43 protein-coding genes (2 of these 43 cut by a window edge) are annotated in these 57,671 nt (G+C 69.8%); 29 read left to right on the forward strand and 14 right to left on the reverse strand.

Translation table 11 applies throughout. The annotated features are described in order from the left end of the window. The 3 genes from CG723_RS00930 to CG723_RS00940 all read left to right on the forward strand — a co-directional run. A protein-coding gene (locus CG723_RS00930) for an AAA family ATPase (RefSeq protein WP_100591760.1) crosses the window boundary here: on the forward strand, positions 1-159 show its 3' portion. The gene continues 996 nt to the left of window position 1, outside the view; the window shows 159 of its 1,155 coding nt (coding positions 997-1,155); the start codon falls outside the window, past its left edge; it ends in the stop codon at positions 157-159. Beyond that, positions 156-488: a nucleotide pyrophosphohydrolase gene (locus CG723_RS00935; RefSeq protein ID WP_100591216.1), complete on the forward strand. Its 333-nt coding sequence runs from the start codon at positions 156-158 to the stop codon at positions 486-488. The genes CG723_RS00930 and CG723_RS00935 overlap by 4 nt, the downstream gene beginning before the upstream one ends. Positions 489-676: 188 nt before the next feature. After that, positions 677-1,156, forward strand: coding sequence for a DUF6099 family protein (locus CG723_RS00940; protein ID WP_100591217.1), 480 nt, complete (start codon positions 677-679; stop codon positions 1,154-1,156). Between the two features lie 72 nt (positions 1,157-1,228). On the opposite strand, the gene CG723_RS00945 is transcribed toward CG723_RS00940, so the two are convergent. Then, positions 1,229-1,426 (reverse strand): hypothetical protein, encoded by a 198-nt coding sequence (locus CG723_RS00945; protein WP_100591218.1) that lies wholly within the window; start codon positions 1,424-1,426, stop codon positions 1,229-1,231. 234 nt (positions 1,427-1,660) lie between these two features. Then, a complete protein-coding gene (locus CG723_RS00950) occupies positions 1,661-2,584 on the reverse strand; it encodes an LLM class F420-dependent oxidoreductase (RefSeq protein WP_100591219.1) in 924 nt (307 codons plus the stop codon). Positions 2,585-2,688: 104 nt separating this feature from the next. Here CG723_RS00950 and CG723_RS00955 point away from each other — a divergent pair, with 104 nt between their 5' ends. The 4 genes from CG723_RS00955 to argF all read left to right on the forward strand — a co-directional run bounded on the left by CG723_RS00955 (position 2,689) and on the right by argF (position 9,178). Further along, positions 2,689-4,188 (forward strand): 3' terminal RNA ribose 2'-O-methyltransferase Hen1, encoded by a 1,500-nt coding sequence (locus CG723_RS00955; protein WP_100591220.1) that lies wholly within the window; start codon positions 2,689-2,691, stop codon positions 4,186-4,188. Next, entirely contained in the window at positions 4,185-6,758 is a 2,574-nt protein-coding gene (locus tag CG723_RS00960; protein ID WP_100591221.1) for a polynucleotide kinase-phosphatase, read from the forward strand. The genes CG723_RS00955 and CG723_RS00960 overlap by 4 nt, the downstream gene beginning before the upstream one ends. A 76-nt stretch (positions 6,759-6,834) precedes the next feature. Beyond that, the gene (locus tag CG723_RS00965; protein WP_100591222.1) at positions 6,835-8,058 is read left to right on the forward strand and encodes an arginine deiminase; all 1,224 of its coding nucleotides are present in this window, start codon (positions 6,835-6,837) and stop codon (positions 8,056-8,058) included. Positions 8,059-8,170: 112 nt separating this feature from the next. Beyond that, on the forward strand, positions 8,171-9,178 hold the full coding sequence (gene argF / locus CG723_RS00970) for an ornithine carbamoyltransferase (protein WP_100591223.1): 1,008 nt from the start codon (positions 8,171-8,173) through the stop codon (positions 9,176-9,178). A 27-nt stretch (positions 9,179-9,205) separates the two neighbouring features. Here argF and CG723_RS00975 read toward each other — a convergent pair whose 3' ends face one another. Next, positions 9,206-9,730 carry an ATP-binding protein gene (locus CG723_RS00975; protein WP_100591224.1) on the reverse strand — a complete coding sequence of 175 codons (525 nt, stop codon included), beginning with the start codon at positions 9,728-9,730 and terminating at the stop codon, positions 9,206-9,208. Between the two features lie 226 nt (positions 9,731-9,956). Here CG723_RS00975 and CG723_RS00980 point away from each other — a divergent pair, with 226 nt between their 5' ends. Then, positions 9,957-10,784, forward strand: coding sequence for an enoyl-CoA hydratase family protein (locus CG723_RS00980; protein WP_100591225.1), 828 nt, complete (start codon positions 9,957-9,959; stop codon positions 10,782-10,784). Between the two features lie 2 nt (positions 10,785-10,786). After that, positions 10,787-13,063, forward strand: a complete 2,277-nt coding sequence (locus CG723_RS00985; protein WP_100591761.1) for a bifunctional salicylyl-CoA 5-hydroxylase/oxidoreductase — start codon at positions 10,787-10,789, stop codon at positions 13,061-13,063. Here the strand turns inward: CG723_RS00985 and CG723_RS00990 are convergent. Continuing rightward, positions 13,047-13,868, reverse strand: a complete 822-nt coding sequence (locus CG723_RS00990; protein WP_100591226.1) for a PaaX family transcriptional regulator — start codon at positions 13,866-13,868, stop codon at positions 13,047-13,049. The genes CG723_RS00985 and CG723_RS00990 overlap by 17 nt on opposite strands. 4 nt (positions 13,869-13,872) lie before the next feature. Further along, positions 13,873-15,507 (reverse strand): AMP-binding protein, encoded by a 1,635-nt coding sequence (locus CG723_RS00995; protein ID WP_100591227.1) that lies wholly within the window; start codon positions 15,505-15,507, stop codon positions 13,873-13,875. A gap of 151 nt (positions 15,508-15,658) precedes the next feature. Between CG723_RS00995 and CG723_RS01000 the strand changes: the two genes are divergently transcribed. Then, positions 15,659-16,789, forward strand: a complete 1,131-nt coding sequence (locus CG723_RS01000; protein ID WP_100591228.1) for an acyl-CoA dehydrogenase family protein — start codon at positions 15,659-15,661, stop codon at positions 16,787-16,789. After that, the gene (locus tag CG723_RS01005; RefSeq protein ID WP_100591229.1) at positions 16,786-17,190 is read left to right on the forward strand and encodes a RidA family protein; all 405 of its coding nucleotides are present in this window, start codon (positions 16,786-16,788) and stop codon (positions 17,188-17,190) included. Before CG723_RS01000 ends, CG723_RS01005 begins: the two co-directional genes overlap by 4 nt. Positions 17,191-17,214: 24 nt before the next feature. On the opposite strand, the gene CG723_RS01010 is transcribed toward CG723_RS01005, so the two are convergent. The 3 genes from CG723_RS01010 to CG723_RS01020 all read right to left on the reverse strand — a co-directional run bounded on the left by CG723_RS01010 (position 17,215) and on the right by CG723_RS01020 (position 20,511). Further along, positions 17,215-18,255, reverse strand: coding sequence for an NAD(P)-dependent alcohol dehydrogenase (locus CG723_RS01010; protein ID WP_100591762.1), 1,041 nt, complete (start codon positions 18,253-18,255; stop codon positions 17,215-17,217). 111 nt (positions 18,256-18,366) lie between these two features. Beyond that, entirely contained in the window at positions 18,367-19,128 is a 762-nt protein-coding gene (locus CG723_RS01015) for an IclR family transcriptional regulator (protein WP_234374077.1), read from the reverse strand. Between the two features lie 54 nt (positions 19,129-19,182). After that, positions 19,183-20,511, reverse strand: a complete 1,329-nt coding sequence (locus CG723_RS01020; RefSeq protein ID WP_100591230.1) for an MFS transporter — start codon at positions 20,509-20,511, stop codon at positions 19,183-19,185. Positions 20,512-20,640: 129 nt separating this feature from the next. Between CG723_RS01020 and CG723_RS01025 the strand changes: the two genes are divergently transcribed. Further along, the gene (locus tag CG723_RS01025) at positions 20,641-21,573 is read left to right on the forward strand and encodes a 2-hydroxyacid dehydrogenase (protein ID WP_100591231.1); all 933 of its coding nucleotides are present in this window, start codon (positions 20,641-20,643) and stop codon (positions 21,571-21,573) included. 15 nt (positions 21,574-21,588) lie between these two features. Here CG723_RS01025 and CG723_RS01030 read toward each other — a convergent pair whose 3' ends face one another. Beyond that, positions 21,589-23,118 carry a helix-turn-helix domain-containing protein gene (locus CG723_RS01030; RefSeq protein ID WP_100591232.1) on the reverse strand — a complete coding sequence of 510 codons (1,530 nt, stop codon included), beginning with the start codon at positions 23,116-23,118 and terminating at the stop codon, positions 21,589-21,591. Between the two features lie 333 nt (positions 23,119-23,451). Here CG723_RS01030 and acnA point away from each other — a divergent pair, with 333 nt between their 5' ends. Beyond that, positions 23,452-26,178 carry an aconitate hydratase AcnA gene (gene acnA, locus CG723_RS01035; RefSeq protein ID WP_100591764.1) on the forward strand — a complete coding sequence of 909 codons (2,727 nt, stop codon included), beginning with the start codon at positions 23,452-23,454 and terminating at the stop codon, positions 26,176-26,178. A 284-nt stretch (positions 26,179-26,462) separates the two neighbouring features. Next, positions 26,463-26,786, forward strand: a complete 324-nt coding sequence (locus CG723_RS01045) for a hypothetical protein (RefSeq protein WP_199841619.1) — start codon at positions 26,463-26,465, stop codon at positions 26,784-26,786. Between the two features lie 198 nt (positions 26,787-26,984). On the opposite strand, the gene CG723_RS01050 is transcribed toward CG723_RS01045, so the two are convergent. Next, positions 26,985-27,926 (reverse strand): alpha/beta hydrolase family protein, encoded by a 942-nt coding sequence (locus CG723_RS01050; RefSeq protein WP_100591233.1) that lies wholly within the window; start codon positions 27,924-27,926, stop codon positions 26,985-26,987. Positions 27,927-28,079: 153 nt separating this feature from the next. On the opposite strand from CG723_RS01050, the gene CG723_RS01055 reads away from it, so the two are divergent. Next, positions 28,080-28,670 (forward strand): TetR/AcrR family transcriptional regulator, encoded by a 591-nt coding sequence (locus CG723_RS01055; protein ID WP_100591234.1) that lies wholly within the window; start codon positions 28,080-28,082, stop codon positions 28,668-28,670. A gap of 74 nt (positions 28,671-28,744) precedes the next feature. On the opposite strand, the gene CG723_RS01060 is transcribed toward CG723_RS01055, so the two are convergent. Further along, complete coding sequence (locus CG723_RS01060; RefSeq protein WP_100591235.1) at positions 28,745-32,554, reverse strand: GH92 family glycosyl hydrolase; 3,810 nt, start codon at positions 32,552-32,554, stop codon at positions 28,745-28,747. A 490-nt stretch (positions 32,555-33,044) separates the two neighbouring features. On the opposite strand from CG723_RS01060, the gene ngcE reads away from it, so the two are divergent. The 9 genes from ngcE (at position 33,045) to CG723_RS01105 (ending at position 45,200) form a co-directional block, all read left to right on the forward strand. Further along, positions 33,045-34,493, forward strand: coding sequence for an N-acetylglucosamine/diacetylchitobiose ABC transporter substrate-binding protein (ngcE, locus tag CG723_RS01065; protein WP_100591236.1), 1,449 nt, complete (start codon positions 33,045-33,047; stop codon positions 34,491-34,493). Between the two features lie 60 nt (positions 34,494-34,553). Then, entirely contained in the window at positions 34,554-35,477 is a 924-nt protein-coding gene (locus CG723_RS01070) for a carbohydrate ABC transporter permease (protein ID WP_100591237.1), read from the forward strand. Positions 35,478-35,479: 2 nt separating this feature from the next. Next, the gene (locus tag CG723_RS01075) at positions 35,480-36,397 is read left to right on the forward strand and encodes a carbohydrate ABC transporter permease (RefSeq protein WP_100591238.1); all 918 of its coding nucleotides are present in this window, start codon (positions 35,480-35,482) and stop codon (positions 36,395-36,397) included. Positions 36,398-36,615: 218 nt separating this feature from the next. Beyond that, entirely contained in the window at positions 36,616-37,815 is a 1,200-nt protein-coding gene (locus CG723_RS01080) for an ROK family transcriptional regulator (RefSeq protein WP_100591239.1), read from the forward strand. A gap of 133 nt (positions 37,816-37,948) precedes the next feature. Continuing rightward, positions 37,949-39,058 (forward strand): sugar ABC transporter substrate-binding protein, encoded by a 1,110-nt coding sequence (locus CG723_RS01085; RefSeq protein ID WP_199841647.1) that lies wholly within the window; start codon positions 37,949-37,951, stop codon positions 39,056-39,058. 232 nt (positions 39,059-39,290) lie between these two features. Then, the gene (locus CG723_RS01090) at positions 39,291-40,082 is read left to right on the forward strand and encodes an ATP-binding cassette domain-containing protein (protein WP_199841620.1); all 792 of its coding nucleotides are present in this window, start codon (positions 39,291-39,293) and stop codon (positions 40,080-40,082) included. Then, on the forward strand, positions 40,079-41,365 hold the full coding sequence (locus CG723_RS01095; protein ID WP_100591242.1) for a sugar ABC transporter permease: 1,287 nt from the start codon (positions 40,079-40,081) through the stop codon (positions 41,363-41,365). The genes CG723_RS01090 and CG723_RS01095 overlap by 4 nt, the downstream gene beginning before the upstream one ends. 270 nt (positions 41,366-41,635) lie before the next feature. After that, positions 41,636-43,561, forward strand: coding sequence for a 1-deoxy-D-xylulose-5-phosphate synthase (gene dxs, locus CG723_RS01100; protein ID WP_100591243.1), 1,926 nt, complete (start codon positions 41,636-41,638; stop codon positions 43,559-43,561). 148 nt (positions 43,562-43,709) lie between these two features. Further along, complete coding sequence (locus CG723_RS01105; RefSeq protein ID WP_100591244.1) at positions 43,710-45,200, forward strand: amino acid permease; 1,491 nt, start codon at positions 43,710-43,712, stop codon at positions 45,198-45,200. A gap of 35 nt (positions 45,201-45,235) precedes the next feature. On the opposite strand, the gene CG723_RS01110 is transcribed toward CG723_RS01105, so the two are convergent. After that, complete coding sequence (locus CG723_RS01110; RefSeq protein WP_100591245.1) at positions 45,236-46,324, reverse strand: LCP family protein; 1,089 nt, start codon at positions 46,322-46,324, stop codon at positions 45,236-45,238. A gap of 330 nt (positions 46,325-46,654) precedes the next feature. Between CG723_RS01110 and CG723_RS01115 the strand changes: the two genes are divergently transcribed. From CG723_RS01115 to CG723_RS01135, 5 genes are all read left to right on the forward strand, one after another. Further along, positions 46,655-47,785, forward strand: coding sequence for a hypothetical protein (locus CG723_RS01115; protein WP_100591246.1), 1,131 nt, complete (start codon positions 46,655-46,657; stop codon positions 47,783-47,785). 228 nt (positions 47,786-48,013) lie between these two features. Beyond that, positions 48,014-49,822: a stealth family protein gene (locus CG723_RS01120; protein ID WP_234374079.1), complete on the forward strand. Its 1,809-nt coding sequence runs from the start codon at positions 48,014-48,016 to the stop codon at positions 49,820-49,822. Positions 49,823-49,868: 46 nt separating this feature from the next. Continuing rightward, positions 49,869-52,610 (forward strand): bifunctional glycosyltransferase/CDP-glycerol:glycerophosphate glycerophosphotransferase, encoded by a 2,742-nt coding sequence (locus tag CG723_RS01125; RefSeq protein ID WP_100591248.1) that lies wholly within the window; start codon positions 49,869-49,871, stop codon positions 52,608-52,610. A 21-nt stretch (positions 52,611-52,631) separates the two neighbouring features. Further along, entirely contained in the window at positions 52,632-54,107 is a 1,476-nt protein-coding gene (locus CG723_RS01130; protein WP_100591249.1) for a glycosyltransferase family 2 protein, read from the forward strand. Positions 54,108-54,157: 50 nt separating this feature from the next. Next, positions 54,158-56,905: a bifunctional glycosyltransferase/CDP-glycerol:glycerophosphate glycerophosphotransferase gene (locus CG723_RS01135; protein WP_100591250.1), complete on the forward strand. Its 2,748-nt coding sequence runs from the start codon at positions 54,158-54,160 to the stop codon at positions 56,903-56,905. 22 nt (positions 56,906-56,927) lie between these two features. Here the strand turns inward: CG723_RS01135 and CG723_RS01140 are convergent, their stop codons facing one another. Together CG723_RS01140 and CG723_RS01145 are read right to left on the reverse strand one after the other, a co-directional pair. Continuing rightward, positions 56,928-57,278: an NYN domain-containing protein gene (locus CG723_RS01140; RefSeq protein ID WP_100591251.1), complete on the reverse strand. Its 351-nt coding sequence runs from the start codon at positions 57,276-57,278 to the stop codon at positions 56,928-56,930. Beyond that, positions 57,275-57,671: the 3' portion of a hypothetical protein gene (locus CG723_RS01145; RefSeq protein ID WP_100591252.1), read on the reverse strand. 539 nt of this gene lie beyond the right edge of the window; the window shows 397 of its 936 coding nt (coding positions 540-936); the start codon falls outside the window, past its right edge; its stop codon occupies positions 57,275-57,277. The genes CG723_RS01140 and CG723_RS01145 overlap by 4 nt, the downstream gene beginning before the upstream one ends.

A 57,671-nucleotide genomic window follows, 5' to 3' on the forward strand; every position in this document is an offset into this window, starting at 1 on the left:
GGCCTCGACCGCAGTCTCGACCCTCGGCAGCTGCGGGAGCTGACGGCGCTCGCGGTGCGGATGTGCGGGCGCGGGCACATCCGGCTGGCGGGGGCGGTCGGCGACGGGACGTGGGCGGCGCGGGAGCACGGAGCGGCGGTGGTAGACCTGAGGCCGTGACAGAACTTGATGTGGAGGGACTGCAGCGCCGGCTGGCGCAGTTCGCCGAGGCCAGGAACTGGGAGCAGTACCACACGCCGAAGAACCTGGTGGCCGCGCTGAGCGTGGAGGCGTCCGAACTGGTCGAGATCTTCCAGTGGTTGACTCCGGAGGAGTCGGCCGGCGTGATGGCGGACCCGGACACGGCGCACCGGGTGCGCGACGAGGTCGCCGACGTCCTCGCGTATCTGCTGCAGCTGTGCGAGGTGCTCGGGATCGACGCGCTGGCGGCCCTGTCGGCGAAGATCGACCGCAACGAGGAACGGTTTCCGGTGCCGGGGGAGGGCTGAGGCCGGCGGCTCAGACCGGCGGCTGAGACCGGCTGGAAGGGCCGTGCGACCGGTCTTGTCACTCTATGGAGTCACAGAATTATCAACATTGGATTCCGTGTCCACAGATTTCGGTCGTCCTCTGGCTTTTCGCCTCACCGACCCTCACTCTGGGTAGTGGACAGAGGAGTTCGGGACGGGGGCGGCGCATGGACGCGGTGCGACTCATCAGGGCGAGTCGACGGGCCCTGGCGGAGAGCCAGGACGCGCCGGCCATCACGCGGGAGGCATGGCAGGCCCAGGCCCTCGCACAGGCCATGGGGAACAGGCTGGCGAGAGAGGGCCCGCCGGAGCTGAGGGGTGAGGCGCGCGGACTGAGCGAGGCGGGCGGCAGAGGCTGCTCGGGCTCGGCGCTCCCGGTCATCGGGGCGGGCGGCATACGGGCGGCGCAGCTCACGGAGCTGCCGGAGGCGCACAAGGCACTGATCGGGTTGGCCGCGCTGCTCGGGGAAGTGGGGATCGCCCTGGTGGGCATAGCCAGCGAGGCGGAGGAGGAGGGGGACTACTGGCACTGCATGGACGCCATCGACGCCGCCGACGAATCACGGGACAGGGTCCTCGAGATAATCCGCAGGCTCGGGCTGCGCCGCGACACCATGTCGGAGTCGGAGCCTGACTCGGCGGCTTAGGGGGCGTGCCAGTTGGTGCGGTGGCGGGCTTCGGGGGCGCACCGGCATCGGTGCGACGCGCCCCCGGCGGGATCAGAGGCGGTGGCCCTCGTCGGCGGACGGGGCGCCGGGTCCGGTGGACTGCTGAAGGTCGGCGTCGAGCTGCGACAGATCTGCGTTGAGCGCGGCCATCAGCTCTTCCATCTGCTGGAGCAGCCCCTTGGGCGCGCCCTCCTGATCCGGCCCGGCCGGTTCGTGGACGACCTGCTCGGACATGGCTTCCTGGGACATGGCGGCCTCCTCGGCCCTCGCCCTCCCCGCGGGGGAAGGCAGTTGACGCAAGCGTCGCCCGGCAGCGGCAGCCGCCGCCGGTGCGGGTGCCGGGCGGTCCGGCTCCGCCCCAGCCAACGATCACTCGCGTGAACGGGTCACTGGCCGGGGCCCCGGGCCACGTGCCCGGTTGACGGATGTTCACCCGACAGGGGCGGGGCCGGAGCGCCGGGACCAGCGGAGTTGACGCGTGGCCTAGGACAGCTGGGGCATCACCTCGGTGGCGATCAGGTCCAAGTGGTCCAGGTCGTCCAGGTCGAGCATCTGGAGATACATCCGCTGCGAGCCGACGGCCTGGTACGCGGCGATCCGCTCGACGACCTCGGCCGGCGACCCGGCGAGCCCGTTCGCCTTCAGCTCGTCCACATCACGGCCGATCGTGGCGGCGCGGCGCCTGACGTCGGCGTCGGTCTTGCCGACGCACGCCACCAGGGCGTTGGAGTAGACGAGGCTGTCGGCGCTGCGGCCGTGCTGCTCCACCGCCGCACGGACCCGCTTGAACTGCTGTTCCGTGTCGGTGAGCGACGCGAAGGGGATGTTGAATTCGTCGGCATACTGCCCGGCGAGCGCCGGGGTCCGCTTGGCGCCGTGCCCGCCGATCAGGACGGGCACCTTGCTCTGCGTCGGCTTCGGCAGCGCGGGGGAGTCCGTCAGCTGGTAGTAGGTGCCGTTGAAGTTGAAGCGCTCGCCGACGGGCGTGCTCCACAGGCCCGTGACGATGGCGAGTTGCTCCTCAAGACGGCCGAACTTCTCCTTCGGGAAGGGGATGCCGTAAGCCTCGTGCTCCGCCCCGTACCAGCCGGAGCCGAGGCCCAACTCCACGCGCCCACCCGACATCTGGTCGACCTGCGCGACCTGGATCGCGAGGACACCGGGGAGGCGGAAGGTGCCGGCGGTCATCAGTGTGCCCAGGCGGATCCGCCTGGTCTCGCGGGCGAGCCCGGCCAGCGTGATCCAGGCATCGGTGGGGCCGGGGAGCCCGTCGGCGGAGCCCATGTGCAAGTAATGGTCAGACCGGAAAAACGCTCCGTAATTGAGGTCTTCAGCGGCCTTCGCGACGCGGAGAAGCGTCTCGTAGGTCGCGCCTTGTTGCGGTTCGGTGAAGACTCGAAGATCCATTCATCCATCATGCACCGGTCACTTCTGGTGACCTTTTAGAACCGCAGCGTCCCCGGAGAGAAATGCGTGGTCGGAGGCGGTACTGGCGGACCATACTCGGACGCGTGTTCCTGACGATCAGTACGACCGGCACCGCTGAACGCCCCGCGACCGACCTCGGGTTTCTGCTGCACAAGCATCCCGACAACGCGCAGGCGTTCTCCACCTCGCACGGAACCGCGCACGTCCTCTACCCGGAGGCGTCCCCGGAGCGCTGCACCGCGGCGCTGCTCCTTGAGGTGGATCCGGTCGCGCTCGTGCGCCGCGGCAAGGGCAAGGGCCGTGGCGGCGCCCCCGACGCGGCGCTCGCGCAGTATGTGAACGACCGGCCGTACGCCGCGTCGTCCCTGCTAGCCGTGGCGATCGGCAGTGTGTTCTCCAGCGCCCTGCGCGGACAGTGCAAGGCCATGCCCGAGCGGGCCGAGCAGCCGATGCCGCTGCGCATCGAGGTGCCCGCGGTGCCCGCGCGCGGCGGGGCCGCACTGGTGCGCCGACTCTTCGAGCCGCTCGGCTGGACCACGGTGACGGCCGACCCGGTGGCGCTCGACGAGCAGTTCCCCGAGTGGGGCGACTCGCGCTACGTGCGTCTCGTCCTGGAGGGCGAGCTGCGGCTCGCCGAGGCGCTGCGGCACCTGTATGTGCTGCTGCCCGTGCTCGACGACGCCAAGCACTACTGGGTCTCGGCCGACGAGGTGGACAAGCTGCTTCGGGCGGGTGAGGGCTGGCTGCCCACGCACCCCGAGCAGAAGCTGATCACCAGCCGCTACCTCTCGCGACGCTGGGCACTCACCCGCAGCGCCATGGAGCGCCTGGAACTGGTACGGCTCGCCAATGCGGACGACACCGACGTCGAGGCCATCGACAACGCGGTCGACGAGGCGACGGACACCGAGGAGCAGCCCGTACCGCTGGCTGTCCAGCGGCGCGACGCCATCACCGCCGCGCTCAGGGCGGCGGGGGCCGGGCGCGTGCTCGACCTGGGCTGCGGGCAGGGCCAGTTGGTGCACGAGCTGCTCAAGGACACCCGGTTCACCGAGATCGTCGGTGTCGATGTGTCGATCCGGGCCCTGACGATCGCCGCCCGGCGCCTCAAGATCGACCGGATGGGCGAGCGCCGGGCCGCCCGCGTCACGCTGCTCCAGGGCTCGCTCGCGTACACCGACAAGCGGCTCAAGGGGTACGACGCGGCGGTCCTCAGCGAGGTCATCGAGCACCTCGACCTGCCGCGGCTGCCCGCACTGGAGTACGCGGTGTTCGGCTCCGCGCGGCCGAGGACCGTCCTCGTGACGACACCGAACGTCGAGTACAACGTCCGCTGGGAGACCCTGCCCGCCGGGCACGTCCGGCACGGCGACCACCGCTTCGAGTGGACCCGCGAGGAGTTCCGCACCTGGGCGCGCGCGGTGGCCGAACGGCACGGCTACGACGTGGAGTTCGAGCCCGTAGGACCCGACGACCCGGAGGTCGGCCCGCCCACGCAGATGGCCGCCTTCACCCTGACCGATCAGACCCCGACCGACCGGACCCCGACCGACCCGAGTCCGAAGGAGGCGAAGGCCGCATGACCACCACACCCGGTTCCCACGCTCGTACGCTCCCCGTCACCGACCTGTCCCTCGTGGTCCTCATCGGCGCCTCGGGGTCCGGCAAGTCGACGTTCGCGCGGCGGCACTTCAAGCCCACCGAGATCATCTCCAGCGACTTCTGCCGGGGGCTCGTCGCCGACGACGAGAACGACCAGAGCGCCAGCCGCGACGCCTTCGACGTGCTCCACTACATCGCGGGCAAGCGCCTCGCGGCCGGGCGGCTCACCGTCGTCGACGCGACCAACGTCCAGCAGGAGAGCCGCAAGCAGCTCGTCGACCTGGCGCGGCAGTACGACGTGCTGCCCATCGCCATCGTCCTCGACATCCCCGAGGAGGTCTGCGCCGCGCGCAACGCGGAGCGCGCCGACCGCGCCGGCATGCACCGCCGCGTCATCTCCCGGCACACCCGTGAACTGCGGCGTTCCCTGCGCCACTTGGAGCGCGAGGGCTTCCGCAAGGTGCACATCCTGCGCGGCGTCGAGGAGGCCGACAGCGCCGAGGTCGTACGCGAGAAGCGCTACAACGACCTCACGCACCTCACGGGCCCCTTCGACATCATCGGCGACATCCACGGCTGCGCCTTTGAACTGGAGATGCTGCTCACCAGGCTCGGTTACGCGGACGGTGTGCACCCCGAAGGCCGTACGGCGGTGTTCGTCGGCGACCTCGTCGACCGGGGGCCCGACTCCCCGGGCGTCCTGCGCCGCGTCATGTCGATGGTCAAGTCGGGCCACGCGCTGTGTGTGCCCGGGAACCACGAGAACAAGTTCGGCCGGTACCTCAAGGGCAGAAAGGTCCAGCACACGCACGGCCTCGCCGAGACCGTCGAGCAGTTCGCGGGCGAGAGCGAGGAGTTCACGCAGGAGGTCGCGGAGTTCGTCGACGGCCTCGTCAGCCACTACGTCCTCGACGGGGGCAAGCTCGTGGTGTGCCACGCGGGCCTGCCCGAGAAGTACCACGGCCGCACGTCCGGGCGGGTGCGCTCGCACGCGCTGTACGGGGACACGACCGGCGAGACCGACGAGTTCGGCCTGCCGGTGCGCTACCCGTGGGCGGAGGACTACCGGGGCAGCGCGGCCGTCGTCTACGGCCACACACCGGTCCCGCAGGCCACCTGGCTCAACAACACCATCTGCCTCGACACCGGCGCCGTGTTCGGCGGCAAGCTGACCGCGCTGCGCTGGCCGGAGCGCGAACTGGTCGACGTACCCGCACAGAAGGTCTGGTACGAGCCGTCGCGGCCGCTGCGGACCGAGGCGCCCGGCGGGCAGGACGGGCGGCCGCTCGACCTCGCCGACGTGCACGGACGGCGGGCCGTCGAGACCCGGCACGCCGGACGCGTAGCCGTGCGCGAGGAGAACGCGGCGGCGGCCCTGGAGGTCATGAGCCGCTTCGCCGTCGACCCGCGCCTGGTCCCGTACCTGCCGCCGACGATGGCGCCGACGGCGACGTCACGGGAAGAGGCCCGCGGCGGAGCCGCTGACGAGCACTTCCTGGAGCACCCCGCCGAGGCCTTCGCCCAGTACGCCGCCGACGGAGTAGGGCGCGTCGTGTGCGAGGAGAAGCACATGGGCTCGCGGGCCGTGGCCCTGGTGTGCCGGGACGCGGAGGTGGCGCGCGAGCGCTTCGGCGTCCCGGAGGGGCCCACCGGCGCGCTCTACACCCGTACCGGACGGTCCTTCTTCGCCGACGAGCAGGTCACCGAGGAGATCCTCGGCCGGGTGCGCGCCGCCGTCACGGACGCCGGCCTGTGGGACGAACTCGACACGGACTGGCTGCTGCTCGACACGGAGCTGATGCCCTGGTCGCTCAAGGCGTCGGGGCTGCTGCGCTCGCAGTACGCCGCCGTGGGCGCCGCGTCCGGTGCCGTGTTCCCGGGTGCCATCGCCGGCCTGGAAGCGGCGGCGGCGCGCGGCGTCGACGTGGGTGAACTGCTCGGCAGGCAGCGTGAACGGGCCGAAGACGCGGCCGCGTTCACGGACGCCTACCGGCGCTACTGCTGGACGACGGACGGGCTCGACGGGGTGCGGCTCGCGCCGTTCCAGATCCTGGCCGTGCAGGGCCGGTCGCTGGCCGCGCTGCCGCACGACGAGCAGCTCGCGCTCATCGACCGCATGGTCGAGCACGACGGGTCCGGGCTCCTGCAGACCACCCGGCGGCTCTTCGTGGACACCGGGGACGAGGCGTCGGTGAGCGCCGGTGTCGACTGGTGGCTGGAGATGACGGGCCGAGGCGGCGAGGGCATGGTCGTCAAGCCGGTCGAGGCGCTCACGCGCGACGGCAAGGGCCGTCTCGTACAGCCGGGCATCAAGTGCCGGGGCCGCGAGTACCTGCGGATCATCTACGGTCCCGAGTACACGCGCCCCGACCACCTGGAACGCCTGCGCGGGCGCTTCCTCGGGCACAAGCGCTCGCTCGCCGTCCGCGAGTACGCGCTCGGTCTCGAGGCGCTCGACCGGCTCGCGGACGGGGAGCCGCTGTGGCGCGTCCACGAAGCGGTGTTCGCGGTCCTCGCGCTCGAGTCGGAGCCGGTCGACCCGAGGCTGTGAGCGCGCCGATGTGACCCGCCACCCAGCTCCTTGATTGCACGGGCACGGGCCGTCCGGCCGGGGAAAGATGGATTCCATGGGATTCCACGTCGACTCCGAGGCCGGGCGGCTGCGCCGCGTCATCCTGCACCGCCCCGATCTGGAGCTCAAGCGGCTCACCCCGAGCAACAAGGACGCGTTGCTCTTCGACGACGTGCTGTGGGTGCGCCGCGCGCGGCAGGAGCACGACGGGTTCGCCGACGTGCTGCGCGACCGCGGTGTGACCGTGCACCTCTTCGGCGACCTGCTCACCGAGACGCTCGCCATCGGGGACGCCAGATCCCTCGTCCTCGACCGGGTCTTCGACGAGAAGGAGTACGGGCCGCTCGCCACCGACCACCTCAGGGCCGCCTTCGAGACGATGCCGGCCACGGACCTGGCCGAGGCGCTGGTCGGTGGCATGACCAAGCGGGAGTTCCTCGACCGGCACCCCGAGCCGACGTCGGTCCGCTTCCACGCGATGGACCTCGACGACTTCCTGCTCGGCCCGCTGCCCAACCACCTCTTCACCCGCGACACCTCGGCCTGGATCTACGACGGCGTCTCCATCAACGCGATGCGGTGGCCCGCCCGGCAGCGCGAGACCGTCCACTTCGAGGCGATCTACCGGCACCATCCGCTGTTCCGCGACGCGGGCTTCCACCTGTGGTCGCAGGGGCAGGCCGACTACCCGTCCACGATCGAGGGCGGCGACGTCCTGGTGATCGGGCAGGGCGCCGTCCTCATCGGGATGAGTGAGCGCACCACCCCGCAGGCCGTCGAGATGCTGGCGCACAAGCTGTTCGCGGCGGGCTCCGCGCAGACGATCGTGGCGCTCGACATGCCGAAGCGCCGGGCGTTCATGCACCTCGACACCGTGATGACGATGGTCGACGCCGACACGTTCACGCAGTACGCGGGGCTCGGCATGCTGCGCTCGTACACCATCGAACCGGGCGTGGGCGAGCGGGAGTTGAAGGTCACCGACCATCCACCGGAGCACATGCACCGGGCCATCGCGGCCGCGCTCGGCCTCAGCGAGATCCGGGTCCTGACCGCCACGCAGGACGTGCACGCGGCCGAGCGGGAGCAGTGGGACGACGGGTGCAACGTGCTGGCCGTGGAGCCGGGCGTCGTCGTCGCCTACGAACGTAACGCCACGACGAACACCTATCTGCGCAAGCAGGGCATCGAGGTCATAGAGATCCTCGGCAGCGAGCTGGGGCGCGGCAGGGGCGGCCCGCGCTGCATGAGCTGCCCGGTGGAGAGGGACCCTGTGTAGGGGCCCGTGTGGAAGCCTGCCACTGGAATCCTGTATAGAAATGTGTAACGTCGTATAGACTTCCAGTGTCTCTGATGCCCTAGCCCTTTTACGCGTACCCCAGGAGCGCCCCATGGCGACAGTCCGTCCCGACCTCACCGGCCGCCACTTCCTCAAGGAGGTGGACTTCACCGCCGAGGAGTTCCGCGGCCTGATCGACCTCGCCGCCGAGTTGAAGGCCGCCAAGAAGGCGGGGACGGAGACGCGGCACCTCGCGGGCCGGAACATCGCGCTGATCTTCGAGAAGACCTCCACGCGTACGCGCTGCGCCTTCGAGGTCGCCGCGGCCGACCAGGGCGCGTTCACGACCTACCTGGACCCGTCCGGCTCGCAGATCGGCCACAAGGAGTCCGTGCGGGACACCGCCCGGGTCCTCGGCCGGATGTTCGACGCCATCGAGTACCGCGGGGACAGTCAGTCCGGCGTCGAGGAACTCGCCGCGTACGCGGGCGTGCCGGTCTACAACGGCCTGACCGACGACTGGCACCCCACGCAGATGCTCGCCGACGTGCTCACGATGGTCGAGCACTGCAGCAAGCCGCTCGACCGGATCGCCTTCGCCTACCTCGGCGACGCCCGCTTCAACATGGGCAACTCGTACCTGGTGACCGGCGCGCTGCTCGGCATGGACGTCCGGATCGTGGCGCCGCGCGAGTACTGGCCGGCCGAGGAGATCGTCGCCGAGGCCCGCAAGCTCGCCGAGGCGAGCGGCTCGCGCGTCACGCTCACCGAGGACGTCGCCGAGGGCGTCGCGGGAGCCGACTTCGTCGCCACCGACGTCTGGGTCTCCATGGGCGAGCCCAAGGAGGTGTGGGCCGAGCGCATAACCGCTCTCAAGCCGTACGCCGTGACGATGGACGTCCTGCGCGCCACCGGCAACGCGGACGTCAAGTTCCTGCACTGCCTGCCCGCCTTCCACGACCTGGGCACCAAGGTCGGGCGCGAGATCCACGAGACGTACGGCCTGGACTCGCTGGAGGTCACGGACGAGGTCTTCGAGTCGGCGCACTCGGTCGTCTTCGACGAGGCCGAGAACCGGCTGCACACCATCAAGGCGATCATGGTCGCCACGCTGGCCTGACGCCCGCGCGGGCAGGGGCGGGGCGTACTACTCCGGGCTCGTCCGCTGCGCCGGTATCGCGGGAAGGGTGAACCAGACCGCCTTGCCGGACGCGGTGGGGCGATGTCCGCAGGACGAGCTCAGGGTGCGGATCAGCAGCAGGCCGCGCCCGTGCTCCTGCCACGGGTCCGGCTCCTCGGCCGGGCCGGGCAGGGTCAGATCGCCGGGCGGCGCCGGGTCCCCGTCGTGCACCTCGACCTGACAGCCCGACGGCAGCAGCTCCACCACCAGCTCGATGGGGCCCGACCCCGCCGTGTGCTCGACGGCGTTCGCCACCAGCTCGGCCGTGAGCAGCTCCGCCGTGTCGCTGTCGGCGGCGGGCGACTCGATCTCCGTCAGGGCCGTGCGCACCAGAGCGCGCGCGACCGGCACCGCGGCCGCGCTGTGCGGCAGTGCGATGCGCCAGGAGGTGGGGGCAGGCGGTGTGGGCACGGCGGGTCCGTTCAGGGTGCAGGTGTCCTGACAGGGGGTGACAGGGGCTGACAGCGGGGGAGCTGTCCTGCTTTCAACCATACGAATGGTAAGGCGTCGGTGGACAGAGCCGCCCGACGCCCTTCTTCGGGACGTCCGGCACTGGCCTCCCCACGCCTGCCCTACCTGGGCTGTCGGCGCACTGCCAGGATCGCGTATCGCGTACTCGTGACGGAAGTCACGAAGCGGTGATAACTTCGTGGAGCGACGTGCCCGAGGCAGGCGCGCCGTCCCGTCCGCCGCCCTCGCCCGAGGAGGCCGCACCGCCATGAGTCCCTTCACCGGCTCCGCGCCCCGCACCGACGACTGGCGGCACCTGAGGTACGCCGTCGACGACGGGGTCGCCACCGTCACCCTGGCCCGCCCCGACAAGCTCAACGCGCTCACCTTCGGCGCCTACGCCGACCTGCGCGACCTGCTCGCCGAGCTGTCCCGCGAGCGCTCCGTACGCGCCCTCGTCCTGGCCGGAGAGGGGCGCGGCTTCTGCTCCGGCGGTGACGTGGACGAGATCATCGGCGCCACCCTCGCCATGGACACCGCCCAGCTCCTCGACTTCAACCGGATGACCGGCCAGGTCGTACGGGCCGTGCGCGAGTGCCCCTTCCCCGTGATCGCCGCCGTGCACGGCGTCGCGGCGGGCGCCGGCGCCGTCCTCGCCCTCGCTGCCGACTTCCGCGTCGCGGACCCGAGCGCCCGCTTCGCGTTCCTCTTCACCCGCGTCGGCCTGTCCGGCGGCGACATGGGCGCCGCGTATCTGCTGCCCCGCGTCGTCGGCCTCGGCCACGCGACGCGGCTGCTCATGCTGGGCGAGCCGGTGCGCGCCCCGGAGGCCGAGCGCATCGGCCTGATCAGCGAGCTGACCGACGAGGGCCAGGTCGACGAGGCCGCGCAGGCCCTGGCCCGCCGCCTCGCCGAGGGCCCGGCCCTCGCGTACGCCCAGACCAAGGCGCTGCTCACCGCCGAACTCGACATGCCGCTGGCCGCCGCCGTCGAAATGGACGCCGCGACCCAGGCCCTCCTCATGAACGGCGAGGACTACGCCGAGTTCCACGCGGCCTTCACGGAGAAGCGTGCCCCCAAGTGGCGGGGGCGGTGACCATGGGACCCCTGCGCGTGGCCGTCATCGGCGGCGGACCCGGCGGCCTGTACGCCGCCGTCCTCCTCAAGCGGCTCGACCCGCGCCGCGACATCACGGTCTGGGAGCGCAACGCCCCCGACGACACCTTCGGCTTCGGCGTCGTCCTCTCCGACGAGACGCTCGGCGGCATCGAGCACGCCGACCCCGTCGTCCACGCCGCGCTCCAGGCCGAGTTCGTGCGCTGGGACGACATCGACGTCGTGCACCGCGGCACCCGCCGCACCTCGGGCGGCCACGGCTTCGCCGCGCTCGGCCGCCGCAGGCTCCTCGAAATCCTCCACGAGCGCTGCCGGCAGCTCGGTGTGAACCTCCGTTTCCGCTCGGAAGCCCCGTCGGCGGCCGACCTCGCCCGCGACCACGACCTCGTCGTCGCCGCCGACGGAGTGCGCAGCGCGACCCGCGAGGCCCACGCCGACGCATTCCGGCCGCACATCGAGGAGCACCGCTGCCGCTACATCTGGCTCGCCGCCGACTTCGCCTTCGACGCGTTCCGCTTCGAGACCGCCGAGACCGAGCACGGCGTCATGCAGCTGCACGGATACCCGTTCTCGGCGAGCGACAGCACTGTCATCGTCGAGATGCGCGAGGAGGTCTGGCGGGCGGCCGGTTTCGACGGGCTCGACGTGCGCGAGTCCGTCGAGCGCTGCGCCAAGATCTTCACCGAGGCCCTCGGCGGCCGTGGCCTGAGGTCGAACAAATCCGCCTGGACCGCCTTCCGCACGGTCGTGAACGAGACGTGGTCGCACGGGAACGTCGTCCTCGTCGGCGACGCCGCGCACACCGCGCACTTCTCCATCGGCTCCGGCACCAAGCTCGCCGTCGAGGACGCCCTCGCGCTCGCCGCCTGCCTCCAGGAGCAGCCCACCACGGCCGAGGCGCTCGCCGCGTACGAGGCGGAGCGGCGGCCCGTCGTCGCCTCCACGCAGCGCGCGGCCCGCGCCAGCCTGGAGTGGTTCGAGAACCTCGGCCTCTATCTCGACCAGCCCTCACGCCAGTTCGCGTTCAACCTCCTCACCCGCAGCCGCCGCGTCACGCACGACAACCTGCGCCTGCGCGACCCCGGCTTCACCGAGGCCGTCGAGCGCGACTTCGGCTGCCCGCCCGGCACGCCCCCCATGTTCACGCCGCTGCGCCTGCGCGAGCTGACCCTGCGCAACCGCGTCGTCGTCTCGCCCATGGACATGTACTCGTCCCGGGACGGCGTCCCCGGCGACTTCCACCTCGTCCACCTCGGCGCGCGGGCCCTCGGCGGCGCCGGACTCGTCATGACCGAGATGGTGTGCGTCAGCCCCGAGGGCCGCATCACCCCGGGCTGCGCCGGTCTCTACACGCCGGAACAGGCCGCGGCCTGGCGCCGGATCACCGAGTTCGCGCACGCCCAGGCCCCCGGCACGGCGATCGGCGTCCAGCTCGGACACTCCGGCCGCAAGGGCTCCACGAAACTGATGTGGGAAGGCATCGACGACCCGCTCCCCCACGGGAACTGGCCGCTGGTCGCCGCCTCCCCGCTCCCGTACAAGCCGGGCAGCCAGATTCCGCACGAGCTGACGCAGGACGAACTCGGCGATGTCCGGGAGCAGTTCACGTCCGCCGCCGTGCGCGCCGCCGACGCCGGCTTCGACCTCCTCGAACTGCACTGCGCCCACGGCTATCTGCTGTCCGGGTTCCTGTCGCCGCTGAGCAATCACCGGACCGACGCGTACGGCGGCTCGCTCACGAACCGGCTGCGCTTCCCCCTCGAAGTCTTCGACGCCGTACGCGAAGTGTGGCCCGGTGACCGGCCCATGACCGTCCGGATCTCCGCCACCGACTGGGCGGAGGGCGGCACGGACGCGGCCGACGCCGTAGAGATCGCCCGCGCCTTCGCCGCGCACGGCGCAGACGCGATCGACGTCTCGACCGGCCAGGTCGTCGCCGACGAGAAGCCCGCCTACGGACGCTCCTACCAAGTGCCGTTCGCGGACCGGATCCGCAACGAGACCGGCATCCCGGTGATCTCGGTCGGCGCGATCTCCTCGTGGGACGACGTCAACTCGCTGATCCTGGCCGGGCGCACCGACCTGTGCGCGCTGGCCCGCCCCCACCTCTACGACCCGCACTGGACCCTGCACGCGGCGGCCGAACAGGGCTACGCGGGTCCCGGTGTCGCCTGGCCGAAGCCGTACGAGGCGGGCAGCAGGCCACCGCAGACCGGACGCCTGGACGCGCCCAAGCCCCGGCTCACGCTGGGTGGTTGACGGTGGTGAACGCCGCCCCCGCATTCCGCAGCCGCTCGTGCAGCGCCCGGAACACGCTCGCCGAGCGGGTCCCCGGCCACCGCGCAGGCAGCAGCCCGGCGGGCAGCCCCGGGTCGGCGTACGGCAGATGGCGCCAGGAGTCGAGGGCCAGGAGGTAGTCCCGGTACGCCTCCTCCGGAGCGGCGTCGCCGGGGGAGCGGGCCTGCCAGGCGGCGAGCACCGGCGCGTGCTCGTCCAGGAACGCCTCGTGCAGCGCGGCGAGACGGTCCAGGTCCCACCAGCGCGCGACCGCGTCCGCCGTCGCCGCGAACCCCAGGTGCTCGCCGCGGAACAGATCGACGTACGCGGAGAGCCCGAGGCGCTCCAGGGTGTGCCGGGTCTCCTCGTGCAGGCCCGCCGGGGCGATCCACACGCCGGGCGCCGCCGAGCCGAAGCCGAGCCCGGCAAGGCGTGAGCGCAGGACGTGCCGCTTGGCGCGCTCGGCCTCCGGCACGGAGAACACCGCGAGCACCCAGCCGTCCGCCCCGCCGGCCGGCGCCCCGTAGATGCGCCGGTCGCCGTCGTCCAGGAGCTGCCGGGCGGCCGGCGACAGCGCGTACCCGGCGGCGCCCGACCCCGTGCGCTCCGGCAGGAGCAGCCCGCGCCGCTTGAGGCGGGACACGCAGGACCGCACGGCGGGCGCGTCGACGCCGACCGCGCCGAGGAGACGGATCAGCTCGGCGACCGGCACGGCGCCGGGAAAGCCGCGCCCGTAGGCGCCGTAGAGGGTGACGATCAGGGACCGGGGAGTGTGCAGGTCGGACACGTGGTCACTCTAGATCGCCGGTGGAGCGCAGCCGGAACCGCTGCAGCTTCCCGGTCGCCGTGCGCGGCAGGGCGTCCAGGAACACGATCTCGCGCGGGCATTTGTACGGCACCAGCTCGGCCTTCACGAACGCCCGCAGCGCGTCCGGGTCCCGGCGGGCGCCCTCGCGCAGCACGACGAAGGCGACCGCGATCTGCCCGCGCTCGTCGTCGGGGCGGCCCACCACCGCGGTCTCCGCGACGTCCGGGTGCCGCAGCAGCGCGTCCTCGACCTCGGGACCCGCGATGTTGTACCCCGCAGAAATGATCATGTCGTCGGCGCGGGCGACGTACCGGAAGTAGCCGTCGGGATCGCGGACATACGTGTCCCCGGTGACGTTCCAGCCGCCGCGGACGTACGTCGTCTGCCGCTCGTCGGCGAGGTAGCGGCAGCCGACCGGGCCGCGCACGGCGAGCAACCCCGGTTCTCCGTCCGGTACCTCGGCCCCGGCGGCGTCGATCACGCGCGCCTGCCAGCCGGGCACGGGCACGCCCGTCGTGCCGGGGCGGATCGCGTCGTCGGCGGCGGAGATGAAGATGTGCAGGAGTTCCGTGGCGCCGATGCCGTTGATGATGCGGATCCCGGTCGCCTCGTGCCAGGCGCGCCAGGTCGCGGCCGGCAGGTTCTCGCCCGCCGAGACGCACCGCCGCAGCGAAGAGAGGGCGTGCCCGTCGGTGCCGTCGATCCCGTCGAGCAGCGCGCGGTACGCGGTCGGCGCGGTGAACAGGACGGACACCCCGTGCTCGGCGATGGCGGGCAGCAGCTGCCGCGGCCCGGCCTGTTCCAGCAGCAGCGACGAGGCGCCGGCCCGCAGCGGGAAGACGACGAGACCGCCGAGCCCGAACGTGAAACCGAGCGGCGGGCTCCCCGCGAACACGTCGTCCGGCCTCGGCCGCAGGACATGGCGCGCGAACGTGTCGGCGATGGCGAGGACGTCCCGGTGGAAGTGCATACAGCCCTTGGGGCGCCCCGTCGTGCCCGAAGTGAACGCGATCAGGGCGACATCGTCGGCGGCGGTCGCCACGGCGTCGTACGTCTCGGGCTGTCCGGAGCCGCGCCGCAGGAGGTCGTCGGGCCCCTCGCCGCCGAACGGTGTGACGCGCAGCCCGGGCACCTCGGCCTTCACCAGGTCGTCCATGGTCCTGGCGTCGCACAGCGCGTGCGTGACCCGCGCGATGGAGCAGATCGTCGCCAGTTCCTGCGACCGCGCCTGCGCGAGGACGGTGACGGCGACCGCGCCCGCCTTCATCACGGCCAGCCAACAGGCCGCGAGCCAGGGAGTGGTGGGGCCGCGGAGGAGTACCCGGTTCCCCGGCCGCACGCCCAGCTCGCCGCTGAGCACGTGCGCGATCCGGTCGACGCGGCGGAGCAGTTCCCCGTACGTCCACACCTCCCCGTCGCCGGTGCGGAACGCGGGAGGCTCCGCGCCGAACCGCTCGACGGTGCGGTCGAGCAGCTCGGCCCCGCAGTTGAGTCGCTGCGGATAGCGCAGTTCGGGGAGGTCGAAGACGAGGTCGGGCCAGAGCTCGCGCGGCGGGAGATGGTCGCGCGCGAAGGTGTCGACGTGGGCCGATGTGTGCTGCGGTGGAGCGTCTGTCATGGCCGTGCGCCCCCTTGTCATGGTGGGCTCGCGCAAACAGGTAGCGGTGGGCTCGCGGAACGAGCGTATCGTGATGGTGACGACAGTCAACGGTCCGCGATAACGTGACGGAGCCGGCCCGAGCCGCCGGCGAACCGGGAGGCGCCGACAGATGACCGCAGAGTCCGCAGCTCCGTCATTCTCGCTCGACCCAGCACAGACCGCCTGGTGTGCCGAGCTGTGTGCGCTCGCCGCCGAGCGGCTCGCGCCCCTCGCCGAGAAGGGCGAGCCGGGGAGGGTGAACCGGCCGCTCGTCGCCGAGCTCGGCCGGCTCGGCCTCCTGGAGCGGCTGTTCCGCTCCGGCGCCCTCGACCTGTGCCTGATGCGCGAGTCCCTCGCCCGCGTCTGCACGGAGGCCGAGACCGCTCTCGCCCTTCAGGGACTCGGCGCACACCCCGTGCACGCGTACGGCACCGACGCGCAGCGCGCGCACTGGCTGCCGCGCGTCAGCGACGGCACGGCCGTCGCGGCCTTCGCGCTCAGCGAGCCGGGCGCGGGTTCCGACGCCGCGGCCCTCGCCCTGCGCGCCGAGCCCGACGGCACCGGAGGCTGGTGCCTCATCGGCGAGAAGACCTGGATCTCGAACGCCCCCGAGGCCGACTTCTACACCGTCTTCGCCCGTACGGCCCAGGACGCCGGCGCCCGTGGCGTCACCGCCTTCCTGGTCCCGGCGGACCGCCCCGGCCTCACCGGCACCCCCCTCGACATGCTCTCCCCGCACCCCATCGGCTCCCTCGACTTCGACGCGGTCCCGGTCACCGCCGACGACGTGCTCGGTGAACCGGACCGAGGCTTCCGCGTCGCCATGACCACCCTGAACCTCTTCCGCCCGAGCGTCGGGGCCTTCGCCGTGGGCATGGCGCAGGCCGCGCTCGACGCGACGCTCGACCACACCGCCCGGCGCGACGCGTTCGGCGGCAAGCTGAAGGACCTCCAGACCGTCGCCCACCAGGTGGCCGATCTCGCCCTGCGCACGGAGGCGGCCCGCCTCATGGTCTACGCGGCGGCCTCGGCGTACGACGCGGGCGCCCCCGACGTGCCGCGGCGCGCCGCGATGGCGAAGCTCCTGGCCACCGAGACCGCCCAGCACGTCGTCGACACCGCCGTCCAGCTGCACGGCGCCCGCGCCCTGCAACGCGGCCACCTCCTCGAACACCTCTACCGCGAGGTGCGGGCACCCCGCATCTACGAAGGGGCCAGCGAGGTCCAACGCGCGATCATCGCCAAGGAGTTGTACGCGTGAGCAGTATCGAGCGGATCAATCCACCCGAACTCTCCCCGGCCACCGGCTTCTCGCACGCCGTCACCGCCACCGGCGGCCGCCTGGTCTTCCTCGCCGGACAGACCGCCCTCGATGCTGACGGCAAGATCACCGGCGACACGCTCCCGGAGCAGTTCGAGCGGGCCCTGACCAACCTCCTCACCGCACTGCGCCACGCGGGAGGCGCCCCCGACACCCTCGCCCGCGTCACCGTCTACGCCACCGACGTCGCCGACTACCGCACCCACGCCCATGAACTCGGGCGTGTCTGGCGCGAGTTGGCGGGCCGCGACTATCCGGCGATGGCAGTGATCGGCACGACCCGGCTGTGGGACGAGCAGGCGCTGGTGGAATTGGACGGGCTGGCGGTCCTGCCGGACTAGGGCGCGCCCGTCGGTCCCGGCCGACTACTCCTGCGGCAGGATCACCGCGCGTCCGCGCACCGTCCCGTCGTGCAGCCGCTGGTAGGCGGTGGGCGCGTCGTCGATGCCGTACGTCTCCACGTGTACGGAGATGACGTCGGCCCGCGCCAGGCCGAGCACCTCCATCAGCTCGCTGCGGCTGCCCCAGTAAGGGGCGGTCACCGACACCTCGTACGGTGTCGTGCCGAAGCCGACCGCGAGGCTGCCGCCGCCGAGGCCCACGATGGTGACATCGCCCTCGACCGCCACGCAGCTGCCCGCCATGGCCACCGTGGGCGCGGCCCCGACGAAGTCGAAGACCGCCTCGGCGCCCCTGCCGCCGGTCAACTCCCTTACCATTCCCACGGATTCGGCGTCCGACAGGATCGCCTCGTGGGCGCCCACCTCACGGGCGAGCGCCAGTTTCTCCTCGTTCACATCGAGCGCGATCACCCAGGCCGGGGACAGCTCGCGCAGGAGCTGGATCGCGACGTGCCCGAGCCCGCCCGTGCCGATCACGACGGCCGTCGACCCCGGCACCAGCTTCGGCAGCGACCGCTTGATCGCGTGGTACGGGGTCAGGCCGGCGTCGGTCAGCGGCACCGCCCGCACCGGGTCGAGGCCGCCGAGCGGCACGATGTGGCGGGGACTGTCCACGACCATGTACTCGGCCATGGCGCCGGGCGCTCCGAGGCCGGGCGGGAAGATGCCGAGTTCCCTGGCGCGCGGACAGTAATTCTCCTTGCCCTCCGCGCACTTGGCGCAGGTGCCGCAGCCCCACGGCCCGTATACGGCGACCTCGTCGCCGACCTCGACGGCCGCCACCCCGTCACCCACCTCCGCGACCGTGCCGACGCCCTCGTGGCCGAGCGTGAGCGGCAGCGGGAAGCCCAGCTGCTCGGCGGGCAGGCTCATCACGGCGATGTCGGAGTGGCAGACACCGGCCGCCGTCACGCGCAGGAGCACCTGGCCGGGACCGGGGGCGGGCACGGGGATCTGCACGACTTCGGGGGCGGCACCCACCGCGCGGTACTGGACGGCCTTCATCAGCTCGGTCATCGTGCGTTCCTCCCGGCAGTGGTGCGGGGGGCCCGGTGGCCGTCCGCCCTCCCCGGGATGAATGTCACCGGGCGGTGGCCGCCACACCCGAAGATCTGCTCAGTGGTCCATGTGCGCCGCGATGTCCTCCGCGCACGCGCGCAGGGCCGGGACGTGCGCGCGCAGTTCGTCGGCGCCGGTCAGGGCGACGGCCGCGCCGAGCGAGACGGCGAGGCGCGGCGCCTCCCCGTGCGGGGAGGGCACGGCGACGGCGATGGACCGGACGCCGACCTCGTTCTCCTCGTCGACCTCGGCCCAGCCGCGTTCGCGCACGGCGTCGAGCTCCCTGCGGACCGCCGCCGGGTCGGTCACCGTGCGGTCGGTCACCGCGGCCAGCTCGGCCGCGAGCAGTTCGTCGCGCTCACGCTCGGGCAGGCCCGCGACGAGGACCTTGCCGAGCGAGGTCGCGTGCCAGGCGTTACGGGTGCCCTCCGCGCTGCGCAGCTGGAGGTGCTGGGTGCCCTGCGCGGTGAGGACGAGCAGCACGTCCGTGTCGTAGAGGATGCCCGCGATGGCGGGCAGGCCCGTGCGGTCGGCGAGCCTGCGCATCGGCGCCGCCGCCGCGGAGTAGCCGGCCGGTGAGCGCTGGAAACCCCGCGACAGTTCGAGCACCCGGGCCCCCAGGGCGTAGCGCCGGGTGTCCTCGTCGTACGCCACGAACCGTTCGGCGGCGAGCCGGCCGAGGAGCCGGTGGGCGCTGCTGACCGGGAGCGCCGCGGCGCGGGCCGCGGCGCTCACCCCCAGGCCCGCGGGATGGTCGGCGAGGACGGTGAGGAGTCGCAGGCCCCGGCCGAGCATGTCGTCGCCGGACGTCGTGGTCACGCTGCTCGTCTCCCGTGTGCTGCGCCCGTACGCGGGGACCGGTCCCCGGCGCACTCAGGTGGTGGTGGCAGCGGTGGGCTGCCGGTTCACCGTACCCGGGCGGGGCCCGGACGGTCGGGGCTCGCGCACCGCCAGCATCAGCGCGGCCGAGACCAGCGCGCCCGCCGACATGAACGCGAAGGCCCCCGCGTCGCCGAGCGACGTGCCGCGTACCCAGCCCACGAGATACGTCCCGGCGAACGAGCCGAGCGCGCCGAACGAGTTGACCAGCGCCACCGCCGCGCCCGAGACGCCCGCCGGGGCGAGCGTGGAGACGAGCGCGAAGTACGGGCCGTAGGGCGCGTAGAGGCACAGGCCCGCCACCACGAGCAGCGCGAGCGCCACGGGGAAGTGGGACCCGACCGCGTACGAGCCGAAGAGGGCGAGGCCGCCGGCGGCGAGCCAGGGCCACACGGCCGCCTTGCGCCGCCCGCTGCGGTCGGACAGGCGCGAGTTGAGCAGCATGGCGACGACCGCGAACGCGTACGGCACGGCGGTCAGCAGACCGGTGGCGCCGATGCCCTCGCCGGAGCCCTTCTTCACGATCGACGGCAGCCAGAAGATGAAGCCGTACATGCCGAACGACCAGAAGAAGTACTGCACCGACATCAGCAGCACGGGGCGCGAGCGCAGGACCTTGCCGTACTCCTCGCGCAGGTTCCCGGAGGCGGCCGGAGCGGTGGCGCGGTCCTCGCGCAGAGCCTGAAGTTCGCTGGGCGCGACCCACTTGGCGTCCTCGGGGCGGTCCTTGATGAGCCGCAGGCAGAACAGGCCCCAGATGACCGAGGGCACGCCCTCGACGATGAACATCACGCGCCAGTCCGTCACCGACACCAGCCAGCCCGACAGGGCGGAGAGCCACATCACGGTGACCGGGTTGCCCAGGATGAGCAGGGTGTTGGCGCGGCCGCGCTCGCCGTGTGTGAACCAGCGGCTGAGCAGCATCACCATCGACGGCAGCACCGCGCCCTCGACCACACCGAGCGCGAACCGCACGGCGATCAGCTGCCCCGGGCTGCTCAGCAGGCCCTGCACCACGGCGAGCAGCCCCCACAGCACCGTCGACCAGGCGACGAGCCGGCGCGCACTGCGCTGCTCGGCGTAGATCGTGCCGGGGATCTGGAAGAAGAAGTAGCCGAGGAAGAACGACGCGGCGATGAGCGAGTCGAGGCCCGCGGACAGATGCAGCTCGTCGGCCATGCCGCCGGCGGACGCGATCGCGTAGTTGGATTTGTCGAGATAGGCGAGCGAGTACGTGATGAACGCGACCGGTATCAGGTGCCGGGCGCGGGTCGAGCTCCAGAAGCCGCCGGTGGACGGCCGGGAGGGCGACGGCGCTGTCATCCCTTGACCCCCTGTTTTCCGTGAGGTGGAAAGTGTTTCACTGGGCGGGAAGACGTTACGAGGGAGTGGCGGCCGGGTCAATGGTTCGCCCGCATGCCGCGACGGAAGCAGCCGAAGGAGAAACCCGCGATGACCGAAACCGACGTGCTCGTCCCCTGGCCGCAGCTCGACCAGCGCCACGGCCCCTGGCCCGACGGCGTCCGCGTCCACGTGTGGGACGGAGTGACGCCCGCGTCCGAACTCCCGCAAGACGCCCTGGACGCCGTGGAGTTCTGGGTCATGCCCTACGCGGTCCCCGACGCGGACCGCCTGCTGCCCCGGCTCCCGCGCCTGCGCGCCGTCCAGTCGCTCAGCGCCGGAGTCGAGAAGCTCCAGCCGCTGCTGCCCGAGGGCGTCACCCTGCACAACGGCCGCGGCCTGCACGACGCCTCCACCGCGGAGCACGCGCTGGGCCTCATCCTCGCGGCCCAGCGCGAACTGCCCCGCTGGGCGGCCGACCAGGTGGCGGGCCGCTGGGACCCGCACTTCACGCGCTCACTCGCGGACAGCCGCGTCGCGATCGTCGGCTACGGGTCGATCGGCTCGGCCCTGGAGGCGCGGCTCCTCGCCTGCGAGGCGGACGTCGTCCGCGTCGCCCGGCGCGCCCGCCCCGACGAGCGGGTCCACGCGATCGCCGACCTGCCCGAACTGCTCCCCGGCCTCGACATCGTGGTCCTCGTCCTGCCCGAGAACCCGGCCACGGTCGGTCTGTTCGGCCCGAAGGAGATGGCCGCGCTGCCGGACGGCGCCCTCGTCGTCAACGTCGGCCGCGGCCGCACCCTCGACACCGAGGCCCTGCTCGCCGAGACCGCCACGGGCCGGCTGCGCGCCGCGCTCGATGTCACCGACCCGGAACCCCTCCCCGCGGACCACGCCCTGCGCCACGCCCCCGGAGTCCTCATCACCCCGCACGTGGCCGGCGGTTCGGCAGCCTTCCGCCCGCGCGCCGAGCGCCTGATCGCGGAGCAGATACGCCGATGGGCCGCGGAAGAGGAACTGCTCAACCTCTTCCCGCGGCCCTGAACGGCGTCGCTCGAGTCAGATGTCCCGGAACGTCTCGATCTGCGCGCCGACGGAGTTGAGCCGCTCGGCCAGGTCCTCGTAGCCGCGGTTGATCACGTAGACGTTGCGCAGCACGGACGTGCCCTCGGCGGCCATCATCGCGAGGAGCACGACGACGGCGGGGCGCAGCGCGGGCGGGCACATCATCTCGGCGGCGCGCCAGCGCGTCGGGCCCTCGACGAGGACGCGGTGCGGGTCGAGCAGCTGGAGGCGCCCGCCGAGCCGGTTCAGGTCGGTGAGATAGATCGCGCGGTTGTCGTAGACCCAGTCGTGGATGAGGGTCTGGCCCTGCGCCGCGGCGGCGATGGCCGCGAAGAAGGGCACGTTGTCGATGTTGAGGCCCGGGAACGGCATCGGGTGGATCTTGTCGATCGGCGCCTCCAGTTTGGAGGGCCGGACGGTGAGGTCCACCAGGCGCGTGCGGCCGTTGTCCGCGAAGTACTCGGCCGTGCGGTCGTGGTCGAGGCCCATCTCCTCCAGGACCGCGAGCTCGATCTCCAGGAACTCGATCGGCACCCGCTTCACCGTCAGTTCGGACTCGGTGACCACCGCGGCGGCGAGCAGGCTCATCGCCTCGACCGGGTCCTCGGACGGCGAGTAGTCCACGTCGACGTCGATCTGCGGCACGCCGTGCACGGTGAGGGTGGTCGTGCCGATGCCCTCGACACGTACGCCCAGGGCCTCCAGGAAGAAGCAGAGGTCCTGGACCATGTAGTTCGAGGACGCGTTGCGGATGACGGTGGTGCCATCGTGGCGTGCGGCCGCGAGCAGCGCGTTCTCGGTCACGGTGTCGCCGCGCTCGGTCAGCACGATCGGCCGCCCGGGGGAGACCCCCGCCTCGACCTGCGCGTGGTAGAGCCCCTCGGTCGCCGTGATGTCCAGACCGAACCGGCGCAGCGCGATCATGTGCGGCTCGATGGTGCGGGTGCCGAGGTCGCAGCCGCCCGCGTACGGCAGCTTGAAGTGGTTGAGGCGGTGCAGGAGCGGGCCGAAGAACATGATGATCGAGCGGGTACGGCGGGCGGCGGCCGCGTCGATGGCGTCCATGTCGAGGGCGGCGGGCGGCACGATCTCCAGGTCCACGCCGCCGTTGATCCACCGGGTGCGGACGCCGATGGAGTTCAGGACCTCGAGGAGGCGGTAGACCTCCTCGATGCGGGCGACGCGGCGCAGGACGGTGCGGCCCCGGTTGAGGAGCGAGGCGCACAGCAGCGCCACGCAGGCGTTCTTGCTCGTCTTCACGTCGATCGACCCGGACAGGCGGCGGCCGCCGACCACGCGCAGGTGCATCGGACCCGAGTAACCCAGAGAGACGATTTCACTGTCGAGCGCTTCGCCTATGCGGGCGATCATCTCAAGGCTGATGTTCTGGTTGCCGCGCTCGATGCGGTTGACGGCGCTCTGGCTGGTACCGAGCGCCTCGGCAAGCTGCGACTGTGTCCAGCCCCGGTGCTGACGGGCGTCACGGATGAGCTTGCCGATGCGTACGAGGTAGTCGTCTGCCATGTCGGCAGGCTATCTCAGATATGAGATGCCGCATTCCGGGGGGTCCATTGGAGTGACGGGCCGTCAATCGGCCCTGGTGGCGCGCGGGCGCGTGTGCGGGACGATGAGGGGGACGGTCCGCCGGTGGCGCGGCGGGACGGCTCGGCCTGGGCCGGGCATGACCAGTCCGGCCTCATGTATTAGAGTTATCTCGACATCGAGATATCTACAGAGGCACACCGCAGCCGCCATGCTCAGTAAGGCTTACCTAACTTAGCCTTACCTTAGCGGATCGGCGAAATCGTCGTGGCGGCAGGATGCGGTGGAACGCGCACATATATGAAGGAGACTGTCGTGTCGGCGAACAGCTTCGACGCCCGCAGCACGCTGCGCGTGGGCGACGAGTCGTACGAGATCTTCAAGCTGGACAAGGTCGAGGGCTCCGCGCGCCTCCCTTACAGCCTGAAGGTTCTCCTTGAGAACCTGCTCCGCACCGAGGACGGCGCGAACATCACCGCCGACCACATCCGTGCGCTCGGCGGCTGGGACTCCCAGGCCCAGCCGTCCCAGGAGATCCAGTTCACGCCCGCCCGCGTGATCATGCAGGACTTCACCGGTGTGCCCTGTGTCGTGGACCTCGCCACCATGCGTGAGGCCGTGAAGGAGCTCGGCGGCGACCCGGCCAAGATCAACCCGCTGGCCCCGGCCGAGCTGGTCATCGACCACTCCGTCATCGCCGACAAGTTCGGCACCGCCGACGCCTTCGGCCAGAACGTCGAGCTGGAGTACGGCCGCAACAAGGAGCGCTACCAGTTCCTGCGCTGGGGCCAGACCGCCTTCGACGAGTTCAAGGTCGTCCCCCCGGGCACCGGCATCGTCCACCAGGTGAACATCGAGCACCTCGCTCGCACGGTCATGGTCCGGGGCGGCCAGGCCTACCCCGACACCCTCGTCGGCACCGACTCGCACACCACGATGGTCAACGGCCTGGGCGTCCTCGGCTGGGGCGTCGGCGGCATCGAGGCCGAGGCCGCGATGCTCGGCCAGCCGGTCTCCATGCTCATCCCGCGCGTCGTCGGCTTCAAGCTCACCGGTGAGCTCAAGCCCGGCACCACCGCCACGGACCTCGTGCTGACGATCACCGAGATGCTGCGCAAGCACGGCGTCGTCGGCAAGTTCGTCGAGTTCTACGGTGAGGGCGTCGCCGCCACCTCCCTGGCGAACCGCGCCACCATCGGCAACATGTCGCCGGAGTTCGGCTCCACCGCCGCGATCTTCCCGATCGACGACGAGACGCTGAAGTACCTGAAGCTGACGGGCCGCGACGAGCAGCAGGTCGCGCTCGTCGAGGCGTACGCCAAGGAGCAGGGCCTCTGGCTCGACCCGGCCGCCGAGCCCGACTTCTCCGAGAAGCTCGAGCTCGACCTCTCCACGGTCGTCCCCTCCATCGCCGGCCCGAAGCGCCCGCAGGACCGCATCGTCCTCGCGAACGCCGCGCAGCAGTTCGCGCTCGACGTGCGCAACTACGTCGAGGACGACGACGAGGCGGGCAAGGAGTCCTTCCCGGCCTCCGACTCCCCGGCCGCCACCAACGGCGTCCCGTCGCGCCCGACCCTGGTCACGGCCCCCGACGGCTCGACCTACGAGATCGACCACGGCGCCGTCACCGTCGCCGCGATCACCTCCTGCACCAACACGTCGAACCCGTACGTGATGGTCGCCGCCGCGCTCGTCGCGAAGAAGGCCGTGGAGAAGGGCCTGACCCGCAAGCCGTGGGTCAAGACCACCCTCGCCCCGGGCTCGAAGGTCGTCACCGACTACTTCGACAAGGCCGGTCTGACGCCGTACCTCGACAAGGTCGGCTTCAACCTCGTCGGCTACGGCTGCACCACCTGCATCGGCAACTCGGGCCCGCTGCCCGAGGAGGTCTCGAAGGCGGTCAACGAGCACGACCTGGCGGTCACGTCGGTTCTGTCCGGCAACCGCAACTTCGAGGGCCGCATCAACCCCGACGTCAAGATGAACTACCTGGCGTCCCCGCCGCTGGTCGTCGCGTACGCCCTCGCCGGTTCGATGAAGGTCGACATCACCAAGGACGCCCTGGGCATCGACCAGGACGGCAAGCCGGTCTACCTCGCGGACATCTGGCCGACGGAGGCCGAGGTCAACGACGTCGTCGCCAACTCCATCGGCGAGGACATGTTCAACAAGTCCTACCAGGACGTCTTCGCGGGCGACGCCCAGTGGCAGGCTCTGTCGATCCCGACCGGCAACACCTTCGAGTGGGACTCCGAGTCCACCTACGTCCGTAAGCCCCCGTACTTCGAGGGCATGACGATGGAGACCACCCCGGTCTCCGACATCACGGGCGCGCGCGTCCTTGCCAAGCTGGGCGACTCGGTCACCACCGACCACATCTCCCCGGCCGGTGCGATCAAGGCCGACACCCCGGCCGGCCAGTACCTCACGGAGCACGGCGTCCAGCGCCGTGACTTCAACTCCTACGGCTCGCGCCGTGGCAACCACGAGGTCATGATCCGCGGCACGTTCGCCAACATCCGCCTGCGCAACCAGATCGCGCCGGGCACCGAGGGCGGCTACACCCGCGACTTCACCCAGGCTGCGACTGCTGACGCGGCTCCGGTGTCGTTCATCTACGACGCCTCGCGCAACTACATCGAGCAGGGCACCCCGCTGGCCATCCTGGCCGGCAAGGAGTACGGCTCGGGCTCGTCCCGTGACTGGGCCGCCAAGGGCACCGCGCTTCTCGGCGTCAAGGCCGTCATCGCCGAGTCGTACGAGCGCATCCACCGCTCGAACCTCATCGGCATGGGCGTCCTGCCGCTCCAGTTCCCGGAGGGCGCCTCGGCCGAGTCCCTCGGCCTGACCGGCGAGGAGACCTTCTCCTTCACCGGCGTCGAGGAGCTCAACAACGGCACCACGCCGCGCACGGTCAAGGTCACCACCGACACCGGTGTGGAGTTCGACGCGGTCGTCCGCATCGACACCCCCGGTGAGGCGGACTACTACCGCAACGGCGGCATCATGCAGTACGTGCTCCGCAGCCTGATCCGCAAGTAAGCGGTCCGGCAAGGCGGTTGGGCCGCATCCCCGAGCTTTCGGGGGTGCGGCCCTTCGCGTGTGTTCAGGCGTCGGCGCGCACCAGGCCCAGCAGGCCGGGGAAGCGCTTGTCCAGCTCGGCCCGGCGCAGGACGGCCGTGCGGCTGTTGCCGCAGCGACCAGCTCGTCGAACGGGGCGTGTCCGCCATGGTGTTGATCCTCGTCAGCCTCGGCTGCCTGGTCGTCGGCGACCTCGGGCTGCTGCCTTTCTCGGCGCACGCGGCGGTCGCCGTCGTCGCGCTGCGGTGATCGTCACCGGGGCCGGGATGGGCCTGTCGGCCGGTCTCGTCGACGGACAGGCCCTCGCCCTCGCACCCCCGGAGAAGGCCGGCATGGCCGCCGGGTTCGTCAATACGCCCCGCCTCGGTAGCGAGGCCGTCGCGGTGGCGGTGTACGGGTCGTTGCTCACGACGCTGCTGGGCGGCGGACACGCGTACAACTCCGCGTTCCACGGCCTCCTTTGGGGTCTTGCGGGGGTGAGTCTGGGGCTCGGTACGGTGATCGCGTGGCTGCTGCGCGGGCCTGTGGGGACGCCCTGGGCGGACCTGGCGCGGCGCGCGCGGCGATGAGTTCCCGGGCCCGACCGTTCGGGCGGAAGCGGGACGAGGTCCGGCGTCGCCGGCGGGCCTGAACTCCCCGCGGCTGTACGCCACTTGCTTCGAGCCCTGATGCCCTCCCTTCCTGAGCGGCGTCGGTGGCACCACCCGCCATGCTCGACCTGGGCGAGGGCTGTGTCGTCGTCCGGCGCCGCGACGAGTCGTCCTTCTCTACTTGCTCTGCAGCGTCCCCAGCGGGCTGGGGACGTCGTCCAGGGCGGCGGCCGCCGTCTTCCAGCCTGTGTCCTCGGGGGAGAGGGCGCTGTGCAGGAAGGCCGTGGTGAGCTGCTGGATCAGGGCCACGCGGGCGGGACTCTCGTCCGTCGTCTCGGCGACCTCGTAGCCGGGGATGCCGCCGAGCGAGTGCTCGGCACCGAAAAGGGTGAGCAGGCTCTTGCTGCCCGGACTGTACGTGTAGGGGTCGGTGAACCAGTCCGGTCCGCGGGTGGACAGGTGGGACCGGTCGCTGTCCCCGGCGACGATCAGCGATGGCGGGGTCATGGTGTCGAACGACGGCCTCATGAAAGGGAGATGCTCCCGTGCGAAGGGTGTCAGGTCGTCGCCCAGGCCGGTCAGGGCGAACAGCACACCCGCCTTCACGCGCGGGTCGGACATGTCCTCGCCGGGAACGCCGTCGGCACCGAGGACGCGCGCGCCGAGCAATGTGCTTGCCGTCTGTGCTCCCCAGGAGTGGCCGGCCACAGCGATGCGGTCGTGGTCCACGCGCCCGGCGAGGCCCGGAACGGCGGCCTCCAGGGAGTCGAGCCCGTCCAGCACACGCGTGAGGTCCTCGATACGGATACGCCAGATCCGCGGCGTACGGGGATCGTCGGCGGGGATGCCGAGCGTCCGCGAGTCGAGGTGGGTGGGCTGGACGACCACGAAGCCGTGCGCGGCCCAGTGATCCGCCAGCGGGGCGTAGCCGTCCATCGACCAGCCGAAGCCGTGCGAGAAGACGACGACGGGCAGGTCCGTGCCGGTCGCGGGCGCGGACACGCGGACCTGGAGGTCCTCACCGCGGCCCGGGGCGGGCAGGACGACCGGCTTCGCGGAGATCACGGGGGTGGGTGCGACCGCGGGCTTCGGCGCGTTCACGGTGGGGGAGTCGGGCATGGGAGTGCCATCCGTTCGGTTGCTTGTTCGCCGGTCGCCCGGTCTGACATCATGAGCGAAACGGAACCTCGCTCCGCTAACGATACGGAGCGTCGTTCCGCTTTGCGAGCCTCAAGGTCTCCGGGCCTCGTAGAACAGGGAAGGAGTGCTGCGGTGAACGACAGCGGTCAGGGCACGGGAGGCGCGGCCGGATCGAAGCGCAAGGACGCCCGGCGCAATCAGCAGACCCTCCTTGACGCGGCCGCCGCGGTCTTCGTGGCCTCGGGCGTGGAAGCGCCGGTACGCGACATCGCCGCGAAGGCCGGCGTCGGGATGGGCACGATCTACCGCCACTTCCCGACCCGGGCAGACCTCGTCATCGCCGTCTACCGCCACCAGGTCGAGGCCTGCGCCGAGGCCGGCCCGGCCCTTCTCGCGGCGGCCCCGACACCGCACGTCGCGCTGGGGCGGTGGGTGGACCTCTTCGTCGACTTCCTGGTCACCAAGCACGGTCTTGCGGGGGCCATGCAGGCCGACAACGCCGGCTTCGAGACGCTGCACGCGTACTTCCTCGACCGCCTCGTGCCGGTGTGCACCCAGCTCATCGACGCCGCCGTGGCCTCCGGTGAGATCCGTGCCGACCTCGACGCCTACCAGCTCATGCGTGGCATCGGAAACCTCTGCATCGGCGCCGAGAACGACCCCCGCTACGACGCGCGCCGGCTGGTCGGGCTCCTCGTCGCGGGCCTTCGCGAGCCGCGCTGACCCCACGACGGCGGGCGGGGCGGAACCGGCAACCGCCGGTCCCGCCCCGCCCGTTGAGCGAGTCACTCACTCCGTCACGACAGCAGCTCCACCTCCGCCACCGTCGCGGCCCCACCGGCGAACACCAGCCGGTAGTGCTTGTACGTGCCCGGCTTGCTCACCGAGAACGCCCGCGTCTGCTTGTCCCAGGAGAAGGACTCGCCGGACCGCTGGTCCAGCGTCTTCCACGACGAGCCGTCGGCCGAGGCCTCCAGCTTCCACCCGGCCGGGGCCTTCGCCCTGTCGTCCGACGTCAGCGTGTACTGCACGGCCTTCGCGCCGTCAGTGCCGACCGGCAGCTCCACCGACTCCGAACTCGCGCTCGTCGCCGAGGAGTTGTCGAACAGCGGACCCGAACCCGTGATGGCGTCCTTGCGCGGCGACGGCACCTTGTCGTCCTGCGTGATCGAGACCGGCGCCGCGTTCTTGCCGGTTCCCCACTTGGACGGCTTCGGGCCCATGGCGAACTCCAGGACCCCGCCCTTCGCGACGACCGAGTGCGGCAGCGACGTCGACGTCCAGTTCTTGCCGTTGACCTTCAGCCCCTGCACGTAGATGTTCTTCGCGCTGTTCCTGGGAGCCTTGACGACGAGGTCCTTGCCGTTCTCCAGGTGCAGCGTCATCTTCGTGAACTGCGGCGACCCGATGGCGTACTCGCCGCTGCCCATGACCAGCGGGTAGAAGCCGAGCGAGGAGAAGAGGTACCAGGCCGACTGCTCGCCGTTGTCCTCGTCGCCGTGGTACCCCTGGCCGATCTCGCTGCCCGTGTAGAGCCGGGAGAGGACCTCGCGGACCTTCTCCTGTGTCTTGGACGGCTGGCCCGCCGCGTCGTACATGTACGTGATGTGGTGCGCCACCTGGTTCGAGTGGCCGTACATGCCCATCCGGACGTCACGCGCCTCCGTCATCTCGTGGATGACGCCGCCGTACGAGCCCGCGACATCGTTCGACGCCGTCTCCGGGGTGGCGAAGAACGTGTCGAGCTTCTTGCCGAGGCCGTCGCGGCCGCCGTAGAGGTTGGCGAGCCCGCGCGAGTCCTGCGGGGCGGTGAAGGCGTAGCCCCAGGCGTTGGTCTCCGTGTAGTCGTAGCCCCAGATGCGCGGGTCGAACTTCGACGACTCGACGCGCCAGTCACCCTTCTCGCTCTTGCCCTGGAAGAAGCCCGCCTTCGGGTCGAACATGTTCACGTAGTCGCGGGCCCGGTTGAGGAAGTACTCCGACTCCTCCTTGTAGTGCTTCTCGCCGGTCTTCTTGTAGAGGGCCTGGCCCATCTGCGCGATGCCGTAGTCGTTGAGGTAACCCTCGAGAGCCCAGGACAGTCCCTCGTGGGTGTCCGTGCTCGTGTAGCCGAGGAACGGCGATGTCTGCATGCCCTTGCGGCCGACGCCGGCCGCGGGCGGCACGACGCTCGCGTTCTTCAGAGCCGCCTTGTACGCCGCCTCCGCGTCGAACTTGACGCCCTTGACGTACGCGTCGGCGAACGCCACGTCCGACGACGTGCCGGTCATCAGGTCCGCGTAACCCGGCGAGGACCAGCGCGAGATCCAGCCGCCGTCCTTGTACTGCTGCACGAACCCGTCGACGAGCTCACCCGCCTTCTTCGGCGTCAGGAGCGAGTACGCCGGCCAGGTCGTGCGGTACGTGTCCCAGAAGCCGTTGTTGACGTACGGCTTGCCGTCGACGATCTTCGCGCCGGTGTGGGTCGGGGTGTCCGGGCCCGGCATCGGAGAGAACGGCGAGGCGTACTGGTACTTCGAACCGACCTTCTCGAAGCCGGAGTTGGGGTACAGGTACAGCCGGTACAGGGACGAGTAGAGCGTGGTGCGCTGGTCGGCCGTGGCGCCCTCCACCTCGACCTTGCCGAGGAGCTTGTCCCACTGCGCGCGAGCGCTGTCCCGTACGGAGGAGAACGACGAGCCGGACGGCAGCTCCTGCGCGAGGTTCGCCTTGGCCTGGTCGATGCCGATCAGGGACGTCGCGAGACGCAGGGTGACCGCCTTGTCGGCGCCCGGCTTGAAGCGGAGGTAGCCCTTGGGACCGGTGGAGTCGCCGCCGGTGACCGGGGTGTCGAAGACGCCGTAGACGAAGAGCCGGGTCGCGCCCGCGGAGAGCCCGGACTTCACGTCCGAGTAGCCGGTGACGATGCCCTTGTCCTTGTCGAGCGTGAGGCCCGCCTGGTCGGAGACGTTGTCGAAGATCACGCTCGCGTCGTCACCGGGGTAGGTGAAGCGCAGCATCGCCGCGTGGTCGGTCGGCGTCATCTCGGCCTTGAGGCCGTTCTCGAAGCGCACCCCGTAGTAGTACGGGCGGGCCGTCTCGTTCTCGTGCTTGAACGGCAGCGCACGGCCGGTGCGGGAGGTGTCCGGGGTACCGGACGCCGCCGACGGCATCATCTGGAACGTCTGCCGGTCGCCCATCCAGGGGCTTGGCTCATGGCTGGCGCTGAACGCCTCCATCGTCGGCAGGTTGTCCGCGTTGTTGTCGCGGCTGTAGTCGTAGAGCCAGCTGAGCGAGCCGGCGTTGGTCACCGGCGTCCAGAAGTTGAAGCCATGGGGGACCGCGGTGGCCGGGAACGTGTTGCCGCGCGAGAAGCCGCCGCTGGAGTTCGTGCCGCGGGTCGTGACCGCGTAGTCCGCCGGATGCGCCTTCGGCGGCTCCTGCTTCGCGGCCTTCAGCGCGATGTCGTCGACCCAGCCGCGGAACTTCGCCGGGCCCTTCGGGGAGTCGTACGCCACCAGGATCCGGTCGACGGTCTTGCCGGCCGCGACGGAGCCGATGGAGGAGGCGACGGCGTTCCACTGGTTGACGTAGAGCCGCTTGGCCGCGCCCTGGCCCTGAGGCGTCAGCAGCCCGCCGTTGCTGTCGGTGGCCTTCAGGTCGCTCAGATAGGTGCCGTCGGTGAAGGCGAGGTCCACGGAGACGTTCGTGGCGTCGTAGTCGCGGTCGCCGTCCGCCATCGACGGGAAGATCTTGTACGAGAGCTCCGTGTCACGGGCGACGGCCACGTCGACGTCGAAGACCTTGTTGTACGAGTACGCGCGCGAGTCGGCCTTGTGCGTGCCCGCGTAGCGCAGGGCCTTCTTGCCGGTGAAGCCCGCGCCCGCCTTCGCGGTGGGGGAGCCGCTGGGGCCCTTGTCCACGAGGGACAGCATGTCGTCGGGCGTGGGCGAGCCGGTGTCGGCGGTGGCCAGCTGGAGGTCGGCGAGCTGCGTGGCGTCGCCCGCGCCGTTGTTCTTGGTGAACTCGATCCGGAAGTGCTGGTACTCGGCCGGGTTCTGGAGGTCGTACTTCTTGGTCTGGAAGCGGTCGGCGAAGCTCTCCCCTGTGCGGGTGTCGAGCGTCGTCCACTCCTTGCCGTCGGTGGAACCCTTGAGGGTCCAGTCCTTCGGGTCGCGTTCGGCGTGGTCGTTGGCCGACGTCAGGGCATACGTCGTGATCTTGGCCGGTGCGTCCAGGTCGTACTCGACCCAGGCCGTCGGTTCGAAGGAGAGCCATTTGGTGCTCGACTCGCCGTCGAGGAGGTTCTCCTTGGTCTCACCGCCGCCCGCGTTCTCGTCGCTGGCGCGGACCTCCGTGACATGGCTGTTGACATTGCCCGGCAATCCGCCGCTGTCGCCGCCGTCGACCCCGGACGACCGTTTTGTGCCATCCGTGGCGGTATCCACGGTGTTCAGCCAGGTGGGGGCGGGATCGCCCGTTTCGAACGAGGAGCTGAACTCGCGGTCGACGCGCGGCTGTTGGCCGGGGGACGCGGCGGACGCTCCCTGACCGGCGGCGACGAGCGCGAGTGAGGCCGCCCCCAGGGCGGCCGTGGCCTTGAGTCTGTGTCTGGATCTGCCGTCCATTCGCGAGCACCCTCCCGGCGCGAGACAACGTTGTCAATTCACAGCGCAGGGTCCAGTAGGGAGGTAAGTCGCCCGTGGTGTCAAGGGTGTTGGGATCGGCGTGTGCGACGCGTGGGGGGAGAAGGGTGGCGCGACCATCCATTAAGCGAGGTCATCGGTCGTCCGGGGCACGCATGGGCCGCTCATGGGCGCCTCATATATCCGAGAGGTCTCAACTCGGGAAAGAACGCCGTCCAAACCTGCATTCGATCTTGCCCAGTTGACGTGAAGTGGACTATACCTGTCGGCGTCTGCCCAGCCGTTTCCACCGGCCGCGGACAGCGCGGGGGGATGGGGGAAACGGTGAGGCGCGTATCCGAGCGCCGTCGGCCGTGTGTTTCCGACCGATCCCGGCGTGTAGACATCAGGCACGACCCCAGCTTCACATCACCGCGGTGCCGGGGAGGATCCGGTTCACCGCCTGAGTCCTGGAGAAGGCGAGGACTTGAGCATGGGATCCACTTCCGCCCAGAACAATGGTGAGGGCTTCGGCCGCCGCGATCTGATCAAGCGGTCCGCCGCACTTGGTCTGGTCGCCGTTCCCACGATGAGCTTCCTGTCGGCCTGCGCGAGCAGCGACAGCGGTTCGGGGGACAAGGCCGAAAAGGGCAAGACGTCCAAGAAGAACCCGCTCGGCGTAAATGAGACCGCGCCGCTCGCGGTCACCATCTTCGACGGCGGCTTCGGCACGAAGTACGCCACGGACGCCAACGCCGAGTACAAGAAGGCGTTCCCCAAGGCCAAGATCGACTTCCACAAGACGCAGAAGATCCAGTCGGAGCTGCAGCCGAAGTTCAACGGTGGCACGCCCCCCGACCTGATCGACAACTCGGGCGCCGAGCAGATGGACATGGGCGTCCTCGTCGGCAAGAAGCAGCTCACCGACCTGACCCCGCTCCTGGACGCGCCGTCGATCGACGACCCGTCGAAGAAGGTCCGCGACACCCTGCGCCCGGGCATCGTCGAGATGGGCCAGTTCGACGGCGACCCGGTCTGGATCATGTACTACGCGTACACGGTCTACGGCGTCTGGTACTCGCAGAAGGCCCTGGACGGTCTCGACGCGCAGTACCCGGAGACCTGGGACGACATGCTCGCCCTGTGTGCCAAGGCGAAGAAGAAGGGCATCGCGGGCTGGACGTACGCGGGCAAGTACCCGTACTACCTGCCGTTCTCGCTGTACCCCTTCATCGCCAAGATCGGCGGCCGCGAGGTCCTCGACAAGATCGACAACCTCGAGCCGAACGCCTGGAAGGACCCGGCCGTCAAGTCCGCCTTCGAGGCGTACTACGAGCTGTACAAGAAGGGCTACATCCTCAAGGGCACGCCCGGCATCGACCACATCCAGTCGCAGACCGCGTGGGCCAAGGGCAAGGCGCTGTTCATCCCGAACGGCTCCTGGGTCGAGAACGAGTCCGCGAAGGTCATCCCCGCCGACTTCGGCCTGTCGGTCGGCGCGCCCACCGGCCTCGACTCCAGCGACAAGATGCCCTTCGGCACCATCTGGGCGTCCGGCGGTGAGCCCTTCATCGTCCCGGCCAAGGCGAACAACGTCGAGGGCGGCATGGAGCAGCTGCGCCTCATGCTCTCCGAGGCCTCCTCGAAGAACTTCACCTCCTCGGTCAAGTCGCTCACCGCGCTCAACGGCGGCACCGACGGCATCGAGCTGACCCCGGGCCTCAAGTCCGGTGTCGCGGCGCTCGACAAGGCCGGCGAGAACGTCGTCAACCCGCGCCTCCAGGACTGGTACGTCAAGCTCCAGAAGGAGCAGATCGGCGTCTCCTGCCTGGGCGAGATGATGGCCGGACGGCTGACCCCGGCCGAGGCCATCAAGAAGATCCAGGGCTTCGCGGACGCGGCCGCCAAGGACCAGTCCATCAAGCACTACAAGCACCAGTAAGAGCTCGTGCGCACGCGTCGTCAGCGGCGGCACCCGCGAATCGATCGGGGTCGGTAAACCATGCAACACGGCAAGTACAGGTTCATTGCGGGGTTCTTGGTGACCCCCTTGGCGTTGTATGCAGTCTTCGTCATCTGGCCGTTCATCCAGTCCATTTACTACTCGTTCACGGACTGGACCGGCCTGAGCCCGGACTTCAAGATGGTCGGCTTCGCCAACTACAAGCGGATGTTCGAGGACGACGTCTTCTGGAAGTCCTTGCAGCACAGCGTGCTACTGGCTTTGCTGCTGCCGCTGGTGACGCTGGGCCTCGCGCTCTTCTTCGCCTTTATGCTCAATGTCGGTGGGCGGCGCCGAAAAGGCGTCGCCATCACCGGCGTTCGCGGTTCTGGGTTCTACAAGATCGCGTATTTCTTCCCGCAGGTGCTTTCGATCGCGATCGTCGCCATTCTCTTCCGGTTCGCCTTCAACCCCAATGACGGCGTGATCAACGGGACGCTGAAGGCGGTCGGTCTCGGCAGCATCCAGCCGGACTGGCTGGGCGACCCGAACTTCGCTCTGTGGTGCGTCATGTCCGTCCTGGTCTGGAGCACCGTCGGATTCTTCGTCGTGCTCTTCTCGGCGGGCATGGCGTCCATCCCGAAGGACTTCTACGAGGCGGCGCTGCTCGACGGCGCGAGCCGCTTCACCACCTTCTTCAGGATCACGCTGCCGCTGCTCTGGGACACCGTGCAGTCCGGCTGGGTCTACATGGGAATCCTGGCCCTCGGCGCGGAGGCCTTCGCCTCGGTGCAGATCATGACGGTGGGCCCCGGCGGCCCCGACTACTCCACCACGGTCCTGCCGCTGTACGTGTACCAATCGGCGTTCCGCGACGCCAACGCTGCCTACGCCACAACGATCGGCGTCGCCCTGCTCATCGTCACGCTGCTGTTCGCGGCCGTCGTGATGCGGCTCGGCCGGCGCGAGCGGCTGGAGTTCTGACCATGAAGACCACCGACATCCCGCCCGCCGGCCCCATCGAGGACCGTCCGCCGGTGAGCAAGACGGCGGCCCCGGCCGTCAAGGAGAAGAGCAGTGAGGGCAGCGTCCTCAACGTCTTCTCGCACGGCGTCCTCGTCATCTGGGCGATCATGGTCATCATGCCGCTGCTGTGGGCGGTGATGACGTCCTTCAAGGACGACAACTCGATCTTCAGCTCGCCCTGGTCGCTGCCGGACAAGCTGCACTTCGAGAACTGGTCGCGGGCCTGGGGCGAGGCTCACATGAGCCAGTACTTCGCCAACACCGCGATCGTGGTGGGCTGCTCGCTCGTGGGCACGCTCGTGCTCGGCTCCATGGCCGCGTACGTCCTGGCCCGCTTCGACTTCCCGGGCAACCGGTTCATCTACTTCCTCTTCGTCGGAGGAATGAGCTTCCCGATCATGCTGGCCCTGGTACCGCTGTTCTACGTGATGCAGAACCTGCACCTCCTGAACACACTGCAGGGCCTGATCATCGCCTACATCGCGTACTCGCTGCCGTTCACGGTCTTCTTCCTGACCTCGTTCTTCAGGACGCTGCCCACCTCCATCGCGGAGGCGGCCTTCGTCGACGGCGCCTCGCACACCAGGACGTTCTTCCAGATCATGCTGCCGATGGCCAAGCCCGGCCTGATCAGCGTGGGGATCTTCAACTTCCTGGGGCAGTGGAACCAGTACATGCTGCCGACGGTTCTCAACACCGAGCCCGACAAGAGGGTGCTGGCCCAGGGGCTGGTGGAGCTCGCGACCAGCCAGGGCTACAAGGGCGACTGGTCCGGTCTCTTCGCGGGTCTGGTCATGGCGATGCTGCCGGTGCTCGGGGCCTACATCATCTTCCAGCGCCAGGTCGTGCAGGGCCTGACCGCGGGCGCGCTCAAGTAACGCCTCGGACACGGCGGGTGAGGGCCCGGTTCCGGAACATCTCGTCCGGAACCGGGCCCTCACCCCTGTCCGGGTCCGTGTGTGCTCTTCTGTGCTCTTCTGCGCCGGGTATCGCTCAAGCTCTTGACGGGAGGCAACCCGAAAGGCTCAGCTTAGAGTTCAATAGTTGGACATACGCCGAGGCCTCATCGAAGCGGCCTCGCACGCAGGAGGTCGTCGTGGAGACTCCGGGGTCGCAGTCGTCGCTGCATCGGGCCAATCTCGAGCGGGTCGTACGCGCCGTGCGGCTCGCCGGATCGCTCACGCAGGCGGAGATCGCGAGGACGACCGGCCTGTCCGCGGCCACGGTCTCCAACATCGTCCGTGAGCTCAAGGACGGCGGCACGGTCGAGGTCACGCCCACCTCGGCGGGCGGCCGGCGGGCCCGCAGCGTCTCGCTCAGCGGCGACGCGGGCATCGTCATCGGCGTCGACTTCGGCCACACCCACCTGCGCGTGGCGATCGGCAACCTCGCCCACCAGGTGCTCGCCGAGGAGGCCGAACCCCTCGATGTGGACGCCTCCGCGGCGCAGGGCTTCGACCGGGCCGAGGAGCTCGTCGAGCGGCTCGTGGCGGCCACCGGCGTGGACCGTACGAAGGTGGCAGGCGTCGGGCTCGGCGTACCGGGCCCCATCGACGTCGAGAGCGGCACGCTGGGCTCCACGTCGATCCTGCCGGGCTGGACCGGCACCAAGCCCGCCGAGGAGATGAGCAGGCGCCTCGGCGTGCCCGTGCACGTCGACAACGACGCCAACCTGGGCGCCCTCGGCGAGCTGGTCTGGGGCAGCGGGCGCGGCGTCAAGGACCTCGCGTACATCAAGGTCGCCAGCGGTGTCGGCGCCGGGCTCGTGATCGACGGGAAGATCTACCGGGGGCCCGGCGGGACCGCGGGCGAGATCGGGCACATCACCCTCGACGAGTCGGGTCCCGTCTGCCGGTGCGGCAACCGTGGCTGCCTGGAGACCTTCACCGCCGCCCGCTACGTGCTGCCGCTCCTGGAGTCCAGCCACGGCACCGGACTGACCATGGAGTCCGTCGTGCGGCTCGCGCGGGACGGCGACCCGGGGTGCCGGCGGGTGATCGCCGATGTGGGCCGTCACATCGGCAGCGGTGTCGCAAATCTCTGCAACCTGCTCAACCCCAGCCGGGTCGTCCTCGGCGGCGATCTGGCGGAGGCCGGAGAGCTGGTCCTGGGGCCCATCAGGGAGTCCGTGGGGCGCTATGCGATCCCCAGTGCGGCGCGCCAACTGTCCGTCCTTCCAGGGGCGTTGGGCGGCCGCGCGGAGGTGCTCGGGGCGCTCGCCCTGGCACTCAGCGAGATGGGCGATTCGACCCTTTTGGACGGATCGCTGTCCGCTGTGGCACCTGCCTTCACTTAGAGAACGCATGACACCGTTGCCATCTCGTTAAGGATTTACTCCTTGACGCTGGGGTTGCGGCCGAGTTGACTTCCGGCTACCTCGGCCGCAACGTCGCGGCCTCGTCAGGGAGGTTTCTGAAGTGAACACGCGTATGCGTCGCGCCGCCGTTGCGTTCTGTGCCACTGGTATGGCTGTCTCTCTCGCCGCTTGCGGCAGCGCCAAGGAGTCCGGCGACAAGGGCAGCGACAAGGCGAGCCCCAAGAAGGGCGACAACATCACTGTCGGCCTGCTGCTGCCGGAGAACCAGACCGCGCGCTACGAGAAGTTCGACAAGCCGATCATTGAGAAGCAGATCTCGACGCTGACCAATGGCAAGGGCAAGGTCGAGTACCTGAACGCCAAGCAGGAAGCGACCCTCCAGTCGCAGCAGATCGACACGATGATCACCAAGAAGGTCGACGTGCTGATCCTGGACGCGGTCGACTTCAAGGCCGTCGCCGGCGGTGTGAAGAAGGCCAAGGACGCGGGCATCCCCGTCGTCGCGTACGACCGCCTGGCCGAGGGCCCGATCTCCGCCTACACCTCGTTCGACAACGAGGAGGTCGGCAAGACGCAGGGCGAGGCGCTCCTGAAGGCCATGGGCTCCAAGGCCACCAAGAGCAGCAAGATCGTCATGATGAACGGCGCGATCACCGACCCGAACGCCGCCTTCTTCAAGAAGGGTGCCCTCTCGGTGCTCAAGGACAAGGTGACCGTCGCCAAGTCCTACGACACCAAGGAGTGGAAGCCGGAGAACGCCAACCAGAACATGGAAGGCGCCATCTCCGCGATCGGCAAGGACAAGATCGCCGGCGTCTACTCCGCCAACGACGGCATGGCGGGCGGCATCATCACCGCTCTGAAGGCCGCGGGCCTGAGCAAGCTCCCGCCGGTCACCGGCCAGGACGCCGAGCTCGCGGGTGTGCAGCGCATCGTCACGGGCGACCAGAACATGAGCGTCTTCAAGTCGTACCCGCAGGAGGCCGAGACTGTCGCCAAGATGGCCGTCTCGATCGCCAAGACGGGCAAGCTCGACAGCTCCCTGGAGACCAGCACGGTCGACAGCGGCACCGAGAAGGGCATCCCCTCGGTGATCGTCCCGGTCGTCTCCCTGACCCAGGACAACATCAACGACACGGTCATCAAGGAGGGTTACTACACCCTCGGCGAGATCTGCACGCCCAAGTACAAGGCCGCCTGCGACAAGATCGGCCTGAAGTAACCAGGCCGGAGTGGCCCTGCGGCAACTCCCTTGTCCTGCACGGGACGTGAGCGCACCTTGAAGGAGCGCCCCGTGTGAGCACGTCCGGCGCCCCGCCGCCGACAGCCCCGCAAGCTCAACGGCGGGGCGCCGGACGGAACGACGTACGACAGCACCCCCTGCACGTACGCACCCCCCTCTCAGTCTTTTCTGTTCAACCTCCCGCCGGGTCAGGCCTTTGGCGGCGAAGGAGATGGTTCACGTGTCCGCTACGCCCGTGCTGGCGTTGCGCGGAGTCTCCAAGCGATTCGGTGCCGTCCAGGCGCTCACCGATGTAGAGCTTGAGGTCCACGCCGGTGAGGTGGTCGCCCTGGTCGGCGACAACGGTGCCGGAAAGTCCACCCTGGTCAAGACGATCGCCGGCGTGCACCCCATCGATGACGGCGTCATCGAGTGGGACGGCAAGGCCGTCGCGGTCAACCGGCCGCACGACGCCCAGGCCCTGGGCATCGCGACCGTCTACCAGGACCTCGCGCTGTGCGACAACATCGACGTCGTCGGCAACCTCTTCCTGGGCCGTGAGCTCAAGCGCCGCGGTGTCCTCGACGAGGTCGAGATGGAGCGCCGCTCCAGGGAGCTCCTCGAGACGCTCTCCATCCGCATCCCGAGCGTGCGCATCCCGATCGCCTCGCTCTCCGGCGGTCAGCGCCAGGTCGTGGCCATCGCCCGCTCCATGCTCGGCGAGCCCAAGCTGGTCATCCTCGACGAGCCGACGGCCGCCCTCGGCGTCGAGCAGACGGCGCAGGTCCTCGACCTCGTCGAGCGGCTGCGCGAGCGCGGCCACGCGGTCATCCTCATCAGCCACAACATGGCCGATGTGAAGGCCGTCGCCGACAAGGTCGCCGTCCTGCGGCTCGGCCGCAACAACGGCGTTTTCGAGGTCAAGACCACCTCGCAGGAAGAGATCATCTCCGCCATCACCGGCGCCACGGACAACGCCGTGACCCGTCGTGCGGCGCGCAGCAACGCGGAGGCTCAGAAGTGAGCATCGAAAAGACCGACAAGCCGCAGGCCCCCGTGGACGCGCCGGCGGTCGCCGGCGACGCGAGTGTCGCCATCGACCCCCGCCTCCTCGTGCGTGAGCAGGGATTCGCGGGCTACATAAGCGAGTTCAAGCGCAAGATGCGCGCCGGTGACCTCGGCGCCACCCCGGTCGTCATCGGCCTGATCGTCATCTGCGCGATCTTCCAGAGCCTCAACTCGGCGTTCCTGGGCGCGGAGAACCTGAACAACATCTTCGTCGCCATGGTCGCGACGGGCATGATGTCGGTCGGCATCATCTTCGTGCTGCTGCTCGGTGAGATCGACCTCTCGGTCGGCTCCGTCTCCGGTGTCTCCGCGGCGATCACGGCCGTGATGAGCGTCACCCACGGCGTCAACGAGTGGGTCGCGGTCCTCGCCGCCCTCGCGGCCGGTGCCGTCATCGGCGCCCTGCACGGCTTCTTCTTCGCCCGGATCGGTGCGCCCGCGTTCGCCGTGACCCTGGCGGGCCTGCTGTTCTGGAACGGCTTCATGCTCCAGATCCTGGGCTCCAACGGCACGATCAACATCGACGGCGACGGCGTGGTCGGCAAGCTCACCACGTACTACTTCTCCGATGTCGCCGCCGCCTACGGGCTCGCGGTCGTCGCGGTCGCCGGCTACTTCCTGTCGGCCTTCCTCGGCAACCGGCGCCGTGAGGCCGCCGGGATCCCGTCCCGCCCGCTGAGCGAGCTCGTGCTGCGCACGGTGCTCCTCGCGATCGCGGCCTTCGCCGTGGCGATCATGTTCAACCAGTACAAGGGCCTGCCGCTCGCCGTGCTGCTGTTCGCGATCGTCCTGGTCGCCACCGACTTCGTGCTGCGCCGTACCTCGTACGGCCGCAAGATCTTCGCGCTCGGCGGCAGCGTCGAGGCGTCGCGCCGCGCCGGTATCAACGTCACGGCGGTCCGTGTCTCGGTCTTCGCCGTCGCGGGTCTGTTCGCGGCGGTCGGCGGCCTCTTCTGGGCCTCCAAGATCGCGGCGGCCAACCAGAGCGCCGGTTCCGGCGACCTCCTGATGAACGTCATCGCGGCGGCCGTCATCGGCGGCACCAGCCTCTTCGGCGGCCGGGGCCGCACCTGGAACGCCCTGCTCGGTGTCCTCGTGATCACGTCGATCCAGTACGGCCTCGCCCTTCAGGGCATCGCCACCCCGATCCAGTACATGATCACCGGCGGCGTGCTCCTCGCCACGGTCGTCATCGACTCGGTCACCCGCAAGACCCAGAAGTCGGCGGGCCGCGCGTAAGCGCTCCGCTCGGCCACGTGTGATCTCTGCGGACCGGCTGTGGCTGGTCGCGCGGTTCCCCGCGCCCCTTGGGCGCGGGGCTTGTGCCCGGTGTCAATGGAGACGCCGGGCACAGGCGTGTCCGCACCGATTTCCTGAACACGCGTACGCCTTGGGTACGGCCGATCGCGTGACGTACAACGCACAGCCCGGGCGTCGCGCGCTGAGGCGGAACATTAGACTCGACAGACCCGGCAAAAGCTCGAACAGCTCTATCGCAAGGAGGCACGGGTGCCGCTGCTGACCCGCATCACGGGACCGCGCGATCTGGACCGGCTCAGCCTGGAACAGCTGGACCAGCTGGCCGGCGAGATCCGGACCTTCCTCGTCGACGCGGTATCCAAGACCGGCGGCCACCTCGGCCCCAACCTCGGCGTCGTCGAGCTCACCATCGCGCTGCACCGCGTCTTCGACTCGCCGAAGGACCGGGTGCTCTTCGACACCGGTCACCAGTCCTACGTGCACAAGCTGCTCACCGGCCGGCAGGACTTCGCCAAGCTGCGCACCAAGGGCGGCCTGTCCGGCTACCCCTCGCGCGCCGAGTCCGACCACGACGTGATCGAGAACTCCCACGCCTCCACGGTCCTCGGCTGGGCCGACGGCCTCGCCAAGGCGAACGAGGTGCGCGGCAAGGACGACCACGTCGTCGCCGTGATCGGCGACGGAGCCCTCACGGGCGGCATGGCCTGGGAGGCCCTGAACAACATCGCGGCCGCCAAGGACCGCCCCCTCGTGATCGTCGTCAACGACAACGAGCGCTCGTACGCCCCCACCATCGGCGGCCTCGCCAACCACCTGGCCACCCTGCGCACCACGGACGGCTACGAGCGGTTCCTGGCCCGCGGCAAGGACCTCCTGGAGCGCACGCCGGTCGTCGGCCGCCCGCTCTACGAGACCCTGCACGGCGCCAAGAAGGGCCTCAAGGACTTCATCGCCCCGCAGGGCATGTTCGAGGACCTCGGCCTGAAGTACGTCGGCCCCATCGACGGCCACGATATCGAGGCCCTGGAGTCGGCCCTGGCCCGCGCCAAGCGGTTCGGCGGACCGGTCATCGTGCACTGCCTCACCGAGAAGGGCCGCGGCTACAAGCCCGCCGAGCAGGACGAGGCCGACCGCTTCCACGGCATCGGCCCGATCCACCCGGACACCGGCCTGCCCATCAAGGCCTCGGCCGCCAGCTGGACGTCCGTCTTCGGCGACGAGATGGTCAAGCTCGGCCACGACCGCGAGGACATCGTCGCGATCACCGCCGCGATGCTCCAGCCCGTCGGCCTGAAGAAGTTCGCCGACGCCTTCCCCGACCGCATCTACGACGTCGGCATCGCCGAGCAGCACGCCGCCACCTCGGCCGCGGGCCTCGCCACCGGCGGGGTGCACCCGGTCTTCGCGGTCTACGCGACGTTCCTCAACCGCGCCTTCGACCAGGTCCTCATGGACGTCGCGCTGCACAAGTGCGGCGTCACCTTCGTCCTGGACCGGGCCGGCGTCACGGGCGACGACGGCGCCTCGCACAACGGCATGTGGGACATGTCCATGCTCCAGGTCGTCCCCGGCCTGCGCCTGGCCGCCCCGCGCGACGCCGAGCAGTTGCGCGCCCAGCTGCGCGAGGCCGTCGAGGTCGACGACGCGCCGACCGTCGTCCGCTACTCGAAGGGCGTCGTCGGACCCGCGGTCCCGGCCGTCGGCAAGGTCGGCGCCATGGACGTGCTGCGCAAGCCGTCGGCCGCCAAGCCGGACGTGCTCCTTGTCTCCGTCGGGGCGCTCGCCCCGATGTGCCTGGAGATCGCCGGCCTCCTCGACAAGCAGGGCATCACCACGACCGTCGTCGACCCGCGCTGGGTCAAGCCGGTCGACGAGGCGCTCGCGCCGCTCGCCGAGCAGCACCGCGTCGTCGTCACCGTCGAGGACAACTCCCGTGTGGGAGGCGTCGGTTCGGCGATCGCGCAGGCCCTGCGCGACGCGGGCGTCGACGTACCGCTGCGCGACTTCGGCATCCCGCCGCGCTTCCTCGACCACGCCTCGCGCAAGGAGGTCATGGCCGAGATCGGCCTCACGGCCCCCGACATCGCGCGTCAGGTCACCGGTCTGGTCGCCAAGCTGGACGGCCGCTTCGAGCGCGCCACGGCCACGGACGCCGTGGAACCCGCGCGCGACTGACCCTCCACAGGCTGCTCCATGGGCCGGTCCCACCACCACGCAAGGGTGGTGGGACCGGCCCATTCGCGTGAACGCCCCCGCGCCGGGGCATGCGGAGCGAAAGCCCCCTCGATCATGTCGAGGACGACAATGCGTGGGAGGTACGCCCGTGAGCAGCACCCTCTTCAGGACGAAGAAGGTCGAACAGTCGATCTTGGACACTGAGGAGCCGGAGCACGCACTCAAGAAGTCGCTGTCCGCTCTGGACCTCACCGTGTTCGGGGTCGGTGTCATCATCGGTACCGGCATCTTCGTCCTCACCGGCAAAGTCGCCAAGGAGAACGCAGGCCCCGCGGTGGCGCTGGCGTTCATCGTGGCCGGCGTCGTCTGCGGCCTGGCCGCGCTGTGCTACGCGGAGTTCGCTTCCACCGTCCCGGTCGCCGGGTCCGCCTACACCTTCTCGTACGCGTCGCTCGGCGAACTGCCGGCCTGGATCATCGGCTGGGACCTGGTGCTCGAGTTCGCGCTCGGCACGGCGGTCGTCGCCGTCGGCTGGTCCGGCTATGTGCGCTCGCTGCTGGACAACGCGGGCTGGCATCTGCCCGTGTCGCTGAGCGGGCGGGACGGGGCCACAGGGTTCGGCTTCGACATCCTCGCTGCCGCCCTGGTCCTGGTGCTCACCGCCATCCTCGTCATCGGGATGAAGCTCTCCGCCCGCGTCACCACGGTCGTCGTCGCGATCAAGGTGGCCGTCGTCCTCATCGTGATCATCGCGGGGGCCTTCTTCGTCAGGGCCGACAACTACAAGCCCTTCATCCCGAAGGCGCAGCCGCAGGAAGCGGGCACCAGCATCCAGTCCCCCCTCGTGCAGCTGATGTTCGGCTACGCGCCGACCGACTTCGGCGTCATGGGCATCTTCACCGCCGCCTCCGTCGTCTTCTTCGCCTTCATCGGCTTCGACGTCGTCGCCACCGCCGCCGAGGAGACGAAGAACCCGCAGCGGGACATGCCGCGCGGCATCATCGGCTCGCTGATCATCTGCACCACGCTCTACGTGGCGGTGTCGATCGTCGTCACGGGCATGCAGAAGTACAGCCGGCTGTCCATCGACGCCCCGCTCGCGGACGCCTTCAAGGCGACCGGGCACCCCTGGTACGCGGGTGTCATCAGCTTCGGCGCCGCGGTCGGCCTGACGACGGTCTGCCTGATCCTTCTCCTCGGCCAGACCCGGGTGTTCTTCGCGATGAGCCGCGACGGGCTGCTGCCCCGCTTCTTCTCCGTCGTCCACCCGAGGTTCAAGACCCCGTACCGGCCGACCATCCTGCTCGGCGTGATCATCGCGATCCTGGCCGGGTTCACCAGCCTCAGCGAGCTCGCGGAGCTGGTGAACATCGGCACGCTCTTCGCGTTCATCGTCGTCGCGCTCGGGGTCATCATCCTGCGCCGTACCCGCCCCGACCTGCACCGCTCCTTCCGCACCCCCCTGGTACCGCTGATCCCGATCCTGTCGGTGCTCGCGTCCCTGTGGCTGATGCTGAACCTGCCCGCGGAGACCTGGCTCCGCTTCGGCGCCTGGATGGTGCTCGGCTTCATCGTCTACTTCGTGTACGGGCGCTCGCACAGCCGGCTGGGGCGGACGGAGGAGGCGGGCCGGCAGTAGGGACACGCCGACGCGAGGGCCAGCCTGACGACCGGTCAGCCGCCCTGCGCCGGGGACTTCTTGGCGGACTCGGGGATCTCGCCGCCCGTGCGGATCGCCTTCCAGAGCTGAGTGGCCTGGGGCTCGGCGGCCACCACGCGGTTGGGGTCCGCGGTGTCGTACCGCACCGGCAGCATGATCGTCTCCATGTCGGCCGGGTCGACGCCCTGCATGCTGCGGCTGAACTCCGCCAGGGACTTCAGCGACGCCAGGTCGGAGTCGGTGGTCAGCGACGAGGTGAGGCTGTCCGCGATCTTGAATGTCTTCGTCGGGCTGCCCAGCAGGTCCTGCTTCTTGACCTCGCCGAGCAGCGCGATCATGAACTGCTGCTGAAGGCCTATGCGCCCGAGGTCGCTGCCGTCGCCGACGCCGTGCCGGGTCCGCACGAATGCCAGCGACTGGGTGCCGTTCAACTTGTGGGTGCCCGCGCTCAGTTCGAGGCCGCTGGACTTGTCGTGGATCGGCTTGTCGACGGTCACGGTCACTCCGCCGATCGCGTCGACGAGGCCCTTGAAGCCGGAGAAGTCGATCTCCATGAAGTGGTCCATGCGCACCCCGGACATGGCCTCGACGGTCTTGACCACACAGGCCGGACCGGCAAGCGAGTACACGGAGTTGAACATCACGCGCTTCGCCGAGGGGATCTTGGAGCCGTCCGACTTGGTGCACTCGGGGCGGGTCACGAGGGTGTCCCGGGGGATGCTGACGGCGGTGGCCTGCGTGCGGCCCTCCGGTATGTGCATCACCAGCGCGGTGTCGGAGCGGGCCCCCGCGACCCTGCCGGTGCCCAGGTCCGCGTTGTCCCCGGCGCGCGAGTCCGAGCCGAGGACCAGGACGTTCTGGCCGCTGGTCGGAAGCTTCTCGGGACGGTTGTCGCCGATCGCCTTGTCGAGGTCGACTCCGCTGATGTTGCCGTCGAGATCGCTGTACAGCCAGTATCCCGTGCCGCCGACGATGAGCGCGAGGACGAGCAGGGACAGGAGCACGATCCTGCCGGTGCGGCGCTTCTTCGGAGCCTTGCGGCTGCGCTTTCCGGGCGAGCTCCGGCGGGACGGCGGCACAGCGGTGCTCAGGTCATGGCTCATCGCGGGGTGTCCTCGCAACTAGTGCCCGATGGGCAGGGGCAGCAGACAGACCCCGGAGAACCGGGTCTGTGCCGCGCGGCTGACGCTTGGTTGGGCTGAACTATAGACATGTACTCGAAAACTCTTATGAGCGAAGTGCCCGGTTGGTGAGGGGAGCTGGGACCGCACGGGGCCGTACTCGTGCCCTCCCGAACCCGTCGGAATGGCTGTCACCTGTGACTTTTGCCGTGCTCACCGAACAGGGAGACGCCTGTTCGTACAGGCATATGATGTGTCGAATTCTGGAATGATCTGTGAACGCCGGGGGCGGCGCGGGAGGGGGCGGCACACATGCGCGGCAGAGGTGCGCAGACGGTGGACCGGCGGACCCGATCCGGCGCCGACGTCGAGGAGCGGCCCCGGGCGGCATCCGTCACGGCGGCGGCCACGGGGTCGTGGCTGCTGCGGGGCAACGACGGCCGTCTCGCGGCGTACGCGCTCGTCGACGGCGGCGTGAACCGTTGGACGGAGACCGCCGTCGGCAGCGGCCGCTGGACCCGGCCGGACTTCTTCCCCGTCGCGGGACTGACCGCCCTCGCGGTGGCCCAGGGTGCGAACCGCTACGTGCACTTCCTCGGACGCCGGGAGAAGCGGCAGAGCGGCGGCGCGGCGAAGGTCGACCTGCTCTATGCAGTGCAGTACCAGTCGGGCCGGACGCTGGGGGACTGGCGTTCGCTCGGCAACCCGTACCGCGACGCGAGGGACGCGGCGGCGCTCGGTGAGCCGGCCGCCGCTGTCGACGGACAGGGCACGGTCCATGTCTTCGTCTCGGGCGGCGCCGGCGGGGTCATGCTGCGCCGGGAGTCGAAGAGCGGGGCGTGGGAGGCGTGGCAGGACCTGCGCGGTGGTGAGGTCGCGGGCGGACCGGTCGCCGCGGCGACCTCCGCCGGACTGGTCGAACTCCTCGCGCCGGGACGCCGGTCGGTGATGCGCTGGGTGCAGATGGATCACGGTGCGGACCTGCGCCGTGCACAGGACCTCATGCCTGCCCCGGTGCCCGGTTCGGCCGCGCTCCTCGAGACCGGACCCGGGGTCTTCACCGCGTACTGGAGCGAGCAGAGCGGGACGGGCGTCTACGCGCAGCGGCCCGGCGAATGGGCTTTCCCCGCGGGAGGGGCCCCGGGAGAAGGGCCGCACGCCACGCTTCGCGCCGTCGTCGACGGCTACGACTGCACGGTCCTGGCCCATCAGGGGCACACGGGAACGGCCGTGTTCGGCGTCTGCGGCACCGGCGGCGAGTCCGCCGGACTGTGGTGGACCGACACGGGCGTGACCTGTGCCGGCACTCCCGCTCTGGCGCTGGACGGGCGGGGGCGGGTCGTCATGGCGACGGTCGCGACGGACGGCAGCGTGCTGGTGAGCCGGCAGCGCCCGGAGCCCGGGCTCACCCTGTCCGACTGGGACCGCCTGCCCGGCAATTGAGAACGCCTCTACACCAAATTCCACTGCACAGCTAGACCTAAAAAAGGTTGTACTGGCCGAAAGTGATGATCCTCACTCACCGCGTGACACTTAGTTGAAGCCTTGACCTGTACTTTGAGTAAAGGTCATGTGAGAGTCCGGTGAATGCCCGGTGTGCGGGTCATCGCGGTGGCGCAAGTGCCACGAGCCCGGGGGACGGGGCTGCAAGGTGGGGACGGTGGTTGCCTCGTGGGCGGGTCGGACAACCCTGAATCCGGAGCGCTGGTTTCGGCGTACCGGTCCGCGGTCCCGGTCGGCGCCAGGCAGCGCATCGTCCGTGGTGTACCGACCCCGGTCCGCAAGGCCGTCAAGTCCTCGCTCAATGTGGCGGACACCGTCCGTTCCGCGACCGTCGTCTGGGCCATGGGCGGCAAGCGCAGGGCGCCCCGCCACAGCGCCGCGTACAGTCGGCGCGTCGTCCGTGTCGGTCGCCGCCACATGCGCGCGCTGACGGTCGCCGGCGCCACGGACTGGGCGGCTCGCGCCCGTAATCTCAACATCGTCGTCTCGGTCCTGGACGCGGCGGGCATCGACTACTTCTGCGTACGGGGCACGACGGGCGGGCTGCCCGCCGTCGCCATCCCCGCCAAGTCCCGCCCGGCCGCCGAGGAAGCGCTCCAGCTGGCCTTCGCGCAGGCCCCGGGCTATGTCGGTCCGGCCGGCGGCGACGAGGCCCGGATGGAGCCCGGCGACGAGGAGCGCTCGTGGCGGGCCCTGCGCAAGAACAAGGTGCTGCGGGTCGCTTGGTACGTGTGCGACCCGACCCAGCAGCTCGTCTTCGGCGCGGCCACCGGATGCGACCTCGAAGTGTGGGCCGAGCGCGACGGGGAGCTGAGGGCCCCGCGCCCCAACCGCGTCATCGACGCCGTCCAGGTGGACGCCCCCCGCAAGTCGGCTCCCCAGCGGCTCTTCAGCCCCATCCCTCCCGCGTACCACACGGGGGATGCCCGCACGCTGCCCGAGTTCGCCGTGCAGCTCCCCGAGGACCACCAGTTCCCCATCGACGTCGTCTACACCTGGGTCGACGACTCGGACCCCGTCTGGCGCGCGCAGCGCGACCAGGTGCGCCAGGGGTTCTCCGGGGACGGACTGCACGAGCAGGCGGCGAACGACGCGCGGTACACCAGCCGTGACGAGCTGCGCTATTCGCTGCGGTCGCTCCACCAGAACGCACCCTGGGTGCGCAACATCTACCTCGTGACAGCGGGGCAGGTCCCGTCCTGGCTCAACGCGCGGCACCCGAACCTCCGGGTGCTGGACCACCGGGAGATCTTCTCCGACCCGTCCGCACTGCCCACGTTCAACTCCCATGCCATCGAGAGCCAGCTGCACCACATCACGGGGCTCTCGGAGTGCTTCCTCTACCTGAACGACGACGTGTTCTTCGGGCGGCCGGTGACGCCCGCGCATTTCTTCCACCCGAACGGCATCACCAAGTTCTTCACATCGCCCGCCCTGATACCCGGGGGCGGAATCGCCTCGACCGACCTTCCTGTCAACGCGGCCGGGAAGAACAGCCGTTGGCTCATCGCGCAGAAATTCGGCACCGCCATATCCCAGAAGATGAAGCACACCCCGCACGCCCTGCGCCTGAGCGTGCTCCAGGAAATCGAGGAGACCTTCGCGGACGAGCACGCCGCGACTCAGCACTCGCGCTTCCGCTCCCCCGGGGACGTCCCGATCGCCTCGTCACTGCACCACTACTTCTCCTACCACTCCGCGCGGGCGACCGTGGGTGACATCCAGTACCGGTACATCGACCTCTCGGCCGACCTCGCCGAGCGGCGCCTGAACACGCTCCTCGCCAACCGGAACATGGACACCTTCTGCCTCAACGACACAGTTGAATCCGCCGATCCGGAGCGGCAGAAGGAAATGCTCGCGAGCTTCCTCGACGCGTACTTCCCGGTGCCCAGCCCGTACGAGGTTCCGGAACACGTGAACATTCTCGAACAGAGCGCGGACCTGGACGAACTCGTGAAGGCCGCCGACCGATGAGATCTGCCTTCCCCGTCGCACCGCCTGCGAATGGGTCCTGCCGCGCATGAATTCCTATGACGTCACGCTGGTCGTGCCGGTCTACAACGTGGAGCAGTACCTCCACGAATGCCTGGACTCCATCGCGGCGCAGACCGTCTTCGAGCGCTGCGAGGTCATCCTCGTCGACAACGGCAGCAGCGACGGTTCGTACCGGCTCTGCGCGGACTTCGCCCTGCGGCATGCCAACGTCACCGTGCTCGTACGCCACGGGGGCGGCGCCGGAGCGGCGCGCAACCTCGGGATGGACCGCGCGACCGGTGCGCGCATCGCGTTCTGCGACTCCGACGACGTCCTGCCGCCCACCGCCCTCGAACGCCTGCTGGACGCCGCGGTCACCACCGGTGCGCAGGTCGTCGTGGGCGCGATGGAGACGTTCCCCAAGGCGACCCGCTGGGCCTGGAAGGACCATTTCGGCAAGGGCGACCGGACGTTCGCGAGCATTGCGGAGGCGCCGGAACTGGTGCACAGCGCGAGCGCCTGCAACAAGCTCTTCGACCTGTCCTATCTGCGTACCCACCGCATCCGCTTCGCGGAGGGCGTCCACTTCGAGGACGCCTACGTGGGCGTCACCGCCCTCGTCCGCGCCAGCCGCATCGCCCTGGTCGACGCGTGCGTCTACAAGTACCGCAAGCGCGCCGCGGGGAACTCGACCATGGACGCCATCTGGACCCGGCGGCAGAACTACTGGGACCACCTCCAGCTGGTGGAGTACCTGCACGGACTGGGATCGGCCGTCCCCGCGTCGTCGCGCGCCGTGCTCGATCTCTTCCTCGTACGGAGCTATCAGGGTTTCGCGCTACGGGCGCCCGAACTCTTCCAGGGGGCGGAGCTGGAGGAGCTCTACGCGCGGTGCCGCGCCGTCTACTGGAACGTCTCTCCCGACGTGGTCGTCGCGGCCACGGCCGACGGGCGCCACCGGGTGGCCTACTACGCGTTCATCACCGGGGACTTCGGCCTCTTCGCCGACCGGGCGGCCCGGCTGCACGGGATCTCGGTGCGCGACGGCCGGCCGTACCTCGCCGACGCGGTGCCGGACGGGCTGGCGCCGCTGGTGGAAGCCACACCCTTCACCGCCCATGTGGAGCACGTCCGCCGCCTTCCCGGCACCAGGATGCTGCGCATCTCCGGCCGGTTCGAGGTCTGCGGCATGCCGCTGGTCCGGCCGCTGCCCGGGCGCCTGGGCCTGCGCGTGCGGGGGAGCCGTCTCAGCGCGCCCGCCACGCAGGTCCGCCGGCGCGACATGAAGAACCTCCGGCCCGACACGGAGTGGGGCGGCTTCACCGCCGACCTGCCCCTCGACGCACTGCGGCCGGGCGTCCACGATCTCGAATTCGTCCTCGACACCGAAGGCGGCCAGACGGTCACCCCGTGCCTGGTCGCCGCGGGCTTCCTGCGCGGGGCACGCGTCGTACGGCACCGGGGGACGAGGGTGGTGCCGCACTGGCGGGGGAGCAACCGGGCGATCCTCATGGTCGTCGGCTCCTCGCGCGGGCTCGGCAGGCGCATCCGGGGCGGCCTGCTCGCCAAGGACGCCAAGCACGTGCTGCGCAGGCGGCCGTTCTGGAAGCAGCGCCTTGCCCGCCTCCTCACGAAGCCACTGTTCCTCGGCAGGGACATCCGGCTGTTCGGCGAGCGCGGAGACACCGCGCAGGACAACGGCCGGCACCTCTTCCGTCACGAGCGCACCGCCGGGAAGCGCCGCGGGGCGTACTACGTCATCCGGGCCGGCAGCCCCGACCGTGCGCACCTGGCGGGTCTCGGGCATGTCGTCGCGCACAGCTCCTGGAAGCACAAGCTGCTGATGCTGCACGCGTCCGCACTGATCAACGCGTACGACATCGACACCTACATGCTGCCCGACGGCTGGGACCGGACCCGCTATCTCAAGCACCTGAACTGGCGGGTGGGCGCCCGCCGGGTGTTCCTCCAGCACGGAGTGACGGACAAGGACGTCAGCAAGGGCCTGCACCGCAACCGCACGGGCGTCGACCTCATCCTCGCGGTGAGCCGGCACGAGGGAGAGTTCCTGTCGGCCGAACTCGGCTACGAGGGGCAGGTGGCGGTCACCGGCTTCCCCCGCTTCGACGCGCTGGTTCCCGACCGCGGCGGGCGCCGCATCCTGTTCATGCCGACGTGGCGCGCCTACCTGACCGTCCCCTCGTACAGCCGTGACGGCGGTGGCGGCGAGGCCGAGCGAGCCATGCAGGACCGGTTCCTCGCCTCCACGTACCGGGACTTCATGGTCCGCTTCCTGAACGACCCGGCTCTCCTGGCCGCCCTGGAACGCTACGACTACACCCTGGACTTCCTGCCGCACTACGAAATGCGCGCGGTGGTCGGCGAGATGGCTCCGGACCACGAGCGGGTCCGCATCATCGACCAGAACGAGATCAGCGTGCAGGACGCGATGCGCCGATGCGATCTCTTCATCACCGACTGGTCATCCACCGCCTTCGACGTCGCCTACCTCGGAACTCCCCTTGTCTACGCGCAGTTCGACGCCGAGGAGTACTGGGACGGGCATTACCGAAAAGGGTATTTCGACGCCCACCGTGACGGCTTCGGACCCGTCGGGGAGACCGTCGAGGGCGTGGTGGGCGAAGTGATCCGCTATGTGCAGCGCGGATGCGAAAGAGAACCTGAATACCTGCGCAGGGTCGAGAAGTTCTTCGAGCACCACGACCAGCAGAACAACGTGAGGGCGTCGGAAGCGATCGAACGTCTCATTCGGGGGTTGAACCATTGATGTGGCGTGTCAGGAGGAAGCATGTCCCAAGCCAGCCGTGACGTGACCGTCGTCGTGCCGTTCCGCGATGTCCAGAATTTCTTCTCCGAATTCCTGGCCTCGGTGGCGGCACAGACGGCTTTCTCGCGTGCGCACGTGATACTCGTCGACAATGGCAGCACCGATCACTCGGTGGGTATCGCGAGTGAATTCGCGGGTCTGTACCCCAATGTCGACCTGGTGGCGCAGCCCCACGGGAGAGCCGGCGACGCGCGCAACATGGGTATGGACATGGCCGCGACGCCGTACATCGTCTTCTGGGACGCCGACGACATCGTTCCCGAGCGGTCACTGGAAGTGCTGCGGAACACCATCATCAAGACCAGGGCCACCGTCGTCGTGGGCCGCGAGAAGCATGTCCCGAAGCCGGTCAAGGCGCCCTGGCACAAGTACTTCGGCAAGAACGTCAAGACGGTGGACAGCGTCGTCGACATCCCCGACCTGATCCACTCGGCGTCCTGCTGGAACAAGATCTTCGATCTCGACCTGCTGCGCTCCCAGGGGATCCGGTTCGGTACCGGCACCGCCTTCGAGGACGCCTACGTCTCGATCCCCGCGCTGCTCCTGGCCGAGCGCATCTCGCTGGTCGACGCCCCCGTCTACGAGTACCGCAGGCGCGGGGACGGCACGTCCGTCATGGACACCCTCTGGGACCTCCCGCAGAACTACGCCGACCAGCTGGTGATGCTGGAGTACCTCGCGGCGATGCGGGAGCAGCTGACGCCGTACCAGCAGGAGACGCTGGAGAGGTTCCTCATCCGCAGCATGCAGGGATTCCTGCTGAGGGCCCCGCGCATCCTCAGCGAATCCGAGTGCCGGCAGCTCTTCGAGCGGTGCCGCGCGCTCTACTGGGGGATCACTTCCGAGTCGTTCGTCCGCAGCACGAACGACACCCGGCACCGGCTTCCCTACCTCGCGCTGCACTTCGGGGACTTCGACCTCTTCCACCGCCCGGCGTCCGTCCTCGGCCCGGTCTACGGCCGTGAGGCGGACCTTTACGTCGACTACCCGGGTACGTCCTGGGCGCTGCCTCTCACGAAGGTCACGTCGGTGCCGGCCCGCATCGAGGGAATCGCCGCCGGTGACGGCGGGACCGCGGTCGTCCACGGGCGATTCTCCGTGAACGGGATTCCCGACGAACTGCTGGAGAAGATCGAACTGCAGGTCTGGTTCGAACGCAGCGGCAAGACCCTTCCGGCGGTGAACCACGGGCAGCTCCACGACCGGACAGGTCAGGGGGGAGCCGCCTTCAGCGTCACGCTCGACCCCCGGGAGTTCCCGGCCGGCGCCTTCCCCGTACGGCTCGTGGTGTGCACCCGGGGCAGAAACGTCTCGCGGCCGTGCGGTGTGTCGCCGGGCGTTGTCCAGCAGCCCCCCGTGGCCGGCTTCCACGGCCTCACACGTATCGCCACCGAGGGCTCGGACGCCCGGCTCGTCATCGAGTCCACGCAAGCCTGACCAATATCCGCTCCAGAGATGGGGTATTCGGCAGAAAACAGGAGTCATAAGTGTTCGATCCCGTCTACGACGTCGCCGTCGTCGTCCCCATCTTCAATGTGGAGAGATATCTCCAGGAGTGCCTGGACTCGCTGGCGCGCCAGACGATGTTCGACCGCTGCCAGGTGATTCTCGTCGACAACGGCAGCAGCGACAGCTCGCCCGCCATCGCCGCGGGATTCGCCGCTCGGCACCAGAACGTATGGGCTTTCGTCCACCCCACGGGGAAGGCCGGCGGCGCCCGTAACGCGGGAATGGACCTGGTCAGTTCCCGCTACATCACGTTCTGCGACTCAGACGACGTACTGCCCGAGGACGCCCTCGAAGTCATGTGGCGGACCGCCGTGAAGGAGCGCGTGCCGCTCACCATCGGGCGCATGGAGACGTTCCCGGAGCCGACCAACTGGCCCTGGCTCCGCTACTTCGGGACGAATGTTCAAGTACATCCCGGAATCGAGAACATTCCTGAGATGATTCACGGCGGAAGCGCCTGCCACAAGCTTTTCGACGTCGAGTTCATCCGCGCGAACAACATCCGGTTCCGCGAAGGCGTGCATTTCGAGGACGCGTTCTTCTCGGTTCCCGCCATGCTCCTCGCGGACCGCATCGCGATGGTGCCCAGCACGGTCTACCAGTACCGCAAGCGCGCCGCCGAGGACTCCACGATGGACAAGCTGTGGGAGCGCAAGGCGAACTACTGGGACCACCTCCTGCTGGAGGAGTACCTGATGACGCTCCGCCCCCGCCTCTCCGGCCACCGGCAGGAAGTCCTCAACCGGTTCCTGGTGCGCAGCTACCAGGGCTTCGCACTGCGTGCCCCGCAGGCCATGGACGAGCAGGAGCTTTTCCAGCTCTTCACCCGGGCCCGCGCCGTCTACACACAGCTCACGCCCGACGCGGTCATGGCGTCCACCCATGACACCCGCCACCGCGTTCCGTTCCTCGCGATGTACATGAACTGGTTCGAGCTCTTCGCGCGGCCGGAGCACGCGATCACCGGTGTGTACGGGCGGGCGGGTGACCTCTACCTCGATCTCTCGGTCCCGAGCGCGCTGCTCCCGCTGACCAAGGTCTCCTCCACCAGCGTGCACGTGGAACGTGTCCAGGAGGACCCCGAGTCCGACGGGATCGTCGTGGCCGGCCGCTTCGTGCTCAACGGACTGCCGATGAACCGGCCCATGCGCAACCCCATGCAGCTGTGGCCGGAGACGAGCGGCCAGATGGTGACCGCGCGGCAGGTGTGGCGCAGCGACCTCAAGGCGACCCGTGACGATCTCGAATGGGGCGGATTCGAGGCGGTGGTCCCCGTACGGGCCATCAAGGACGGCGAGTTCCCGCTGAAGCTGGTGTTCTGCACCTCCGGCCGCGACGTCTCACGCACGTGCATGACCACCACCGCGATGCTGCGCAGCGCCCGAGGCATGAACGTCGGGGGCCGCTGGGTCCTGCCGATGTCGAAGGGCAAGGACAACGCCGTTCTGCTCGTCCGGGAGGTGCAGGGCAAGGGAAGGGGAGCTGACAAGGACTGGGAGGAGTTCCTCCAGGGCATGGACGAGGACCAGAAGAAGCGCAAGGCGCCCTTCTGGCGGGCCCGCGCCATCCGGCGCGCCACGCTCAGGTTCTTCCGCCGCAAGGAGATCTGGCTGATCGCCGAGCGCAAGGACACCGCGCAGGACAACAGCCTGCACCTGTTCAGATACCTGCGCACGCACGAGCGCCGCCGCAAGGCGTACTACATCATCGACAAGGACAGCGCGGACCGGGCCAAGCTGAAGCGCCTGGGGAACGTGGTGGCCCACAGCTCGTGGAAGCACAAGCTGCTGATGCTGCACGCGTCGCTGCTGATCAACGCCTATGACATCGACTCGTACATGCTCCCCGACGGCTGGGACCGCGGGCAGTACCTCAAGCACCTCAACTGGCGCGTGGGCGCCAAGCGGGTCTTCCTCCAGCACGGGGTCACCGACGAGGACGGCAGCAAGGCCCTGCACCGCAACCGGACCGGTGTGGACCTGGTGTTCGCCACCAGCGACCGGGAAGCCCAGTACTTCTCCGAGCACATGCACTACGGCGAACAGGCCAAGGCGCTCGGCTTCCCGCGCTTCGACGCGCTCCAGCCGGACCGCGGCGGCCGCCGCATCCTCCTGATGCCCACCTGGCGCAAGTACCTGACGATCCCCTCCTATCTCCAGCAGGAGGGTGCCGACCAGGACGCCGTCAACGAGATCTTCCGCGAGTCGGCCTACCGGGACTTCGTCGTACGGCTCCTGCGCGACCCGAAGCTCATGGAGGCGCTGGAGTACTACGACTACACACTCGACTTCCTGCCGCACTACGAGATGCGGAACATGATCGACGGAGTCGTGCCGGACCACCCCCGGGTGCAGCGCCTGGACCAGACGAAGGTCAGCGTGCAGACGGCCCTGCGCCAGTGCGACCTGTTCATCACGGACTGGTCCTCGGTCCACTTCGACATGGCCTACCTCGGCACACCGCTCGTCTACGCCCGGTTCGACCCGGACGAGTACTGGGCGAAGCACGCCAGGAAGGGCTACTTCGAGGCGGAGCACGACGGATTCGGGCCCGTGTGCGGCAACGTCGACGAGGTGGTGACCGAAGTGATCCGCTACCTCGGCAACGGGTGTGCGCGCGAGCCGGAGTACGACCGCAGGGCGCGGGCGTTCTTCGCCTTCGAGGACCGCGACAACTGCGCCCGCGCGACGGCCGCGATCGCGGAGCTCGCGGCGTCGGACCGGTAAGGCGTGTTGCGGCCCGCGTGCCTCACGCGGGCCGCACCGTCCGCGGCCCCGCACACGTCGCGCCCGACTCACCCACGCGGCGGCGCAGTTCACGGTCGGCGGTCACCACGGTGCACGGCCTTCCGGCGGCGGCGACCAGCTCCACGATGTGGTCGTCCCCGCTCCCTGTCGCCGACTCGACCCGTACACCGGGTACCGACTCCACGCCGCGTGCCGCGCCCTCCACGACGAGCACGATGTCGACGCCCTCGCGCTCGGCGTACGTCACCAGGCTGTCCCGCAGGCGTTCGGCCGCGCCCCGTCGGTCGCGCCACCAGCCGTCGGGGACCGAACCGACGACATTGGCGCCGTCGACGATCAGGAGCATGGTCATGAGGTCCCGCCCTTCTCCCACGCGGCGGTGACCCGCCGCATCGCCTCCACGGCGCGCCCCGTACGAGGGGCGTCCGTACGCAGCGCGTTGGCGAACTCGACGTGCAGGAACGGCACATGCTCGGCGGCCGCCTTCGCGCCCTGCACATTGGTGTGCCCCTCGAGCGGACAGGAGCGTACCCAGGCACGGCACACGTCGAAGTCGCGCGCACGCAGTTCGTCGGCGAGCAGCCGGCCATCCGCGCGGCCCTCCCGGCCCCGCCCCGTCGACGCGATCACGTCGCGGCCGGGCGCCGAGTCGTCGGCGAAGCCATGGATCTGGAGTCCGGGGAGTCCGCGCTCCGCGAGCTCGTCGCAGAACGCGTCGAAAACGCTGTCCCTGCGGTGCGCGACG

It is taken from the genome of Streptomyces sp. CB01635 (genome assembly GCF_002803065.1).
Classification (GTDB): Bacteria; Actinomycetota; Actinomycetes; order Streptomycetales; family Streptomycetaceae; genus Streptomyces.

Coding starts and splice junctions, on each gene's coding strand:
- CG723_RS00965 (WP_100591222.1), top strand. CDS start 6,835: ATGGGATTCCACGTCGACTCCGAGGCCGGGCGGCTGCGCCGCGTCATC.
- ngcE (WP_100591236.1), top strand. CDS start 33,045: ATGGGATCCACTTCCGCCCAGAACAATGGTGAGGGCTTCGGCCGCCGC.
- CG723_RS01010 (WP_100591762.1), bottom strand. CDS start 18,255: ATGAAGGCCGTCCAGTACCGCGCGGTGGGTGCCGCCCCCGAAGTCGTG.
- CG723_RS00960 (WP_100591221.1), top strand. CDS start 4,185: ATGACCACCACACCCGGTTCCCACGCTCGTACGCTCCCCGTCACCGAC.
- CG723_RS01020 (WP_100591230.1), bottom strand. CDS start 20,511: ATGACAGCGCCGTCGCCCTCCCGGCCGTCCACCGGCGGCTTCTGGAGC.
- CG723_RS01115 (WP_100591246.1), top strand. CDS start 46,655: ATGCGCGGCAGAGGTGCGCAGACGGTGGACCGGCGGACCCGATCCGGC.
- CG723_RS01130 (WP_100591249.1), top strand. CDS start 52,632: ATGTCCCAAGCCAGCCGTGACGTGACCGTCGTCGTGCCGTTCCGCGAT.
- CG723_RS01025 (WP_100591231.1), top strand. CDS start 20,641: ATGACCGAAACCGACGTGCTCGTCCCCTGGCCGCAGCTCGACCAGCGC.
- CG723_RS01030 (WP_100591232.1), bottom strand. CDS start 23,118: ATGGCAGACGACTACCTCGTACGCATCGGCAAGCTCATCCGTGACGCC.
- CG723_RS01070 (WP_100591237.1), top strand. CDS start 34,554: ATGCAACACGGCAAGTACAGGTTCATTGCGGGGTTCTTGGTGACCCCC.
- CG723_RS01125 (WP_100591248.1), top strand. CDS start 49,869: ATGAATTCCTATGACGTCACGCTGGTCGTGCCGGTCTACAACGTGGAG.
- CG723_RS00995 (WP_100591227.1), bottom strand. CDS start 15,507: ATGACAGACGCTCCACCGCAGCACACATCGGCCCACGTCGACACCTTC.
- CG723_RS01000 (WP_100591228.1), top strand. CDS start 15,659: ATGACCGCAGAGTCCGCAGCTCCGTCATTCTCGCTCGACCCAGCACAG.
- CG723_RS00980 (WP_100591225.1), top strand. CDS start 9,957: ATGAGTCCCTTCACCGGCTCCGCGCCCCGCACCGACGACTGGCGGCAC.
- CG723_RS00945 (WP_100591218.1), bottom strand. CDS start 1,426: ATGTCCCAGGAAGCCATGTCCGAGCAGGTCGTCCACGAACCGGCCGGG.
- CG723_RS00940 (WP_100591217.1), top strand. CDS start 677: ATGGACGCGGTGCGACTCATCAGGGCGAGTCGACGGGCCCTGGCGGAG.
- CG723_RS01075 (WP_100591238.1), top strand. CDS start 35,480: ATGAAGACCACCGACATCCCGCCCGCCGGCCCCATCGAGGACCGTCCG.
- argF (WP_100591223.1), top strand. CDS start 8,171: ATGGCGACAGTCCGTCCCGACCTCACCGGCCGCCACTTCCTCAAGGAG.
- CG723_RS00950 (WP_100591219.1), bottom strand. CDS start 2,584: ATGGATCTTCGAGTCTTCACCGAACCGCAACAAGGCGCGACCTACGAG.
- CG723_RS01060 (WP_100591235.1), bottom strand. CDS start 32,554: ATGGACGGCAGATCCAGACACAGACTCAAGGCCACGGCCGCCCTGGGG.
- CG723_RS01140 (WP_100591251.1), bottom strand. CDS start 57,278: ATGACCATGCTCCTGATCGTCGACGGCGCCAATGTCGTCGGTTCGGTC.
- CG723_RS00985 (WP_100591761.1), top strand. CDS start 10,787: ATGGGACCCCTGCGCGTGGCCGTCATCGGCGGCGGACCCGGCGGCCTG.
- CG723_RS01050 (WP_100591233.1), bottom strand. CDS start 27,926: ATGCCCGACTCCCCCACCGTGAACGCGCCGAAGCCCGCGGTCGCACCC.
- CG723_RS01085 (WP_199841647.1), top strand. CDS start 37,949: ATGCGTCGCGCCGCCGTTGCGTTCTGTGCCACTGGTATGGCTGTCTCT.
- CG723_RS01110 (WP_100591245.1), bottom strand. CDS start 46,324: ATGAGCCATGACCTGAGCACCGCTGTGCCGCCGTCCCGCCGGAGCTCG.
- CG723_RS00975 (WP_100591224.1), bottom strand. CDS start 9,730: ATGGTTGAAAGCAGGACAGCTCCCCCGCTGTCAGCCCCTGTCACCCCC.
- CG723_RS01090 (WP_199841620.1), top strand. CDS start 39,291: ATGGTTCACGTGTCCGCTACGCCCGTGCTGGCGTTGCGCGGAGTCTCC.